Here is a 57,671-nt window from a genome sequence, read left to right on the forward strand (position 1 = left end):
CAGTCTCCTACGTCACAGGTCGGCCCGATTGTCCTCGACCATACGCCACCGCTGCATTTTCACCCTGCTGACCAACAGCCCGAGGAACCCGAAGACCCAGACCACGCCGAGCGCGCACCACGCGACCCGGAAATCGGCCCAGGTGTAGTCGCCTCCGTCAGAGACGGCGTCGAGCACGAAACCGGCCGCCTGCGCTGCGACCATCGCCGCGAGGAAACCTCCCATGTTCGACAGGCCTGTCGCCGTGGCGGTGAAGCGACGGTCGACCTCCTCACGGACGGTGTCGAATCCGTAGTTCGCGGCAGGGGCCAGCGCCGGCACGATGACGTTGATGACCGCCACGGCCGCGAAACTGCGGGGATCCGGCGACATGAAGAACACCACCCAGGATGCCGCGACGATGAGCGTCGCCACCATCACGACGTCGGGACGCCGCCGGCCCGCCCGTGCCGACACAACCCCCATCAGCGGCCCGACGAGAACGCTGACGACCATGTTCACCACTAGGATCGCCGAGGCCTGCGACTCGGTGAGCCCCATTCCCAGGGTCATCAACGGCACACCCCACAACAGCGTGAAGACCACCTGGCTCATCAGCGTGAAGTGGATGAAGAACCCCAGCCAGCAGGCGGGCTGCCGGACGACGAAGGCCAACGTCGCACCGATGCTGCTGCGGGGCTCCGCAGGCGTGCCGGAGGTCGCCGCCGGAGTCGGGTCCGGCGAGTCCGCGACGACGACCCAGGTGAACAGTGCCACCAGGACGCTGCCCGCCCCCAGCGAGATGAATGCCGTCGCCCACCCCTGGGAATGCAGCAGCATCGAGAACGGTACGGCGGACATGAACTGTCCGACGTAGCCCAGTCCCCCGGTCAGCTGAGTGAAGACCGGCGTCTTACGGATCGGTATCCAGGCGGGCAGGATTCGCATGACCGACAGAAACGCCGTCGCGTCTGCCGTCCCGACAATCACCCGGGCCAGGATCGCCACGGGGAATGAGGACGTCATGCCGAGCAGTACCTGACCGATCCCCATCATCAGTGCCCCGACGACGAGCATCCGTCGCGCACCGAACCGGTCGATGAGCATGCCCATCGGTATCTGGGCACAGGCGTACACGCCGACCTGGACGGAGGTGAAGACGGCGAGGCGTGAGGCGTCGATCTGGAAATGGTCCATGGCCTCGACCCCGGCGACTCCCATCGACGTCCGCCCGGTGATCGCCAGGATGTAGGCGATGACACCGGCGAACCACACCATCAACGCGCGGCGGCTGAGGCGGTCAGAAGGAGCAGGTACTTTCGCAGTGGAGTCGGGCACGTATGCCCACCTTAGACCCCGGTATCTCCTGCAGGGCCTCCCGCCCCGATCACACGAGTGACAGAATCCCCCGCACCAGTACCGTCACTCCGCCCAATGACGCCATCGCCACGGCGAGCACCCGTGCCTTCTCCCGTTCAATCCGACGACTGAACACCATTCCCACGGCGATGCCGATGACCATCGCCACCATCGCCGCAGGCAGATACCCCAGGGTTCGCTGGAGATGTCGCCCGCCCCGGTGAGGTACTTGATGGCGAAACTGACCAGGCCGGAGACGATGAACAGCGGTTGCAGCGTCGCAGCGAAGGTCCGCTGGTCCCAGCGCGACGCCTGGGCGTACACCGTGATCACCGGCCCCGCCACACCGGCCAAGGTGTTGCTGAACCCTCCGATCACACCTGACACCGCCGCCGGAAGTTTTCCCGAGACGGCGGGGATGTACCGTCTGCCGAAACTGGTGACTGCGAGGGCGATCAACAACAGTGCCCCGACGACGATCTGCAGCACCGCAGGTGACATCACGTGGATCAGCCAGGTGCCGGGAACCGCCCCCAGCACCATCACGGAGCCGATCAGGGCAAATTTCCCCCAGTCGACGTCCCTGCGCACGGTCATCGTGGACATCGTGGCGTTGATCGCCGCGAGCACGTTGATCACCATGATGCCCTCGACCGGGCCGATGGCGATGCTGAGCACCGGGCCGCCGATCAGCCCGACCCCCATACCGGAGACCCGCTGCATGCAGGACCCGATGAGGATCGTGACGAAGACCAGCAGTATAAGTTCCATTCACAACAACTTATACGCCGCGGACGTGTCACCGGACGGGCGGGGGCGCCCGGGGCAGATGTCGTCTCCGATAGGATTCGAGTCTGTGTCATCCATGAGCTCAGCGGCCGCAGCCCACCCCACGCCCCGGCGGCGGTGGTCATCCCGTCCCGCCGTCGTCGCGGTCGGCTGGCTCATCGCCCACCTGGTCCCCGTGGCATGGGTTCTCTCAGCGGGGACCTCCACCGGCGACATCCGTTACTACTTCAGGGGACTCACCGGCATCGAACCCGGTGCCATGGACGAGTATCCCGAGGTCGGCACCTGGCCGGCACGTCTCGTCGAGCGGGTCTCCACACTCGGTGGACAGCGGGCCGACACCGGCACGGAGGACGCGTTCGTGGTCGGCTTCATCAGCCTGTCTGTGCTGTTCTCCGCTCTCTTCACCTGGTATCTCTGGCGGTCGGGCAAGGGGAAGGACTCCTGGCCCGCCTGGTTCTGGATCCTTTTCGCCGGCCTGTCCGGGCCGATCTTCCTCACCCGCCTGGATATCTTCCCGGGTCTGCTCGTCGCCGGTTTCGCGGCCCTGCTGTTGGCCGGAACCCGCTGGTCACGCCTGGCGACGATACTGCTGGCCGCAGCGACGATGATGAAGCTGTGGCCCGGTGTACTCGGGGCTGCCCTGGTCGGCGGGATCCGCCGGGCGTCGACGTGGGTGCGGGTGTGCTGGTTCTTCGGTTCGCTGGCGGTACTGTGCCTGGTCGTCGTAGTCGTCGGCGGTGTCGACCGTCTCGTCTCTCCACTGACCTACCAGGGGGACCGGGGCCTGCAGGTCGAATCCATCGCCGCGACGCCGTGGATCCTCGCTTCGACGCTGGCAGGCGGCGACGGTGGCACGCCCTGGTCCATCAGCTACGCGGCTTCCAAGAGTTATGAGATCGCCGGGCCCGGCATCGACTTCACCCTCACGGTGATGACCCTCTTGACGGCGGCGACCATCGTCACCGCCGTGGTCTGGGCCGTGGCACGGCTGTGGCGGGACGACTGGACACCGATGCGTGCGGTGTCGTTCAGTGTGGCCCTGATCATGCTGATCATCGTCACCAACAAGGTCTTCTCACCGCAGTACCTGGCGTGGGTGGCACCGGTCGTGGCTGTTGCTCTGCTGACGTCCCGCCGACGTGTCGTCACCGTGATTGCGGTGGAGATCCTGGTCTCGGCGGTGCTGACTACGCTGGTCTACCCCGTCTTCTACGACTGGCTGATCTTCAACCCGCCGTACCTTGTCGCCGCGGTTGCACTGCTGCTGCGCAATGTGGCGGTGGTTGTTCTGGCCGCCACCTGCGTCTGGTGGGCCTTCACTCCGGACGGACGGCGTGAGTCTCCGGTTCAGGGAGACGCCGGGCACGTAGCCGGGTGACGAGGTCGACGGCGTCCGCGGTCGTGAGATCGCGCCCCGCCATCGACACCGGCCCCGGTACGAGGTCGAAGCGCACCCCCGCCAGCCCCAGCATGTTCTGCACCGGCCCCCGCCGGTAGCTGAGTTCCTGGATGTGTGCCGGGGAGATCACCGACACGGCGCGGCGGAACAACCCGTGGTGAGAGACGACCGCCGTCAGCTGGCCGTTACCGCCGGGATCCGACACCAGGGTGGTGCCTTGGCGTGTACGGTCCACCGGAGACACCCAGCGGGCACTCCGTGGGCTCAGGTAAGTGTGTGCGGCCCGGAAGCCGTCGCGGGCGCGTCCCTCCGGATGTGCCACTGCGGCAATGGCCCGGCTGTCCAGCGGTGTGAGTGTCTCGAGCACATGGAGGGCAAGGGCCAGATCACCGACGGGGAGAACGGTGGTCGTCGAGCCGTCCGACTCAGACTCCGCACCGTATCCGGCCACGTCAACCCGGACTTTCCACCAGCCCAGCAGCCGCCAGGCCACGGGCTGCGACACCTCCACCGCATGAACCCGTGCCAGTGGGACGGATTGCCGGCGTCGTTCCGTCAGGCCGAAGGTGATTCCCAGGACGTCCCCGTCCAGCGTGGCGGTGAACCGCCAACTGGTGTTCAGCACTCCCCAGACCCAGGGCACGGCGCCGGCGAGGACCGGCAGGAGGACCGCCAGTCCGGCGGGGGTCGCGAGAGCGACGGCAGCACCCGCCACCACCAGCACGGTGGCACCGGACAGCGCGGCCGCCACAAGGGAGCGGGTGATCGGGATCATGGGGACGACGGCACTGCCGTGGTCCTCCGTCGCATCATCTCCGTGGTCCGTCTGTCCGGGGACGCCGTGGACCAGGGTGAGCAGGTGGGACCGCAGGTCCTCAGCCTCCTGACGTGGAAGGTACTCCACCTCAACCGAGCTCCCGGAACCTCCCGCGGTCTCCACCTTGACCCCCGCCAGGCGGAACAGGCGCGGTGCGAGCGGCTCCACCAGGTCGACGGCCTGGACCCGGTCGAAGCGTGCCGTCCGTAGCTGGCGGGAGACCACTCCCCGTCGGACGGCGATCTCCTCCCCGTCGACCCGGTAACCGGCGGCCCGCCACCACGGCAGTGAGACGACCCAGCCGATGAGGAAGATGACCGGAATCGCCACGAGGACCGCCACGACGACCAGCCCCGTGGGCAGCGGGGAATCCTCCAGCAGGTCGCGCAGCCTCCCGAGGGTCTCCGCCTGCTGGGCGGCGATGACGGCGACGATACCGACGAGGACCGCCCACATGCGCAGCAGTGGGCTCAGCGGGTGGACACGACGCCACCGGCCGTCGGCGATGTCACCGGTCATGTCACCGGTCATGTCACCGGTCACAGCCCGCTCATCCTCTCCCGCGCAGCGACGGCCAGGCGGTCACGCAAGGCGTCGGCATCGGCGGCGGCCAGCCCCACCACCGTCGAGTCACTCGTCGAGGAGGCGGTGTGCAGCTTGACCTGTTTGATCCCGAAGGCCCGTTCCACGGGACCGGACGTGACGTCGACATACTGGATCCTCCCGTAGGGACCACGGTGAAGGTCCACCACAGCCGCCCTTTGGTGATCAGCAGCTCGTCCTCGGTCTCCACCCACCGCTTCCGGGAGGCCTGCGCGGGGATGAGCCAGATCTGCCAGATGAGCAACACCACCAGTACCGCAGCCACGGCCCAGAGAATCGCGGAGGCAAGGCCGGGGACGAACAGTGCGGCAACCACCGCCGCGATCACGGGGACGACCGTCCACGGCAGGTCCGACACGTAGCGGGCCGGCACATACCTCCCGGACACCCGGTGCATCGAATCAAGCAGGGCCAGCGAAGAAACCTCGGGGGTCTGATCGGTCATGGCCCCAGTGTCGCATATCCCTAGAGCGACAGTACGTGCCGGACGGTCGAGGCCGCCTCCGCGACGTATCCCCCACCGAACACGGCCGCGTGGAGGTAGAGCACGTGGAGCCTGTGCAGAGGCAGCAGCTCACGCCATCCGGCGGGCAGCTCGGCGGCCTCCGCGTAGGCGTCGAAGATCCGGTCCCGGTGCGGTGCACCGAACATGCTGAGGAATCCGAGGTCGGTCAGCCCGTGCCCACCGTGGGACGACGGGTCGATGAGGACCGCCCCCTGAGGCGACCACATGAGGTTTCCCGACCACAGGTCACCGTGCAGCCGGGCCGGTGGACGTCCGTCATCGAAGTCACCCGCGGAGAGCCTCTCGAGCAGTGCGCCCGTTCCCCGGATCCCGCCGGGGACACGATGTTCCAGCGGTGCCAGCACCACGTCGGCGTAGTAGGCCCCCCACGTCGGGTGCGGGGCGAGCGGCAGGTCCAGCAGGCTGTCATTCGGCCCCTGGTACCCGGGCCCGCGCCAGCCGGCGGGGCCCGCCCCGAACGATCCTGCCCCGCTCGCATGGGTCACGGCCAGCCGACGTCCGAACTCTTCGGCAGCCGGTGCGTCGGGCGGGACGGAGGTGACCCGTCGTAGCAGGAGATCTCCGTCAGCCGTCCGCGCCCGCACCCCGGCGACAGCTACACCACCGTGTCCGGCGGCGTCCTCGAGCCAGTTCAGGCAGGACTGTTCCCAGTCGCCGGGTCGTCCCGGATTGTGCTTCGTGAATGTCGTCGCCCCGAGCAGACGTGGAAAAGTCGTGAACATCAGCGGCGCCAGTGGATGTGCAGGGTCGCCGGGCGTGTGGTCCGGTGTCCCCACCGGCACCCACCGGGCATCGGCGATTTCCGCGGCGACGACGGGGGTGACCTCGGGGTCGCCGACATGGACGAAGAGGTCGGCCGTGACTTCCCTGCCCTCTTCGTTGGCGGCCGGGGCGGTGAAGGTCCCGATGAATTCAAGAGAGGACGGTGGGACGTCGATCCCGGTTTCCTCACGGACTTCGCGGACCGCCGTGGCACTGGCCCGTTCACCGGGCTCGGGTTTCCCACCGGGGTACTGGTACAGACGGGTGCCGCGTTTCCGGACGGTCAGGACCTCGCACCCACCTGCGGCATCAGGCGCGTCGCGGAGGAATGCGACAGCGCTGACCCGGATCCCGTCGCCTGCCGTCACACTCACCGCAGGGCACGGCGAATCGTCGACACCGTCACAGCGCAGCTGCTGTCCGCATCCCTTTCGTGGTAGGCGCGGCAGACGTCCGCACCGTGCTGCATCAGGAGCAGCAGGGCCACACTGAGTTCCTCGGAGAGGAGCTCGAGGGCTTCTTCGTCACGCACCACGGCAGCGACAGCACTCTGCAACTCCTGCGGCTCACGCCCGGCGACCCCGGGGGCGGGGCAGGCCCTGGAGACAAGCAGCCGCAGGTAGGCGTGAGCGACCAGGCCGATCACGTCCCCGTTGTCCTGCAGCTCGGCGATATGCCGACGGAACTGCAGCATCGACGGCATGGTGACGTGCCGGTCGCGCCACCGCGCGGTCGCGTGTGCACGGTCCAGCGCCCCGGAGAACTGGTCGGTGGCTCCGGAGAGCCCGGAGCACAGCGATGCCAGTGAGACCGCGTCCACCGCCGGCCCCGGGGTGGCCCCGGGGCTCGCCAGTGCCGAACGCAGGATACGGAGCCCCTCCCAGTGCTGTTCAAGGTAGGCGGCCCGCCCGGCGAACGGCAGTGTGCCATCGCCCATACGCCGGAAGACGGTCGACCGGCGTACACAGTTCAGCGCGGAGTCGCCCGCAGCATCCAGGAGGGCACTGACCCGGGCTGCGTCGAGTTGAGGCAGCCCGTCGTGGATGCCGACGTGGGCACTGGAAGTCTGCTGCTGCAAGTCAATCACCGTCCTCGGGTCCCGGGTTGTTCCGCCGTGCTGCCTGACATATATTTCGTGAGCCTACCCTAATGGAGTCCGGTCGGCCAACGGTGCTGCAGTACCCTGCGAAGACCCTCGAAGACCCCGGAGTTGTAGGCGAACGCGGCTCGGGCGGCAGCGAGAAGACGGTGCCGTTCCCCGTCATCGAACTCCATCGCATCCAGGGCACCGCGGTAGGCGTCCCGGTAGCGCTTGGGTTTGTCGATGTGCGGGAAACGGTAGAAGGCCGTGGCCGACTCCTCCACGCCGTAGTGACGTGTCATGAGCCGGCCGATGACCTGGCCGCCCGCCAGGTCACCCAGATACCGGGTGTAGTGGTGGGCGACGAGTGCCGGGACGTCACGTTCCCGGCCGATGCGCTGCAGTTCGGCGACATACGCAGCCGTCTCCGGAAGTGGAGCGGCGCCCACGGTGCCTCCGAGCGCCCGGAGATCCTCCTGCAGAACCGCACGGCGGTCCAGCAGGCGGTCCGCGACCGCGCCCAGGCGGGAGTCACCCGTGCAGGCGTCGACCGCATCCTCCAGAGCCGAGTAGAACAGGTACGCCTGTTCCTGGAACGCGACGAACGCTGAGGCGTCCAGACTTCCGTCCAGCAGACGCTCCATGAACACGGAGTGTTCCGCATTCTCATGGGCCTGCCGGGTCTCCTCCCGGAGCTGCTCGGAAAGCAGGGTGGTCGCTGTCGCCATCGTCGCTTCTGTTCCTGTCCTCGGTTGTTCGCGTTCGATCAACATCGTGTACAGGCCATGCTAACAATGGAGACCCTTACCCGGGATCATCCGAAAGTTGGATCAGCTGTCCGACGGGGTCGGACGGATCCAGAGTTCACCGTGCATCTCATCCACGCTCACCGGCCACTCGTAGACCCGTGACAGCCTCTCCGCGGTGCAGACCTCGGCCGGCGAACCGACCGCCTCGATCCGTCCGTCGCCGAGCAGAGCCAGCCGGTCGCAGTACTGTGCGGCCAGGTTCAGGTCGTGCAGAACCACGATGACACCGACTCCCCCGGCAGCGACCCGTCGCACCGACCGCATGGTGCGTTCCTGGTGCCCGATGTCCATGGCCGCGGTCGGCTCGTCCAGCAACGTACACCGTGCCTGCTGCGCCATCACCCGGGCGAAGGCCACCCGCGCACGTTCACCACCCGACAGCGTGGTCACGTCACGGTCCTGCATCTCCAGCATGCCGACGTCGGCAAGACAGGCGTCGACCACCGCGCGGTCCGCCCCACGGTCGTCACGTTCCGTCGTGCCACGACTCCCCGCCCACGCCGACCGGCCCATCTCCACGACGTCCCGGACAAGGTGTGAGAATGAGACCCGCGGGTCCTGCAGCATCACCGACCGGGTCCTGGCAGCCTCCCGGACCCCGTAGTCCCGGTAGGGCCGTCCCGCCAGGAGGACCTCACCGGACACAGGGGCGGTGTCGCCGGAAAGGGCCCCCAGCAAGGTCGACTTACCGGCACCGTTCGGCCCGATCAGCCCCAGGACCTCCCCTTCATGCAGGTCGAGATCGACACCGTGGAGGATCTCGGTACCGTGCCTCCCGTTCCGCGAGCCACCGACCGTGACGACCACCCGGCGCGCGGAAAGAACCACCCCGTCACTCATCCGACGACACCGCCCTTCTTCAGCATGCGGCGCAGCAGGATGAAGAAGGTGGGCCCGCCGACGAGCGCCGTGAAGATCCCGATCGGCAGATCCGCGAACGCAATCAGCGTGCGCGACGCCAGGTCGGCGAGCAACAGCAGTACCGCGCCGCCCAGGGCCGACAGCGGCACCAGCCAACGGTTCGCCGGTCCGGTGAGTTGCCGCAGAATATGGGGCACAATCAGGCCGACGAAACCGATGATGCCGGCGAAGCTGACGGCCAGTGCGGCCAGCGCCGTCGACAGACCGATGATCGCGACGCGCATCGCCGCGACATTCACGCCGGCATGCCCCGCCGCACGTTCGCCGAGACTGAGGACGTCCAGCCGCCCCGCGATGACCAGCGATCCGAGCAGACACAGGACCACAGGCAGTGCCACGATCGCGACCTGGTTCCACTGGGCACCGTTCAGTGAGCCCATCTGCCAGAAGATCACCTGTTCACGTGACGAGGTCGGGGCCAGGAAGACCAGGAAGGAGATCGCCGCACCGGCCACCGCGTTGACCGCGATGCCGGTGAGTATCAGGGTGAGCACCCTGACCTCCCCGTTGATCGAGGCCAGACGGTACACCGCGACTGTGGTCAGCACGCCGGCGAGGAACGCCAGCACCGGCACAGTCGCCGTACCCAGCACGGTGATGTTCAGGACGATCGCGGCCGCCGCCCCCACACCGGCCCCGGAGGTGACGCCGATGACGCTGGGTTCAGCCAGTGGATTGCCGAACAGCCCCTGCAGGAGCGTTCCGGCAACAGCCAGGGCAGCCCCCACCAGCAGACAGAGCATGATCCGCGGAAGACGGATCTGCCAGAGGACGTTCGCGGCCCTGGCCGCTTCCCCCGCAGCTTCCGCGTCCTCCCGTCCGGGACCGTGTACCAGGGCGGACCAGACCTCTGCCGGGGACAGGGTGAACTGACCGAGGACAAGATTGATGCCGACCGCCGCGACGAGCAGGACCACCAGCACCGCAAGGGTCGCCAGCCGCGTCGTCCGACGCCGCGTGAGGGTGTCTGTCATCCCCTCAGTCCCCGAACTCCGCGTCCGTGACCTCTTCACCCCAGAACACCCGGTCCACCACCCGGCGCGCACGACGGGTTGTTTTCAGGTAGTCGTCGAAGAACCCCTGCGAGTCCTCCGGATCCCAGTTCGCCGCCGCCGCGATGTTGACCAGCTGCGGGCCGGGCCCGGGGAGCTGGTCGCGTCGCTTGGCGTCGGCGAGGATGATCGCGTTGCGGGCACGAGTGGCCACGATCCAGGCGGCCCGGAGCGTGTCGACATCGGCCTCGGACAACAGTCCGGCGATGCGGATCTCCTCGAGGACCTGCAGCGTGGAGGTGTTGTGCAGGTTGGCGATACGGTGGCAGTTCTGCATGGTGAGTAGTTGGACCGTCCACTCGATGTCGGTGAGACCGCCACGCCCGAGTTTGGTGTGGGTGTACCGGTCGGCGCCGCGTGGCAGACGTTCCCCGTCGACGCGCGCCTTCATCCGGCGCACCTGCTGCACGGTCGCCCGGTCGACACCGCCCTCGGGGTACCGGAACTCGTCGATGGTCCGCAGGAAGCGGATGCCGAGGTCCTTGTCGCCGGCGATCCACGTCGCACGCAGCAGTGCCTGGTACTCCCAGGTCTCCCCCCACCGTTCGTAGTAGGCGCGGTAGGACTCCAGGGTCCGTACCGTCGGACCGCTGCGTCCCTCGGGGCGCAGATTCAGGTCGACTTCCAGAGGCGGGTCCTGCGACGGACGCGACAGCCGGGTCCGGAGCCGTTTGGCGATTCCACTGGCCCAGGTCACCGCATCCTGGTCGGTCCCCGCCTCCCCGTCGCCGTCTTCGTCGACGGCGTCGTCGCCCTCCATTTCCTCCGGGACGGGTTCACAGACGAACATCACGTCGGCGTCGGAACCGTAGCTCAGTTCCGCCCCGCCGAGCCTCCCCATACCGATGACACTGATCAGGGCGGGGGCGTTGCGGTGGTTCTCATCCTCCCACGCCCGGATCTCCGCACGCAGTGCCGCCTCGAGAACAGCGTCCCAGATCAACGACAGGGACCGGCACACCTCCGGCGTGTCGATCAGTCCCAGCAGGTCCGCCGAGGCGATCTTCGCGAGTTCGGTCCGACGCAACGAGCGTGCCACGGCGATGGCCGCGTCCGGGTCGCGGTGGCGTCCTGCCGCGGCGACGAGAGAGTGGCTACGGACAGAGGCGTCGTGCTCCAGCAGTTTCGGGCCGTTGGCCCCGTCAGAGAGCATGCGCACCGCCTCCGGCGAAGCGATGAACAGGTTGGCGATGTACGGCGAGGTACCGAGGATCCGCATCAGGCGTTTGCCCACGATGTTCTCGTCGCGCAGCAACCGCAGGAACCACGAACGGTCGAATGCCGCCTCCGACAGTTTCCGGTAGGCCAACAGGCCCGCGTCCGGGTCGACGGTGTCGGACAGCCACTCCATCAACGACGGGAGGATCATCGCCTGGATGCGGTCCTTGCGGGTCGTCCCCGAGGCCAACGCCGAAAGGTGGTCCATGGCGCGGGACGGATGCAGGTACCCCAGTGCGGCGAGCTGCCGCTTCGCGGCCTCCGGAGTAAGTCGGAGCGCATCGACCGGCATGTTGACCACCGACGACAGCAGCGGCCGGTAGAACAACTTGTTGTGCAGCTGCCGGATCTGGTTGCTGACCTTGCGCACCTTGGCCGACAGTGCCGCGTCCGCACCTTCCTGACCTTCTCCCCGTACGCCGGCGGTGCGTGCCAGGCGGAGCCGCCCTGCCTCATCATCCTGTTCAGGAAGGGCATGGGTGCGCCGGAGGTGCTGCAGCTGCAACCGGTGCTCCAGCAGTCGCATGTACTCGTAGCAGGAGATCAGGATCTGTCCGTCCTCACGGCCGACGTATCCGCCGTCGACCAGGGCGGTGAGGGCCTGGACAGTGGAGCGCACCCGCAGCGACTCGTCGACACGTCCGTGCACCATCTGGAGCAGCTGGATGGCGAACTCCACGTCCCGCAGGCCGCCGGGCCCCAGTTTCAGTTCCAGGGGGAGCAGATTGTCCGGGACGTTGTCGATCACCCGACGACGCATCGCCTGCACATCGGGCACGAAGTCCTCCCGCTCGGCGGCACTCCACACCATCGGTGCGAGCTGTTCGACGTAGTCGCGGCCCAGATCCAGGTCGCCGGTCATGGGGCGCGCCTTCAGCAGCGCCTGGAACTCCCAGGTCGACGCCCACCGCCGGTAGTAGGTGAGGTGTGACTCCAGGGTGCGAACGAGGGCACCGTGACGTCCCTCGGGCCGGAGCGCCGCGTCGACCTCGAAGAACACCCGGCATCCGATGTTGATGAATTCACCGGCCAACCGGGTGGTCTGGGCGTCCGCCGGCTCGGCGACGAAGATGACGTCCACGTCCGAGATGTAGTTGAGTTCACGCGCGCCGCACTTACCCATCGCGACCACCGACAGCTTGGCCGGGACGGCGCCGGACGGGTAGACCGTGGCTGTGGCCACCGCCAGCGCTGCGGTGAGGGCGGCGTCGGCGGCGTCGGCGAGTCGCTCGGTGAGAACCTCGAACGGCAGTGGGTCGCCCGTCGGCTCGCTCCCCCCGAACGTGTCGGCCAGGTCGATCGCCGCAATCCGGGCGAGAACGGTGCGATAGGCCGTACGCATCGCCCGGTCTGCGTCCACGCCGGTCACCGTGGCGCGGAAAAGCAGGGAATCATCGTCGTGTCCCTCGACACGTTCCGCCCCCACCGCGGTCGTGAGTGCCTCCATGATCTCGTCCCTGCCGGGCAGTTCGCCGGCGAGTTCCGGCCAGATCCCGGGATTCGCCACCACATGGTCCCCCAGCAGGGTGGAGCCGCCGAACAGCGCGAGCAGTCGCACGCGGAACACCGCGTCCCCGTCGATCTTCTCCAGCAGTGCCGTCGAGGACGTGTCGCTGTCGCCGTCCTCACTGTCGCGGCTGTCCCGTCCGTCGAGCGTCTCGACCAGCCGTACCACCGCATTCAACGCACGGTCGGGGTCACCGGTAGAGGCCAGAACGCTGAGCACCGGGCGGTGCTCCTCATCGTCCCACCCGAGTTTTGCGAGGTCATCGGCCGCGGACGGCCTGGTCAACCCCAGCGACACCGGGGACGGAACTCGACGACGGGTGGTTCGCGGCTGATTCACCGGGGGCTCATCTCCTGGGCTGTGGCATCGTGGTGGCGCACTGGGCTCCGTACCATCGTAGTGGATGCCCGGCCGCCGGTCCTGAAGCCGCCCCAGGTGCTAGAACTCCAGGTTGTGTGCGAGCTCCCACGGCGTGACCTGGGACTGGTAGGACTTCCACTCCTCCCACTTGTTGCGCAGGAAGTACTCGAAGACGTGCTCGCCGAGGGCGTCGGCGACCAGTTCGGACTTCTCCATCTCGCGCAGAGCCAGGTCCAGGTCCGTGGGAAGGTCCTTGTACCCCATCGCCATACGTTCCCGACGAGTCATGCCCGCCACGTCCTCCTCCACCGGAGGGTGCAGTTCATATCCTTCCCGGATGCCCTTCAGACCGGCCGCGATGAGCACGGCGTAGGTGAGGTAGGGGTTGGCTCCGGAGTCCGGGGTCCGGATCTCGACCCGGCGCGACGAAGGCTTGTGCACGGTGTACATCGGCACGCGGATCATCGCAGAACGGTTCGAGGCACCCCACGTGGCCGCGGTGGGGGCCTCGGCTCCACTGGTCAGCCGCTTGTAGGAGTTCACCCACTGGTTCGTCACCGCGGAGATCTCCGGGGCATGTTCCAGGATCCCGGCGATGAAGGACTTCGCCGTCCCTGAGAGGTAGAACTGGTCGTCCGGGTCGTGGAACGCGTTGTTCTCACCCTCGAACAGCGACATGTGGGTGTGCATGGCCGAGCCGGGGTATTCGTGGAACGGTTTCGGCATGAATGTTGCCCGGACGTCGTTACGGGTGGCGACCTGCTTGACCATGTAGCGGAAACTCATCACGTTGTCCGCCATCGACAGGGCGTCGGCGAACCTCAGGTCGATCTCCTGCTGTCCCGGACCTGCCTCGTGGTGCGAGAACTCCACGGAGATGCCCATCGACTCCAGCGCCGAGATCGCGTCCTGACGGAACAGCGGAGCGGCATCGGTGACCGCCTGGTCGAAGTATCCCCCGGTGTCTGCGGGGACAGGACGACCGTCGGGGCCGTTGCCGTTCTTCAACAGGAAGAACTCGATCTCCGGGTGGACATAACAGGAGAAGCCCTCGTCCGCGGCGCTGTTCAGCTGACGCCGCAGGACCTGGCGGGGGTCCGCCCAGCTGGGCTCCCCGTCCGGCATCGCGATGTCGCAGAACATTCGTGCCGTGAGCACCTGGTTGTCGCCACCGGCCGTGTCCAGCGGGAGGATCTGGAACGTCGACGGGTCCGGCTTCGCGATCGTGTCGGATTCGACGACGCGCGAGAAACCCTCGATGGAGGAACCGTCGAATCCGATTCCTTCGGCGAACGCGCCCTCGAGTTCCGCAGGGGCGACGGCGACCGACTTCAGGTATCCCTGGATGTCCGTGAACCACAGACGGACGAAGCGAATGTCCCGTTCCTCGAGCGTGCGGAGGACGTATTCCTGTTGGCGACTCATGGCCACCATGGTAACGCCCGCCCCGGCGGACAGCCCCTTTTTCCGGGCCCGGTGGACGGGTTGTTACACATCGTTAACACCTGCCCGTCTGACGTGGCACAATGTCGTGACATGGCTGACAAGAAAGAGACCACCGGATACCTCGCCCCCACCCGTCAGGTCCGCATCGGCGACCTGCGTAAGCGTAAGGGATCAGGTGACAAATGGGCGATGCTCACCGCCTACGACTACTCCACCGCACGGGCGTTCTCCGACGCCGGCGTCGAGTGCCTCCTGGTGGGTGATTCGGCGGCGAACGTGGTCTTCGGCTACCCCCAGACCCAGCAGATCAGCCTCGACGAGATGATCTACATCGCCGCCGCGGTGGTCCGGGGTGCAGGCAATGCGCTGGTTATCGCCGACCTCCCGTTCGGCACGTACGAAGCGTCCGACGAGCAGGCGGTCCGGTCCGCTGCGGAGATGATGCGACGGTCCGGTGCCGCCATGGTCAAGATCGAAGGCGGGGTGCGCATCGCTCCCCGGATCAGGGCACTGGTTGCCGCGGGCATCCCGGTGTGCGCCCACATCGGTTTCACCCCCCAGTCGGTCAACGCACTCTCCGGGTTCAAGGTGCAGGGCCGCGGGGACGCCGCGGAGCAGCTGCTCGCCGACACCCGCGCCGTCGCCGACGCCGGCGCCGACTTCGTCGTCCTGGAGATGGTCCCGGCAGACGTGGCCGCCCGCGCCAGCGAGTCCGTCGACATCCCCACCGTGGGCATCGGCGCAGGTCCGGACACTGACGCCCAGGTCCTCGTCTGGCACGACATGGCGGCCCTGCCGGCAGACGGGCACCGTCCGAAATTCGCCAAACAGTGGGCGCAGGTCGGGGCGGAGCTCACCGCCGCTGCCGCGTCCTACAAGCGGGAGGTCGCCGAGGGGACCTTCCCGGCCGAGGAACACTGCTTCTAGCCCCGGTTCTAGTCGTCGTCCCACTCGTCGGCGACTTTGGTCCGCTCTCTGGCGATCTGGAGGGCGTGCTCGGCTTCGTCACGGGACGAGTACGGGCCCATGCGGTTGTCCCACCCGGAGGTTTTTCCCTGGGTGACCTCACCGCTGGAGGTGTCGAAGTACCACTGTTGATCGCTCATGCCTCCACAGTGTAACCACGTCGGACGGAGTGCGTGCGACGTGCATGGCGACGGGGGAAAAGGCGCCGAGAGGGCCTGTGAGCCGGATTCTGTGCCGCACCCCGGTGTGCGGGGCACACCGTGCGCGGCGGCGATCATCCATCTGGGTCAGCCGTCACCGACTGCCTCAAGCGGTCTACCTGCCCCTTCACCGGCGAGCAGCGACGGGGCACGGCCACACCGTGAGCCTCCGCGAGGAGGTACGGTCGCGGCCACTTGACCTTGCTCCCGGTGGGGTTTACCAAGCTGCACCGGTTACCCGGCACACTGGTGCGCTCTTACCGCACCGTTTCACCCTTACCCTGGTTACCGGACGGACCGGTCGGCCAGGGCGGTCTGTTTTCTGTGGCACTTGCCCGCGGGTCACCCCGGGTTGCCGTTAACAACCACCGTGCTCTGTGGAGTCCGGACTTTCCTCGACGCCGGGCGGACGCCGCCACGCAGGCAGACGCAGTCCCCGGCACCGCGATCACCCGGCCCTCTCGACGGGTACAACACTAGCACCCGCCGGGGCCTCGACCCTCACCTCAGGTAGTGGGTGTCGTTGACCTCCCGCACCATCGAGTGGCCCGGGTAGAACTCGACGACGGACAACCCCGCCAGGTCCAGGTGCAGGGTCGAGTACATCGTGGAAGGAACCTGCAACGCGTCCCGCAGAATCGCCTTGATCGGCGACACGTGGCTGACCAGCAGGACGGTACCGGCACCATCCAGGCCACCCACCAGGGTGCTGCACCGCTGTTCGACCTGACTCATGCTCTCCCCGCCGAGCGTGGGTACGCAGGTGTCGGCGACCCAGGCAGCGTGTTCCTCGGGCCACCGCCGGTGGACCTCGTCGAAGGTGAGCCCCTCCCACTGTCCGAAGTCAGTTTCGATGAGATTCCCGTCGGTCTCGACGTCCAGCCCCAGCATCTGTGCCGCCGCGTCGGCGGTCTGCCGGGTGCGGGTCAACGGTGAACTGATCACGCGGTCGATCCCCTCTCCCGCGTCCTGGCGCGAGGCCAGGTACGACGCCGCTCGCCGGACCTGCTCCTGCCCCAGGTCCGTGAGCTCAGGGTCGCTGCGACCCGAGAACACCCCTGCCGCGGACATCGCGGTCTGCCCGTGCCGCAGGAGCAGAAGGCGCACCGGCTCTCCCCGGTCACCGATCCACCCCGGCGTCGTCCGACTGGTCACCGCGATCAGCTCGCCGAGTGGGTCTGGTCGGCGAAGTCGGTGTACGACCCCGCGTCCGGCAACAGCATCGTGTCACATTCCGGGCAGGACGCCGGGCTGTCCTCCGGCGCCCGCAGAATCTCCGCCAGCGATGCCCGGTCCAGGCTCATGAAGCAGGCCCGGCAGACCGAACCGGTCAACGTCGCTGCCCCGACGCCGTTCTCCTTCTCACTGCGCTCGTAGCGGCGCAGGAGATCCTGCGGCAGCTCGGCACGTAGCGCCGAGGAATGCTCTTTCAGTGATTCACACTGACCGGAAAGCTCGCGCTCCCGGACGTCCTGACTGCGACGTGCCTCCTCGAGCGCCGCGACGGCGACTTCCAGGGCTCGGGCACGGTCGGCGTCCGTACCGGTGCGGCAGGCCTGCTCCTCGGCGGCGATCGCCTCCTCCACCTCCTGCAGACGCCGCTCCGCCACGGCCAGGTCATGGGTGAGGTCGCGGCGACGTTCACCGTCGACCGCCGCACCCAGGGACTTGATGTCGTCGCGGCGACGGGCACGCAGTTTCGCCGCGTCCTGACGCATCCGCTGCAGCCGCAGCTCATCATCACCGGCCGCCTGGTCTGCGGTGACCTTGGCGCGTCGTTGTTCGGCCACCTCCTGCTCGAGTCGTCGGACGTCGTCGGAGTCGTGCACCTCGGCGAGTTCTCCGCTCAACGCCCGCCACCTGTTGTCGACGTTCATCAGGTCGTTCACCACGATGTGTGCGGCGCGCCTGCGGGAGGCGTGGGGGCCGGTCGGAAAATCAGGCAAGGGGTCAGGCACGGGAATCTCCTCCAGACTGCGGTGACGGTGCGTGGACGGTCCACGGGTCGGTACGCAGGTCGATCACGTCCGCGGACAGCGTGGGTTCCGCCGCGGCGATGATGTCGGCGGCCTGCGAGCACCAGGGGAACTCACTGGCCCAGTGCGCTGTGTCGATGACCGCGCACCCACCGGCACGCAGATGCTCGTCCACCGGGTGGTGCCGCAGGTCAGAGGTCACGAAACAGTCGACATCCAGCTGGGCCACCGTACCCAGGAAACTGTCGCCGGCACCGGAGGCCACCGCTACCCTCCGGATGACGCGGTCGGGGTCGCCGGCGGCGCGGACGCCCCACCGGGTCGCCGGCAGACGGTCGGCGACACGGGCGGTGAACTCACGCAGCGTCATCGGGGTGTCCAGGTCCCCGACCCTCCCGATGCCGAAGGCGACCTCCGGGTCCGGGTCAACACCGACGGTCTCGGTGATGTCGTAGGCGGGTTCCTCGTACGGATGTGCGTTCAAGAGAGCGGACAGCACGGCTGCACGCCTGGACCGTGGTGCCACGAACTCCACCCGCTGCTCCTCCACGCGTTCGAGCCCACCGGGGTGTCCGATGTGCGGTGACGCCACGCCACCGGGCCGGAACTGCCCGGAGACCGGCGACTCGAAACAGCATTCGGTGTAACGGTCACCCGTCGTGCCTCCTCCCGCGGTGAAGATCGCTGACTTCACGGTTTCGGTGTCCGCGACGGGGACGGTGACGCCCCACTTGTCGAGCACCGGTGGGCTGGTTTCCCCGCGCACTGCACGTACTGCCGCGGTCGCCGCCGACGACGACGGACCCAGCGGGGCTCCCGGGGTGACCCCCAGTAGTTCCGCCAGCCGGTCGTTGACTCCGGGGCGTGCGGCGTCGGCACTGGTGTGCGCCGAATACAGTGCGATCCCCGCACGGATCAGCCGATGGACGATCCGCCCCTTCGGGTGGTCGGCGGGCACGCCGGTGACCCCTCGCATCAGGAGAGGGTGGTGCACCAGGAGGAAGTCCGCCCCACGGGCGACCGCCTCCTCCACGACCGCGTCGGTGCAGTCCAGCGCGACCGCCACCCGGCGGACCGGTGCCCCGGGGTCGCCGCAGACCAGCCCGCAGGCGTCCCACGATTCCGCGAGCTGCGGCGGGTAGGCGTCCTCAATGACGGACACGACCCTGGCGACCGTCGTGTCCGCTTCACTTGCCTGTTCACGTGCTCGTTGACTCACACCGACAACGATACGTGCCGGGCCGCCTCTGTCACCTCCCCTGTCCCGTCCGGGACACGATCAACGGTAATCGACCCCGGTCGTAGCCTGCGGCGCGGGATTCTGGCACCCTGGAATCCGTGACGGACGCACATGAGCAAGCAGGTAACGGCAGCAGGACTCTACTTGTCGACGTCGACGGGACCCTCGTCGACTCCTTTCCCGGCATTCGGTCGAGTTTCCTGCGCGCCCTCGAGGACAACGATGTTCCGGCACCCGGGGAGGACCTGCTCCGCCTGATCGCCGGTCCGCCGATGGTCGACACACTGCGCAACCTGGGTCTCGAGGGGGAACAGCTCGAAGCGACCGTGGCCAGCTACCGCAGCCACTACGACGGCGGAGGATGGCTCGAAGCCGCACCCTTCGACGGTGTCGAGGAACTGCTGCGCTCCTGGAGGGACCAGGGCTACACGCTGTCGACGGCCACGTCGAAGTCCCTGAGTTCAGCGACACGGCTGCTCAAGCACTTCGACCTCTACGACTACTTCGACGTCATCGCCACCGCCTCCGACGACGGTGAGCGACGTGCCAAGGACGCCGTCGTCGCCTACGGACTGGAACAGCTCGGTGCCCCCGGTGGCCCGGTGACCCCTGCCGCCGAGGGTGGCCCGTCGCACCGGGACAACCTGCTGATGATCGGCGACCGTATCCACGACGTCGACGGGGCACGGGCCTACGGCATCCGCACCGTCCTCGTGGACTGGGGTTACGGCGTCAGAGACGAGCACAAGAAGGCCGACTACTCCGTCGCCGACGCCGCAGAACTCGGCCGGCTGGTGGAGGAATGGTCGGATGAGCGCCCGCACATCTGCGTGGTGTGCACCGGCAACATCTGCCGGTCCCCGATGGGCGAGATCATGCTGCGACAGGCTCTCAGGGAGGCAGGACTCGCCGAAGACATCCGCCTGAACTCCTGCGGGACCGACGGTTGGCATGTCGGTGAGGCTGCCGACCCGCGTGCGGTGGCACGCCTGCGGCAGGACGGGTTCAACGGTTCCGGGCACCGGGCCGCCCAGTTCGGCCCCGAGCACCGGGACGCCGACCTCTTTCTGGTGATGACCGCCGCCCACCGTAAGGCCCTGATCAAACAGGGGGTCCCGGAGGACCGGATCGCGCTGTTCCGCAGTTTCGGCCCGGCCGGGGAGAAGGAGGTCGAAGACCCGTACTACGGGGGCAGGGACGGTTTCGCCGAAGTCTCGCGCCAGCTCGCCGAAGCGATCCCCGGGGTCGTGGAGTGGGCACGCGACCGGGTCTCCGCCAGAGACTGACCGGAACCCACCGCTCAGCCCGCTCAGCGCAGTTCGAACTCCGTGGAGTCGAGCGTGCCGTGCCGCGAGCACGTCGCCGTCCATCCGTGGGGGGTGACCTGCGCGACGGTCCGTCGTCCGCACACCGCGCAGTACCGGGGTACGTCCAGTCCTGCTTTCTGGGCCGGGGAGTAGTTGATGACCTCCCCGCGACCGATGTCGGCACCCGTGTACGGGTCGAAGGGGCCGGTACCGCGGTCAGACACTGCGGCTCAGGACCTTGATCGGGAGGTTCAGTCGACCGACCATGTCCATGTCCTGCTCGGCCGGGCGTCCGAGCGTGGTCAGGTAGTTGCCCACGATGACACCGTTGATTCCACCGGTGAGTCCCTGCTCCACGCCCAGGTCACCGAGAGTGAGCTCGCGACCTCCGGCGAACCGCAGTGTCGTCCCGGGCATCGCCAGGCGGAACATGCCGACCGCGCGGAGTGCGTCTTTCCCGTCCATGACGGGCATGTCAGAGAAGGGGGTGCCGGGGCGGGGGTCCAGGAAGTTCAGGGGAACTTCGTGTGGGTCGAGTTCAGCCAGCTGGACGGCGAACTCGGCACGCTGCTCCAGGGACTCCCCCATCCCGATGATTCCGCCGCAGCAGACCTCGATCCCCGCCTCCTTGATCAGCAGCATCGTCTCACGCCGCTCCTCCCAGGAGTGGGTCGTGACGACGTTCGGGAAGTAGCTGCGCGCCGTCTCGAGATTGTGGTTGTAGCGGTGCACGCCGACAGCCTTGAGGCGGTCAACCTGGTCCTGGGTGAGGATACCCACGGAGACCGCGACATCGATGCCCTCGACGTTGGCGTAGATCTCCTCGACCGCCTGCTCGAGTTGGTCCATGAGCCTCTCGTCGGGGCCTTTGACGGCGGCGACGATGCAGAACTCCGTGGCGCCGGTCTTCGCCGTCTGGCGCGCCTGCTCAATGAGTTGTGCGATGTCGAGCTTCGTGGAGCGGACCGGGGACTCGAAGAGGCCCGACTGCGAGCAGAAATGGCAGTCCTCCGGACAGCCACCCGTCTTCAGGCTGACGATGCCTTCCATCTCGATCTCCTCCCCGCACCACCGCACACGGACTTCATGTGCCAGTGCCAGCAGGTCCGGGATGCTCTCGTCGGGGAGGTTGAGGATACGGATGAGATCGTCGTAGTCGAGTCCCCGGCCTTCGTCGAGAACCTGGGCGCGTGCAGCAGTGAGGATGTTGTCCATGGACACACCCTAACTTGAACACCGTACAAGTTCCACCGGAAAAGTATATCCGGTAACGAATCGCAGGTAGAGCCGCTCAGAACCGTTCCTCGTCCCGCGCGTTCCTCTTCTCATGGAACCGGGTCCGCGATCCTCCGTAACGCGCCTCAAGTTTGCCGGCACGCGACTGTGCCGGCGGAGCATCGTCGTCCTTCGCCGAGGTGGTCCTCTCAGCATCTGTCCCGACGTCCGTCACCGCGCCTGCGGTCCCGGGGCCTGCGGCCGCCACCTCATCCCGCCGACGTCGACGTTCACGCACCTCCGCCCACACGAAGTACACCAGACCCAGGGGAACCATCACCCCGAAAGCGATCCACTGGAGCCCGTAGGACAGGTACGGTCCCGAGTCGAGGTTCGGCAGATCCAGTGCCGACAACTCGCCGCTGGGGTCCGCCACCGGCACCGACGCCTCGTCGAGCTGGACGTAATCCGCCGCGAGGTCGAGCCCCACCGCATCCCCCACCATGGACGTGTTCATGCTGTAGACCTGCAGCCGATCATCGGAGGTCATCGGTGGGTTGGCAGGCGGAGCCTCGGACATTCTCACGAAACCGGTGACTGTCACCGGTGTCGACACCGCCTGCGGGACGTTCGGGGCAGCGGTGCCCTCAACCGGACGCGCCCACCCGCGGTTGACGAGGACCGTCGGCCCACCATCCAGCCGGAACGGTGTCAGCGCGTGGTAGGCCGGTCGTCCGTCGACGGGACGGTTCCGCAACAGCACCTCGTCATCGACGAGGAACCGCCCCTGCATCTCGACGCTGGTCCATTCCTTCTCCACGCCGGCGCTGGAACCGTCTCCCGGCAGAACGTCCGAGGCGGGAACCGGGTCCGCCTCCAGCCCGGCGCGGAGCCGGTCATTGAATTCATTGGTGTCATGGTTCTTACCCAGCTGCCACGGCGCGAGCACCGTGAAAGCCACATAGGCGAACGCCACCACCACGACTGCAGTGATCACCCACCCCGGGGTCAGGAACGACCGCCATCCGGTCCGCCGTCGCTGTGCTGCCCCGGCAGACGGAGAACGACCGGACGGGGAGGCAGACTCACGCTCAGGAACTGGCTCAGACACCTTTCCGAGTCTAGTACCGTAGGCATCCCCCGGGACAGTCGACAGAATCTCCTGCCGGCCCCTACCGTCAGTCGCGCCCTCCGGACCCCCGACGCCGAATGCCGAACCAGGCCCCGAGCACCACCACGAGTGCCACCACCGCCGTCGGTATCGCCGTGGACGGGGTCGTCAGGAAGGCGACGACGGGATTCTCATCGTCCTGCCCTCCGTCCTGCCCTCCGTCGGAATCTCGGTTGCCATCGCGGATGGTGACCTCACCGTCGGCCTCATCATCGTCCGACGTCCCGTCGCCTTCGTCCTCCGGCATTGCCCCGAGATCGGGTCCGCCGCCCTCACACCCGTCGGCGAGCGCCGCCCGGAACGTCAACGGATCCATTTCCGCACCTGCCTCGTAGAACTCCCCCATCGCCTCCGACCCCGCCGGTGTCAACGTCGCGGAGGCACCACCGTCGACTATGCCGTCAGTGACGCTGTTCCGGGAGTTGTCTCCTGAGAATGACAGGGCCGCGACATCGATACGCCCGTAGCTGTGGGGAGCGCCGTCGGTGTCATTCGACGTGACGTCGGCGACGAGGGTCCCCTCGTCGCCGGAGACACGGACCTCCGGATTCGCGACGGTCATGTCGAGAACGCCGTCATGACCGGTGAAGTTCACCGAACCGGCGAACGACAGTGCCGCATCGGCTACTTCCCCGTCCACCACAGAGACGACGCCGTCCTTCCCGTCGAAGACAAACTCGCCGTCGCTGAACACCGCGCCATTATCCGAGGTCCAACCACCGTTGGCGATGCTCGAGGTGATGTAGCTCCTGAATGATTCGCGCACACCCCACCCCATCCGGGCGTCGACGACCTTGTTCGCGGTAGGATCCTGCGGGTCACAGGATGTGTCAGTCTCGGTCGCGGGGGACGGCTGCGCAGCAACGGTTGCCGGAGCCAGAACCGCCGCGGCACCGGCGAGGGACACCAGGGTGGCTGCCACACCGGCGGAGAAACCCCTCGCGACCTGACTGTTCGGGGAACGGAGACCGGAACGGGGCGAGACGGGATTCACTGGTGACACATTCCTCGGCATGTCGGAGATCATCTACATTCAGTTAGGCAAGGCTACATCGCGGTGCCTGGAGCGGCCAACCGGGGAATCCCCAGCCGGCAGCAACCGGGGTTGCCTCGCCGGAGCAGTCTCTAGCGTTCAGACCGCCGTCAGGATCTCCCCACCGCCAGGACGGATGACCACCGTGTGCTCGGAGTGTGCGGCACGTGACCCGTCTACGGTGACAACGGTCCACCCGTCGTCCCCGACATCCACCCGGCTCGTGCCGGCGAACCACGGTTCGATGGCGAACGTCATACCCTCCTGCAGCTTCAAGCCGCGGTGCGCCTTACCCACGTTCGGGATAACCAGGTCACCGTGCATATGCCGTCCGATATCATGGCCGCCGTACTCAGCGTTCGGCCGGATGCCGTAGTCCTTCGCGACCGCGCCGATGGCGTGGGAGATGTCACCGAGCCGGTTTCCGACCTTCGCAGCGGCGATACCGGCGTCCAAGGCAACCCGGGTCGCCTCAATCAGCCGTTCATCCTCCTCACGGGGCGTGCCGGCAATGACAGAGACAGCACTGTCGCCACACCAACCATCGAGACTGAGCGCAAGGTCGATGCTCAACAGGTCACCGTCGGTCAGCACAGTAGGGTGTGGGAGTCCGTGGAGGGCGCCGTCATTGAGCGACAGGCAGACGGTGTTGCGGAACGGACCGTCACCGAAGTCGGGGTCGTAGTCCCAGTAACAGGACTCCGCACCGGCATCGCTGATCAGCTCGCGGCAACGGTACTCCAGGTCCATGAGGTTGACGCCAGGCGCCACCATGCCGCTGAGGTCACTGAGAATCGTGGCGACCAAGCGCCCGGCTTCACGCATTTTCGCGATCTCTGTCGCAGTCTTGATTTCCACCATGAACGGTACAATAATACCGGTAGACGAAAAGGAGCAACTGTGGTCAGAAATCCACTCACAGAGTCAGAGATCGAAGCAGGACGGCGCATCGGCCAGATCCTGCGGGACGCCCGGAACCATGCCGACCGGACGCTCACTGCGGTCGCAGAGGAAGCTGGCATCTCTGCTGAGACGCTTCGCAAGATCGAGACCGGGAGACTGCCCTCCCCCGCTTTCGGTACCGTGGTGCGTCTCTGTAGAGCTCTTGAACTGGACATCCGCTCCATGGCTGACGTCTGGGAGCACTGCACGGCAGGCGTTGTGCCGGTGGCGTAATCCGCCGCTCGCAGGGATCAGATCGGCCCAGCGCGTAGTCAAAATGTAGTCACGGAGGCCGTTTCCGGCGGGGACCAGGTGCCCGACGTCATCTCCGTTGCCTGGTCAGTAGTGGTGCGCACTGACGGGTTCGAACCGCCGACCTGCTGGGTGTAAACCAGCTGCTCTTCCAGCTGAGCTAAATGCGCGTCATCCCCACACGGTCGGAACACGACCGCTCAACGGGAACCTCTAGAACTCTAGCGCTTTGTGCCGCCGGGTACCAGACAGGCCCCCTGCCAGCTGCCGAGCCGCGTCGATGTCGTCTGGACCAGACCCGCGACCTGAGCGGATTCGGCGATCTCACCGGGCTCCACCGTCCCAGCGGTGCCCGCTGCCGGGGTCAGCAACCAGATCCGACCGGATTCCCCGAGATTCCTCGTCGCATCGACGAGCCCGTCGACGAGGTCACCGTCGTCGTGGCGCCACCACAGCAGGACAACGTCGACCATCTCGTCGGTCTCTTCGTCCAGAAGAGCTTCGCCGATGACCTCCTCGAGGCCTTCACTGATCGAGCTGTCAGCATCTTCGTCCCAACCGAGCTCCTGCACGATCTGGCCGTTGGTCACATCCAACATCTCTGCCCAGTCCTGTCCTTCGTGCACTGCTGCGCCGGAGGCGTCTCCCACTTGCGGTTCCCTGACCTTTCGTCTGATATTTCTGGTGCCATTACTTGTTGCACCCTCTGTGAGGGTACTTCGCGTAGATCTTCCGAGTGGCATATTTCACCATTCGCACGGAGCCCCTATGCTGCACGAGCCGCGTTGAACGCGACACCCCGCAGTTCAAGGCACCGATCTCCCCTGCATAGTAGGGGAAGTATCTGGTCATGGCTAGACGACGAGCCAACTTCGCCGCCCTCGCGCTGGAATTACCCGCCAGGGTCTTCCGTAGTATCGGACAGTGACAGACCGTCGACAGGCGCCGCAGTCGTAATCCTGAACTGCGGGGCACGTCCTTTCCCGTACCCAGGAGGAGCGTCATGACAACTGCATCCAGCAGGTCACCCAAGTCCGACTCGTCGGACAGCAATTTCAGCAGTATCCGCGACGGCGTCGCGTCATATCTCCGGGATTCCGACCCCGAGGAAACCAGGGAGTGGATGGACTCGCTCGACGGCCTCCTCGGGGACGCCGGCCCCGAACGCGCCAGGTACCTGATGCTGCGCCTGCTGGAACGCGCCTCCGCCAAACGCGTCCCGATGCCGCCGTTGCTCTCGACGGACTACGTGAACACCATCCCCACGACGATGGAACCGGAGTTCCCCGGCGACGAGGACATGGAGAAGCGCTACCGTCGCTGGATCCGCTGGAACGCCGCGGTAATGGTCCACCGCGCCCAGCGCCCCGGAATCGGCGTCGGCGGCCACATCTCGTCCTACGCCTCCGCCGCCGCGCTCTACGAAGTCGGTTTCAACCACTTCTTCCGCGGTAAGGACCACCCCGGTGGCGGCGACCACGTCTACTTCCAGGGGCACGCCTCCCCGGGTGTGTACGCCCGCGCCTTCCTCGAGGGACGCCTGTCCGAGGAAGAGATGGACGCCTTCCGCCAGGAGAAGAGCAAGCCCGGAAAGGGAATGCCCAGCTACCCGCACCCGCACGGCATGCCTGAATTCTGGGAGTTCCCCACGGTCTCCATGGGTCTCGGCCCCATGAACGCGATCTACCAGGCACGGTTCGACCGCTACCTGCACGACCGCGGCATCAAGGACACCTCCGACCAGCACACCTGGGCCTTCCTCGGTGACGGTGAGATGGATGAGCCGGAGTCCCGCGGACTCATCCAGCAGGCTGCTCTGTACAACCTGGACAACCTGACCTTCGTGGTCAACTGCAACCTCCAGCGTCTCGACGGCCCTGTCCGCGGCAACACCAAGATCATCCAGGAACTCGAGAGTTTCTTCCGGGGTGCCGGCTGGAACGTCATCAAGGTCGTCTGGGCGCGTGAGTGGGACGACCTTCTCGCCAAGGACAAGGACGGCGACCTCGTCAACGTCATGAACACCACGCCGGACGGCGACTACCAGACCTTCAAGGCCAAGGACGGCGCCTACGTCCGCAAGTACTTCTTCGAGAAGAACCCGGAGACGGCGAAGCTTGTCGAGGACATGACCGACGAGGAGATCTTCGCTCTCCGCCGCGGCGGGCACGACTACCGCAAGATCTACGCCGCCTACCAGCGCGCCCTGGAGACCAAGGATCAGCCGACGGTGATCCTCGCCCACACCATCAAGGGGTACGGGCTCGGCCACAACTTCGAGGGCCGTAACGCCACCCACCAGATGAAGAAGCTGGCGCTGGAGGACCTCAAGCAGTTCCGCACCAAGCAGGAGATCCCGATCTCCGACGAGGAACTCGAAAAGGACCCCTACCTGCCCCCGTACTTCAACCCGGGTCCCGACTCACCCGAGGTGCGCTACATGCTCGAACGCCGCAAGGAGCTCGGTGGCGCCGTCCCGGAGCGCCGGAACTCCTACACGCCGCTGCAGGTTCCGGAGGTCAAGGACGTCGCCAAGAGCGTGCTGAAGGGGTCCGGCAACCAGGAGGTCGCCACGACCATGGCGCTGGTGCGCGCACTCAAGGACCTGATGCGCGACCCGGAGATCAAGAAGCGTCTCGTCCCGATCATTCCCGACGAGGCCCGTACGTTCGGTATGGACGCCTGGTTCCCGACGCTCAAGATCTACAACAACCACGGCCAGAACTACACGCCGGTGGACGCCGACCTCATGCTCTCGTACAAGGAGGCCACCACCGGCCAGATCCTGCACGAGGGCATCAACGAGGCAGGCTCCGTCGCGTCCTTCACCGCCGCGGCGACGCCTACGCGACCCACGGCGAGCCGATGATCCCGCTGTACATCTTCTACGCGATGTTCGGTTTCCAGCGCACCGGCGACGGCATCTGGGCCGCCGCAGACCAGATGGCCCGCGGTTTCCTCATCGGTGCCACCGCCGGACGTACCACGCTGACCGGTGAGGGCCTCCAGCACATGGACGGTCACTCGCTGCTGCTCGCGGCCACGAACCCGGCCGTCGTCGCATGGGATCCGGCCTTCGGCTACGAGATCGCCTACATCCTTCGGGACGGTATCCAGCGCATGTACGGTGACGGTTCCGGTGAGGACAACCAGGGCGAGAACGTCATCTACTACCTCACCGCCTACAATGAGCCGGTCCATCAGCCGGCCGCACCGGACGACCTGGACGTCGAGGGTCTGCTCAAGGGCATCTACCTCTACTCCCCCGCCGACCGGCTGATCGGCACCGGGGCGAACTCCGCCGGCGACGCCGGTGCTGCCCCGGAGACCGACCTGCAGGCCAATATCCTGGCGTCCGGCGTCGGAGTCACCGAGGCCATCCGCGCCAAGGAGATGCTGCGTGAGAATTACGACGTCAACGTCTCCCTGTACTCGGTCACGTCCTGGACCGAACTCGCCCGCGAAGGCGCCGCGCTGTCCCGGGACGCCCTGCGCCACCCGAGCGCCGAGACCCGGACCCCGTATGTCACCGAGGTGCTGAACAAGGCCTCGGGCCCGTTCGTCGGTGTGTCGGACTTCGCCACGGACCTGCCCGAGCAGATCCGCGCCTACGTCCCCGGTGACTACTCGACACTGGGCTGCGACGGCTTCGGCTTCGCCGACACCCGTGCCGCGGCACGTCGGTTCTTCAACTCCGACGCCGAGTCGATCGTCGTGGCTGTGCTCTCCGCCCTCGCGCGCGAAGGCAAGGTCAGCTGGGACGATGTCAACGACGCCGCCGACGAGCTGAACCTGACGGACCCGACGAAGGCGTAGCACCGGCTCCCGGACCGTCTGTTGGTAATGTGGTGCCCGACAGGTACGGGACCACAGAACCCAGAAAGGTCGATGTCCGTGGAGATCTCATCGGATGCCCGAGACAAGCTCGCCGAGAAACTCGGCGGTGACCCCGCCGTGGCAGAGGGCGGGGCAGCCAAGGGGACGCGTCCGTCCCGCAACGCCCGCAGCACCTCCGTCGACCCGGTGACACGGATCTCGATGATCATCGAGGACGCCACCGGCGTCGACGTCGAAGAGATCAGCGCCGACAGCGACCTGACCGACGACCTCCACATCGACTCGGTCTCGCGCATCGACATCGCCATCCGCATCGAAGATGCTTTCGGCGTACGGGTCGAGGAAGAGGACCTGGACGCGGCACGTACCGTCCGGGACATCGTGCGGTTCGTCGAATCCCGTACCCCCGGTACCACGCAGACGGAAAACTCCTAGCTGCATGTCCGTGCAGGGGGCGCTCAGTGACGTCGGTACCTGGCCGGTGGACACGGTGGCCGCGGGGGTCCTCAGCGGCGCGGGGACATCAGTGTACGGGGACACCGGAAGACTGTTCCCCCTGGCCAGCGTCAGCAAGCTGATCACGGCCTACAGCGTCCTCATCGCCGTCGAGGAAGGCGCATTCGACCTCGACGACACCGTCGCCGACATCGGTTCGGAGTACGACTCCTCCGTCGAGGGGCCTGCGGACGCCACGGTGCGTGAGCTGCTCAGTCACGCCTCCGGTGTCGGTATGCAGTCACGGCAGCGGGAGAAGCCCGCCCGGTCTCGTCGCATCTACTCCTCCGCCGGGTACGAGATTCTCGCCGATCTCGTGTCTGCGACCGGTATCCCGTTCACCGAGTACACGCGTGCGGCCGTATGCGAACCGCTGGGAATATCTGCGGACGCGGTGGATCTCTCGGGTTCGGCCGGGCATGGTTTCAGCTCCTCCGTCGACACCCTTCTTGTCCTCGCCACGGAGTTCCTCTCCCCCACGCTGGTCTCCACACAGACGTGGGACGATGCACTGTCCGTCCAGTACAGGGACCTCGACGGCATCGTCCCGGGCTACGGACGCCAGGTCCCCTGCCCCTGGGGGCTGGGTGCCGAGGCTCACGGCACCAAGTCTCCCCACTGGATGGGGCGGACGATGCCGCAGGACGTCACCGGCCACTTCGGTCAGTCGGGGACGTTCCTGTGGTTCCACCGCCCCACCGGCCGGGCAGCCGTCGTCCTGACTGACCGTGATTTCGGCCCGTGGGCGAAAGACCGCTGGGACGGGTTCAACGACCGACTCTGGGCTGAGCTTCAGCCGAGCAGCTGATCCAGCCTCGCGTAGCTCATCTCCATCCCGTCCACCATGCCGGTTCCGAGAATCATGTCTCGGGCGGCCACCCCCGGATACGTGACGACCAACGTCAACAACGTTCCGTCCGCCACCGGGGAGAATGTCAGATCGTTGCGAGTCTCCGGTCCGTCCGCCACCGGTGTGCCCTCACCGTCGGTCATCATCTCCGTGGTGACGATGCGGTAGGGTTCCTCGGACTCCAGAACTGTACCGGTGAAGCCGAACGCTTCAGCGTCCCGGCCCTCCGCGGCCACATCCTGGGCCCAACCGAACCGGTAATTCTCCCCGACCGTGGTGGTCACGTCGCACACCGGCATCGACCAGCCGTCCGGGCCGAGCTGCCAGCGCCGGAGCACATCAGCATCATGGTGTGCCCTCCATGCCCCCTCGACCTCCCCGGGAAGCACACGGTTGATCCTGACAAGCGTGTCCCCGAGGATCGTCAGCCGCGTCTTCGCACCGGGAGCGGCTGTGTCAGGGTCCGCCAGCACGGCGTCGAGTTGGCTCAGAGCCGCCTCCATCCCCTCTGCCATGCCCATCTCGAGCATGTCCTGCATCTCCGAGTCACTGGCAAAGGATGTCAGCATGGTCATTGTCGACCCTTGGTCGGTGTCATCGAACCGGAATGACATTGTCACCTCCGGGGTCTGCGGATTCGGTGTGCCGGACTCGTCGGCGAACCCGTCCCGCACCGTGAACGAGTGCGGCGCGTTGACCTCGGTGAAGGTCCAGTAGCCTGCGGACCTGTCACCCTCTGGGCCTGTCATGAAATAGTGGGAACGGCCGCCGACGGCGACATCATGACGGGGGAAGGTTGCCGGATAGGTCGGTGGTCCCCAGAAACGTTCGAGCTGATTCGGGTCGGCGTAGGCGTTCCAGAGCCTCCTGGCGGAGACGGGATAGTCGGCGATGATCTCGATGGTCGAGTCACCGGTGTTCTTGTTGACAGTACGCACGGGCATGGCGGGCGCTCCTTCAGCGGGAGATCCAGTATATGCACAGCGCACAGGATCCGGGTAGGGCTTACCGGGTGTGCGGTGCAATGCGGCGTGTGGGCGGTGAGTATGGGCGATGCGTGTGGGCGTACCCGAATCACGGTTTCGCTGCCACGGTTCAGCGGATTTCGGTACGCTTCCACTGCCATTGACCCGATCGTGAAACCGTCGCTGCACGGCTCCCCCTACTCAGGTCCAGAAGTCGAGCTCGCCGAGATTGAGGTGCTCGACGACTGACATCGTTCAGCGACTGGCCGCGTATCCCGCTCACTCGGATGGCCGGAGCATCATGGGGAACTGCAACTGAAGCACCGGCACTTGGAAGCGATCCGAGTCGCGGAGGATCCACCGAGATTTCTTGGGCACTTCTTGGTCACCTGCCGTGTTATCCAGGTCGTGCGGGGGTGGGACACGCGAAAACCCCCGACCATTAGATCTGGTCAGGGGTTGTTATGCTCCTCCAGCTGGACTCGAACCAGCAACCCTTCGATTAACAGTCGAATGCTCTGCCATTGAGCTATGGAGGAATACTGCAACCGGGAGATGCTCTCCCCGGCAACGGAATGGAACTTTACAGAGCGCGGCGCACAGGATCAAATCATGGCCTTTACCTGCACTGACGGCGACAGTCAGCGAGCATCGGAAGTTGCGGACACAGGACCCCGCTGAAACGTTTGCAGAGCAAGGGGTACCCGACGGGAGCACTACCAGCCGTGTGCTTAAATGTCCTCACGGGGCTATAGCTCAGTTGGTTAGAGCCGCGGACTCATAATCCGCTGGTCGCGGGTTCAAGCCCCGCTGGCCCCACAAGATACCCCCGGTTTCCACCCACGGGACCGGGGGTTTTCTCGTATCTAACTGCAATAACGCTCTAGGGGTACAGTGGACACAAAGGGACGGCAAGGCCCATATCCCCCCACCCATTTCCCACGTATCTCCCACGGAGGCTGACATGCCGAGGAAGAAGGCGCGCACCCGCCGGTCATTCGGACAGCTCGACCGGCTCCCCTCCGGACGGTGGCGCGCCCGCTACACCGCCCCCACACAGGAGCGCGCTAGAGCACCCCACACGTTCGCCGAGAAGATCGACGCCGAAGGCTGGCTTGCCGAGGAACGTCGCCTCATAGACCTGGGCACATGGACGCCACCGAAAGAACGGGAGAAGAAGAGGGCAGCGGACACCCTGACCGTCCGTGAACTGTGTGATCGGTGGTTGTCCTCCGGATACCTCAAAGAATCCACCGTCGCATCACACAAGTCGAAGTTGAACCACCGCGTCCTGTGCACCGCGCTGGCAGACGAACCTGTGGTCGGGGTGGACCGCGCCCGCGTCGCCCTGTGGTGGGCCGAGGTGCAAGAAAAGTGGCCCGACACCGGGAACACCAACGCTGCAGCCTACAAGCGACTGCACACCGCGTTTCAGTTCGCGATGGACACCCTCGACATCATCCCCGCGAACCCCGTGCAGGTTAAAGGGGCGGGGAAGGCACCTCGTCCGAAGACGAGAGACCGGCCCCTGATCACCCTCGCCGAAGCCGGGGCACTGACAGACGGGATGCCTGACCGTCTCCGCGCCCCGATGATGCTGCTGCTGTGGGCCGGACTCCGACTAGGGGAACTACTGGAACTCCGACGTAAAGACCTCCGGGGTCTAACCGGGAGTGAATCAGTCACCCTGCAGGTACGGCGTACCGCTCAACGCATGGAAGACCCCGACTCTCACCGACAGGTCATGGTGCCGTTCGACACCCCGAAGACGGACGCCGGGAACCGGGACATCGTGCTCCCGAAGACCGTCTCGACGGCACTAGGCGCTCACTGCCGGGACAACGTCGCCGACGACGCCGAGGCATTGATCGTGACGACGCGGACCGGGGAACAGATGCTCGACACGACGTTCCGTAACCGACTGGCACCGGTGAAGAAGGCGGCTGGCAGGCCCGACATCACCCCGCACGACTGCAGGCGGTTCTACGGCACGCAACTCGTCACCGAAGGGCGCGTGTCCCTCGAAGAAGCCCGTCGACTCATGGGGCATGAGACGGTGGAACAACTGCTCGACTACCAACGTGCCGCTGCAGGGTACGAGAAGCGGGCGGCGGCGGCATTGGACCCCCTCGTCCCGCCGATGAAGAAGGCCGAGAAGAAAACAGTATCGAAGAAGGCGACGGAGGGCGCGGCATGACCGGCGACAATGAGCACCGAACCTACACCGATGCCGAGATGACCGAGATAGCGGCGGACCTTGTGAGGAAAGGTATGTACTCATGGTCCGGGCCGTCCTACAACCCGTTCACGCAAGAGCGACCGAGGCTGTCAGCGCTGCCCTTGTTCGTGCGCGTCACCGACCATGACAAGGTTCGGGCATTATTCCGTCTCGTCCCGGTCTACGACGACACCGAGGGTGTCCTCGTGGACGGGGAAAAAGGTCTCCGGGTACGCCTCGACCAGATCGAACCGGGCAACGATGCAGGGGCAGGTGACCGTGAAGCCCGGCGCGACCGGCCCACCGTAGCCACATACGATGCCGAGGAACGTGCCGCCCGGCACCTACCGCTGCTGCGGGTGGGGTACGACGATGCCCGGGGCATCTATCGGTTCGACATGCGGCCCCTCAACGAGAAGGGGCACCGCACCCGCTCCGGGCACCTGTTCGATGTCCAGGCTGACCGCCTCGCTCGGGTGCTGTGGATGCTCAACGAGAACACTGTGACCGTGGAGCTTCTGCGCGCCGCGCTGGCCCGTCTCTCCGACTGAGGGTAGACAAATAGCCCCACAGTGGGCCATACTGTGCATGCGGACGTTGGTCCGTGGGACACAAGAAATGCTCTCGATTGATTCGCCACCCTGGATAGGAATGTGGCGGTCGACCCAATGCGCCTAAGGCGCAGTGAGAGCAGAACTATGTCAACGACAATCGAACGACTGTCCCTGAAAGAGGCGGCTGACCGGGTGGGGGTCAGTGTGAAGACACTTCGCCGACGCATTGCGTCCGGAGACCTCCCCGCCTACCGCTCCGGCCGAATCATCCGCGTCAACGCCGAAGACCTCGATGCGATGATGCAGCCGGTAAACCCGTGGGCGGCGGTGAAGTAACCGTGACCACCACAGAGAAGACCCCGCCGCTGGGAATCGACGGGGCCGAAGTCTTGGAAAGCAACCACCCCCACAGTACCAACCCGCGGCCCACCGTCCGGTACGCGGAACTGAGCCTCATCCGCGCCCTGCTCAACTCGCGATGCGGTGATGCTGTCGCCCTGTGCGCCGGGCAGGACATCCGCGCCCTGCACTCCGACGACCGCCGTCTCGTCCTCCGCGAACTGCTGGCCTACGGCGCCGAACAGGCCCTCGCAGGTCACCCAGACCAGCCCGTGGCCCCCGCTGCCGTCATGGCCCGCGTACAGGCTGCCGGTGGCACCACTGCCGCAATGCAGGAACTCACCGACGCCCTCACCGGACCTATCGACGGAATGCAGGCGGGCACCGTAGACATCTTCGCTATCCCGGACCTATGGCAGGCCGTGAACATCGAACGGCTATGGCGCGCGATGGACTCACACGCCTACGCCCTCCGTGAGGCTGCCGCCCGGCGCGATGCTGTCGCCGTCCCACGGCTGCTGAACTCACACGCGCCCATGCTCCTTAACCTCGCCGAGGTCGCCGGACTCATCCCGAACACTTCCGACGCTGAAGGGAGTGAAGACCGATGACCGAGATACAGACCACGGGCAGCCACCTGCTCGACACCGTCACCGAATGGTTGGGAACCTACATCCGGACCGCGAACACCGGCGACCTCCACACCCTTACCCTATGGGCGGTACACACCCACCTCGTCACGGAGACCTACACAACCCCGCGCCTACTGCTGGACTCCCCCGCTCCCGGCGCGGGCAAGACGACGACGCTCGATCACCTGCAACGACTCTGCCACCACCCGGTACAGGCGGCATCCCTGTCGTCACCGTCGCTGCTGGCCCGACTGCTGCAGCACGGACCGAGGACCATCCTGGTAGACGAGGCTGACCGCACCCTCAACCCGAAGAACGAGGGGGTGGGTGAACTGCTCGCCGTGCTGAACTCCGGGTACCGCCGTGGCGCGTCCCGGCCCGTCCTCGTCCCGGGTAAGGACGAAGGATGGAAGGAACGGGAGATGTCCACCTTCGGGCCGGTGGCAATGGCGGGGAACTCCCCGGACCTGCCGGACGACACCCGAAGCCGCTGCATCCGCGTCCTGCTGCTCCCTGACTACGAGGCACCGTCGCCGATAGTGATTGGCAGTACATCGAAGACGACGCCGCTCTACTCCGGGAGCAGATCGAAGCGTGGGCCAATGAAGTCCGGGACGCGGTGCGGGACAACCGCCCGACATACCCGGAAGGACTCACCGGAAGGAATCGGGAACGATGGGCACCGCTGTACAAGGTCGCACTTGCCGCCGGTGGAGCATGGCCCGACTACTGCCGAGACCTCATTGACGCCGACCTCGCCGACATGCAGGCCGACCATGAAGATGGACTCACCCGGATACCGAGGCATGTACAACTACTCCGAGACATCGCGGCGGTCTGGCCCGACGGTGAGACGTTCTTCCCCACCGGGGAACTGCTCGACGCTGTGCAGCGACGACAGCCCGGCATGTGGGGTGCCGTCTCTCCTTACGGTGCCCTTACCCCGCAAGGGATGGGTCGGATGCTCGTTAAGAACTTCGGTATCCGGTCGGAACGACTGACCGGTATCCGGTCACGGGGAGGAAGGGGTTACTACCTGCATGTTTTCTTCCCCTCGATGTCGTCGTTCGGCATTCCCGTGCACGATAGGAAGGGGGGTGTAGGGGAACCGGTCAATGCGGTACAGCCGGTCGAACCGGTCGGGAATCTGACCGGTCTGACCGCCTCAACCGGTCTGACCGGTTCACCTAGACCCCCTACCGAACCGGACGAAGAACCGGACGACCGGACCACTGCCGCTGTCCTCGCCGCACTCTCCCACACCTTCGGGCAGACCATCGGGAAGATCATGCGAACCGTCAAAGATAAGACCGGCGATGCCGCAACCGCCGTCCCCGACATCCTCGACCGACTCACCACCGACGGCAGAGTCACCGAAGAGGATGGACGCTACACCCTCCGGGAGGACCTGTGACGAATGCGAAACCTGACCCCGCCCGGAACTCCCCAGCACGCATCGAAGCGCGGGAGAAAGCCACACAGGCCGTCTCCCTTCGCACCCACGGGCTATCGTGGGCGGAGGTTGCCGTCCGCGCCGGGTACCCGTCACCGGATGCCGCCCGCGTCGCTGTGGCCCGCACCCTCGACAGAGTGGAAGCAGGCAACGTAGCTGACCTGCGTGCCGAGGAGGACGCGCACCTGATGCTCATTCGCAAGGCGGCCCTCCCTGCAGCGTTGGAAGGTAATCCTCAATCACTGGCCGTACTGCTACGCACCTCCGAGTCGCGGCGCCGATTGTTCGGGGCCGACGGGCCAGAGGCGCAGGCCGCCACCAGTGACGAGCTCGAACAGCTGGCTCAGGAAGCCACTGACGCGTTCAATGAGATGTTCGATCGGGTGCGGAAGGAAGCCCGGCAGGAAGGGTTACGCCAGGCACACGAAGAACTCTCACAGGAACAGATAGCCCAAGGCCTGTAGCTGAGGCCATCGAGCGAGAACAAGACGGGGAAGGTGCAGCCGACCCATGGGTGTCATGGTCACCGCATGGCCGTGTCATGGGATACTTTTCTACCTGTGACTGCTTCCTTCACCACTCAGCTCGACCGTGGCTCTATTAGACGCAAGCTCGACAGCTTCGCCACCGACTGGCGCGCCATCATCAACGACTGGCGTGTCACCGGGGCCAAGCACACCGAGAAGTCCCACGCGCAACAGTTCTGGTCGGATCTGCTGCGCTGCTTCGGGGTGATCCCCGAGCGCATCAGACTGTTCGAGCGTGATGCCACCCGCGCCTCAACCGGCAACACCGGCTACATCGACCTGTTCTGGTCCGGTGTGGTCATCGGTGAGGCTAAGTCCCTTGGCAAGGATCTCGATGCTGCCGAACACCAGGCGATCGACTACCTCGCCGGAGGCTCGATCGGTCAGCACGAGTGGCCCCGCTACGCCATCGTCGCCGACTTCGAGAACCTCCGGGTCACCAAACTCGGCGACGACGGCTGGACCGTCGCCTTCACCATCGACGAGATCACCGACCACGTCGACCAACTGATCTTCCTCGCCGGCCAGGAGACCGTCACCAAGGCCGAGGAAGAGGAAGCCTCGATCCACGCCTCGAAGCTAATGGCGAACCTCTACACCGCCATGCTCGGCGACACCGACGAGGCTGTCGGTGACGACGCCCCCACCGACCCCGAGGAAGAGGACTGGCAGGTACAGAAGACCTCCGTGTTCCTCACCCGCGTGCTGTTCTTGCTCTACGGCGACGACGCCGGACTGTGGGAGGAAGACCTGTTCTACCGCTTCATCCTCTACGACACCACAGGCGAAACCCTCGGCTCACGGCTCAACGCCCTGTTCCAGGTCCTCAACACCCCCGAGAGCCGACGGCGGCGGGTACCCGAGGAGATGGCGAAGTTCCCCTACGTCAATGGCTCGTTGTTCGCCGACCAGTGGCCGCAAGACTTCTTCGACGACGAGATGCGCGAAGCCCTGTTGGACGCCTGCCGGTTCCACTGGACCAGAATCTCTCCGGCCGTGTTCGGCTCCATGTTCCAGCTGGTCAAATCAAAGGAAGCCCGTAGGGCTGACGGTGAGCACTACACCACCGAGACCAACATCCTGAAGGTCATCGAACCGCTGTTCCTCGACGAAGTGCGCGACAAGGCCAACCGGTTGGTCCACAACAAGTCCACCACTGTCAAAGCCCTGCGGGAGTTTAGGGACTCGTTGGCGGAGATGGTGTTCCTCGACCCGGCGTGCGGCTGCGGCAACTTCCTCGTCGTCGCCTACCGGGAGCTCCGGTCGATCGAGACCGACATCATCGTCGCGCTGCGCGCCAAGGAAGGACAGCAGACCGCGTCGCTGGACGTATCCCTGGACCAGCGTCTGTCCATCGGCCAGTTCCACGGCTTCGAGATCAACTGGTGGCCGGCGAAGATCGCCGAGACCGCGATGTTCCTCGTCGACCACCAGGCCAACCGCGCCCTCGCGGCCGCTGTTGGTGACGCCCCAGACCGCCTGCCGATCACGATCACAGCCCATATCCGCCACGGCAACGCCTTGCAGCTCGGGTGGGAGTACGAGATCCCCCGCACCAGCGGGGCGACCTATGTCTTCGGCAACCCGCCGTTTCTGGGACACATCTCGCGCTCAAAGGAACAGGTCGCCGAGATGCATGAGATCTGGGGAACCAAAGACATCTCCCGGCTGGACTATGTCACCTGCTGGCACGCCAAGACCATGCAGCTGTTGGAGCGCCGCCGCGGTGCATTCGCGTTCGTGACCACCAACTCCATCACCCAGGGCGACCAGGTCCCCCGCCTGTTCGGACCGATCTTTGACGCTGGTTGGCGTATCCGCTTCGCCCACCGCACCTTCGCCTGGAACTCTGACGCGCCGGGCAAGGCAGCGGTGCACTGCATCATTGTCGGCTTCGATCGGGATACCGTACCGCGACCGCGACTGTGGGATTACCCCAATGTGAAAGGTACGCCCATCTCCGTCGATGTTCATGCCGCGGTCAACGCCTATCTCGTTGATGGGCCGAATGTTCTCGTCGACAAATCTTCGAGCCCTCTGTCTCCGGAGCTCGCTCCGGCGTATTTCGGCAACATGGCCAGGGATGGAGGGAATCTCATCGTCGATCCGGGCCAGTACAACGAGGTCATGGCCGATCCAATCGCAGCCAAGTACGTTCGCCCGTTCCGGGGCAGCCGCGAACTGATGCACAACAAGGATCGCTGGTGCCTCTGGTTGGTCGGTCTCAACCCAGCGGACATCAGCCGTAGCACGATCCTCAAGAAGAGACTCGATGCTGTCGCATCGTTCCGCCGGGACAGCAAGGCCGCCAGCACCCGGAAGATGGCGGAGACCCCGCACTTGTTCGGCCAGCGATCACAGCCGGACACGGACTACCTCTGCCTGCCGAAGGTCGTCAGCGAGACCCGCCGTTACTTCACGGTGCAGCGTTACTCGGCTGAGGTCATTGCTTCCGACCTCGTATTCCACGCCCAAGACCCCGATGGACTCCAGTTCGCGTTGGCATCGTCCTCGATGTTCATCACCTGGCAGAAGACAATCGGGGGTCGCCTGAAATCCGATCTCCGCTTCGCCTCGACGCTGACCTGGAACACATTCCCTGTCTCCGAGCTCGACGACAAGATTCGTGCAGCGATCATCGCAGCCGGACAGGGCATCCTCGAAGCCCGTTCCCTTCACCCTGAGCGCAGTCTCGCCGACGCCTACAACCCTCTGGCCATGGACGCAGCTCTGGTGAAAGCCCACGACAAGCTGGACCGTGTGGTCGACAAGGCCTTCGGTGCCGAGCGGAAGCTCACCACCGAACGCCAACGCCTGGAGATCCTCTTCGCTCGTTACGCGGAGTTGAAGTCAGCCGGCTAGTACAACGATTCCCCCATGCCCGGCGCGCCGGGGCCTGTTCGTCATGGGGGTGTTCGGCGGGCCGTAGAATGGCGGAGAAAGGGGCGAAACCGGCGGGGGTAGCACAGCCCGTTTCCCACGTATCTCCCACGGAGGCACTTACTCCACGGAGGTCACCCACTTCTACCTGTATAAATGACGTAACGGGTTAGCCCCCCGCTGGCCCCACAGAAAACGGCAGTGCCCCACGAACTAACGTGGGGCACTGCCGTTGGCCCACGGGAGCCGCCAGCGCAGGACGCGCCTTCGCTCCGCCCTACTTCAGCAACCGGCCGACCGCGGCCGAGACCTCATCGAGCTTCTCCATGGCCTCGTCCTCCCCCTGCTGCGCCGCGTGCAACACACAGTGCTGCATGTGGTCGTCCAGGAGCGCGAGTGCGACACCCTTGAGCGCGGACTGAACCGCGGACACCTGGGTGAGCACGTCGATACAGTAGGTGTCCTCGTCAACCATGCGGTGCAGACCGCGGACCTGCCCCTCAATGCGCTTCAGGCGGGCGAGGTAGCGCTTCTTGTCCGCACTGTAGCCGTGGGTCGCATCGCCGTCACCGGACGTCCCCGCATGCGCGTCGCAGCCGCAACCAGTTGCGTCCGTCGACACGTCCTCGGCGAGTAGATTCTCGGGCACGTTCTCTCCTTCGTTCAGCCCCACTCAGTGGAGCACACTGTACCCCTCCAGGGTATGGCGATCAATAGCCTCGGGCGATCCACTCCTCCAAATGAGGAGCCTCATCACCAATCAACGTCGCATCACCATGACCCGTATACACCTCCGTCTCCCCCGGCAACACCAACACCTTCGACCGCAACGACTCAATAATCGTATCGAAATCACTGAACGACCGACCCGTCGCACCCGGACCACCGGCAAACATCGTGTCCCCACTAAGCAACACCTTCGCCTCCGGCAGATACAGACAACACGACCCCGGCGAATGCCCCGGCGTATTGATCACCCGCACCCTAGTCCCGGCAACATCAAACACCTGCCCATCCGCCAGATCCTCATGCCCCACACCAGGATGGGTCTGATTCCACAACATCTGATCACCCGGATGCACATGAATCTGCGTGTCCAACCGCTCCGCCAACTCCGGGGCCACAGTGATGTGATCATTATGCGCGTGCGTACAGATCACACCGCGCACCGACCTGTCCCCCACCGCCGACACGATCGCATCGGCGTCATGCGCGGCGTCGACGACAACCACCTCGTCATCATCACCGATCACCCAGATATTGTTGTCGACCTCCCACTGACCACCATCCAAGGCAAACACCCCGTGGGTCACCACCCGGTCGATACGCAGACCACTGGCCGCAGCCCCTGCCGTCATCTCCGACCCACTCACAGCTCCACCACCGACCGCAGCACCGACCCCTGCTTCATCTTCGCAAACGCCGACTCCACCGCATCAATACCGACCCGCTCATCAACAAACTCACCCAACGGGAACCTACCCTGTAGATACAACTCGGTGTACATCGGGAAATCCCGCTCCGGCAGACAGTCGCCGTACCACGACGACTTCACCGCACCACCACGGGAGAAGACGTCCACAAACGGCAACTGAACGGTCATCTCCGGGTCGCACCCCCACCAACACCACCCGCCCGGCCAGATCACGCATGTAGAACGCCTGAGTGAACGTCGCCGGCAACCCGACGGCATCCACGACGACATCAGCACCGACACCACCGAGGATCTCGTGGACAGCCTGCACCACCGGCTGATCCTCACCAGTGGCAGCCGCATCCCCGCCGAGTGACCCCGGGTTCACCGTGTGCGTCGCACCGAAGTCACGTGCCCGCTCAAGCTTGGCATCCGACAGGTCCACCGCGATGACCGTGGTCGCCCCCGCCAACTTCGCCCCAGCGATCGCCGCCATACCAACCCCACCACAGCCGATCACCGCCACAGTCTCACCACGGGCAACCTCACCGGTGTTCACCGCAGCACCCAGACCAGCCATCACCCCACACCCCAACAACCCCACCGCCGAAGGATCAGCATCCGGATTCACCTTCGTGCACTGACCCTCATGCACCAACGTCTTCTCCACAAACGCGCCGATACCCAACGCAGCCTCCAACTCCGTACCATCGGCCAGGGTCATCTTCTGCGAGGCATTAAACGTGTCGAAGCAGTACTTCGGCTCACCCTTCTTACACGCCCGGCACTGCCCACACACCGCACGCCAGTTCAACACCACGAAGTCACCCACAGCAACATGGGTGACCCGCTCACCGACCGACTCCACCACCCCAGCAGCCTCATGGCCCAGCAGAAACGGGTAATCATCACTGATACCACCATCACGGTAGGCCAGATCAGTGTGGCACACCCCGCACGACTGGATCTTCACCACCACATCATTGGCCCCCGGATCCGGCACCACGATATCGGTCAACTCGACCTCGGCACCTCTACCCCGGGCGATAACACCCTTCACCGTCGTACTCATGTGTTGAATCTTCCTCTCCTCGTGCAGACCTTCACTCTTTCCGTACAGGATACGGATGATTTCCGTCGAGCGCGGTCGACTGTCAAGGTAGGCTGGTGCCCAGAGCGAACCCCAGAGTGAGCCAGGCCGACACTCATCTCGTTGAATTCCAGGAGCGTATTTTTCATGATCCAGCTGGTCATCGGAGCTGCCGCCGGTTACGTTTTCGGCACCAAGGCCGGACGACGCCGGTACGAGCAGATCCGGCGCGGTTACGAGGCTGCGGTCAACTCCCCTGCCACCCGGCGCGCTGTACAGGCCGGACGTAAGGCCCTGGCTGACCGCCTCGACCCCGACCCACGCATGCGGGAACTCCGCGATCTCCGTGGTGCAGAGGACCTTCACGGTGACGCCGTCCTGGAGAATGACGCCGTCGACCACGAAGAGGACATCTACATCGAGGGTGAGCAGGCGCGCATGCGTGACAGCAAGGGCCGCCGCGTCAGCGACCAGGACGGCGCAGGGGGACCCGTCCAGAAGCGGTTCGACCGGTTTACCCGGCGTCGTCCCTGACCCAGGGGCCAGTCAGCCGCGCAGATCGCCGTAGTTCTGCGCCTGTTCCTGCAGGGTGCGACGGTACTTCTCCAGCGCCATGAGGTCAGCGAAAGTGTTGTTGTACTCCTGTTTCTTACTTCCCCCCTGGTCGGGACGCATACGCTGCATCCGTGACTTCAACTCGGCGATCTCCATCCCGACCCACCGTTCCTCCATCCGGGCGACCACCGCACCGGCGTAGAACTCCAGTCGGTCTCGCTGACACCGCGGCTCCTCCACCGCCAACTCACTGATCACCGCGCGACACATCACGTCGTCCGTGGCCGAACTGACGGCGTCCAGCCATGCTGCCCCGGCGGCGTGCCCACCCTCGGAACCGACCGAACCGACGCCGCCCGCTGCCGCGATAGCCGTCGCCACCGCGACGTAGGTCGGATGTTCGAAGGAGTCAGGCAGAAGACCGTCCGCGTCCGCCCCGACCATCTCCGGCTCCTGCAGCATCAGCTTGAGCACCTCGCGCGCCGGCTCCAGGTGGACGTCAGCAGGATCAGGACGACTGAGCATCGAGGTGACATTCGACCCCGTGGCGGCACCTGCCTTCTCCGCCTCCGCGGAACGCCGCGCCAGCCGTGCCACCCCCTCCTTGAGCTCCGGCCCCTGGCTGCCCCGCCGACCCTTCGCTGCCTCGGCGCGGACCTGACTGACCACCTCGGTGGGGTCAGGCCAGCTCAACCACCCGGCAGCCTGGCGTGCGTACTCGTCACGCAGGGCGTCGTCCCTGATGCCGGCAAGCACCGGGACGATCCGGCGCATCGCCTCCACCCGTCCGTCGATGTGGTGGGTGTCGTAACCGCGGAGGACGGTCCGGATCACGAACTCGAACATCGGGATACGGTCGGCCACGATCTCCCGTACCGCGGCGTCACCCTTTTCCATCCGCACGTCACAGGGGTCCATTCCGTCGGGGGCGACGGAGACGTAACTGCGGCCGGTGAACTTCTGGTCCCCCTCGAAGGCACGCAGCGCGGCTTTCTGCCCGGCTTCGTCACCGTCGAAGGTGTAGATGATCTCGCCGCGGAAGAACTGGTCGTCCACCATGAACCGGCGCAGCATCTGCAGGTGGTCCTCGCCGAAGGCGGTCCCGCAGGCCGCCACAGCGGTCGGCACCCCCGCCGCATGCATCGCCATGACGTCCGTGTAGCCCTCGACCACGACCGCCTGGTGGTCCGATGCGATGGACTTCTTGGCCAGATCGATCCCGAACAGCACCTTCGACTTCTTGTAGAGCAGTGTCTCGGGGGTGTTCATGTACTTGCCGAGGTTGTCGTCCTCGAAGAGTTTGCGCGCACCGAACCCGATGACGTCGCCCGCCACGGAACGGATCGGCCACAGGAGACGACGGTGGAACCGGTCGATCGGCCCCCGGTTGCCCATCCTGCTCAGGCCGGCGTCCTCGAGCTCCTTGAACTCGAAACCACGACGCAGGAGGTGCTTGGTCAGGGTGTCCCACCCGGCGGGGGCATAACCGCACCCGAACGTGTCGACGATCTCGCCTTCGAACCCCCGGTCACGGAGAAAGGCCCTCGCCGTCTCTGCACCGGCGTCCTCCGGGTCGCGTAGTCGCTCCATGTAGAACTCGTGTGCTGCCCGGTTCGCCGCCACAAGCCGCTGTCGCGTCCCCGGCTCGACCCGGTTGACTGGTCCGCCGCCCTCGTAGTTGATACGGAATCCGATACGCTCGGCGCACTGCTCCACCGCCTCCGGGAAACTGACGTGTTCCATCTTCATCAGGAAGCTGAAGACGTCCCCTCCCTCGCCGGTGGCGAAACAGTGGAAGTAGCCCTTGTTCGGCCGTACGTGGAAGGACGGGGTCTTCTCGTCCTTGAACGGGCTGAGACCTTTCATCGAGTCCACTCCACCCGGCGTGAGCTGGACATACTCACCGACCACCTCCTCGATCGGGGTCTGCTCCCTGATCGCGGCGATGTCGGTGTCCGGAATCCGCCCTCGTGCCATGTCGACCATGATAGCCACCGTCCCGACGAAGTCCCCGATTCGGCTGAACTCGCCGTCACCGCATCCTAGGATGTCTCCTATCTGTTGCAAAACAGTATCGACGACTACCGCACGCCGTTCCGGAGTGACTACCGGGCCGCGGCGTGGAGAGAAGAGCAGTGCACCATGAGTAACACCCACTATGACGTTCTGATCGTCGGGTCCGGGTTCGGCGGATCCGTGACCGCCCTGCGTCTGACCGAGAAGGGCTACAAGGTCGGCATCATCGAGGCTGGACGCCGTTTCGCCGACCATGAATTCGCCAGGAACAGCTGGCATCTCAAGGAGTTCCTCTGGGCACCGAAGCTCGGCCTCTACGGGATCCAGCGGGTCCACCTGCTGAAGGACGCGATGATCCTCGCGGGTGCCGGTGTCGGCGGCGGTTCACTGAACTACGCCAACACCCTCTACAAGCCTGGTGAAGACTACTTCCACAGCTCTGCCTGGGACCACATCACCGACTGGGAGGACGAGCTCTCCCCCTACTACGACCAGGCCCGGCGGATGCTCGGCGTGGTGACGAATCCGACGGTCACCCCGGCCGACCGCCTGTCGAAGAAGGTCGCCGACGAGATGGGGGTCGGTGACACATTCCGGATGACCCCGGTCGGGGTCTTCTTCGGCAAGAAGGTCGGCCTGGAGGGCGAGGAAGGTGAAACTGTCGCAGACCCCTACTTCGGCGGAGTCGGGCCGGACCGTACCGCGTGCACGGAGTGCGGTGAGTGCATGACCGGTTGCCGGCACGGCGCAAAGAACACCCTGTTGAAGAACTACCTCTATCTCGCTGAACAGGCGGGAGCGACGGTCCACGACAGGTCCACCGTCACCGGCATCACCAAGGTCGGCGCGGACGAGGACACCGGTTGGACGGTCACCACCGAAACCACCGCACCGTTCTTCGGCAGGAAGAAGCGCCGGACATTCACCAGTGACTACGTGGTCATGGCGGCTGGTACCTGGGGCACCCAGAACCTGCTGCACCGTGGGAAGGAGGACGGCACCCTGCCCCGGATCTCCGATCATCTCGGACAACTCACCCGGACCAACTCGGAGGCCCTCCTCGGCGTCGGTTTGGACAAGCCCGACCCCGACCACGACTTCTCCCGTGGTGTGGCGATCACCTCGAGTTACTGGCCTGCCCCGGACACCCACATCGAGCCGGTACGGTACGGCAAGGGATCCAATGCGATGGGCCTGCTCCAGACACTGGTGACCGACGGCGACACGACGTGGCCACGGTGGGTCGAGTTCCTCCGCCAGCTGGCGAAGAACCCGTCGGCGGTCAAACTGGTCCTGGACCTGCGAGGTTGGTCGGAGCGGACGATGATCAACCTGGTGATGCAGGCGCGGGACAACTCCCTGACGACGAGTCTGAAATCCTTCGGGCCCCTCCGGTTCCTCACCAGCAGGCAGGGGGAGGGAGATCCGAACCCGACCTGGATCCCCGAAGGCAACGACGCCACCCGCCGTGGCGCGGCGCACTTCCCCAAGGCAGTCGCCGGTGGCGTGTGGTCAGAGGTCTTCAATATCCCCCTGACCGCGCACTTCCTCGGCGGATGCACCATCGCCGACTCACCTGAGCGCGGTGTCGTCGACCCCTACCACCGGGTGTGGGGGTACCCGTCCATGTTCGTCACCGACGGGGCGTCGATCACGGCGAACCCGGGGGTCAACCCGTCACTGTCGATCTCGGCGAACGCGGAACGGGCAGCGGCGCTCTGGCCCAACAAGGGCGACAGTGATCCCCGCCCGGCACAGCAGGAGTCGGTGAAGTCCTACCAGCGGGTCGCACCGGTCCGCCCCGACCACCCTGTCGTCCCGGACAGCGCCCCCGCCGCACTGCGGCTGCCCATCACCCCGGTGTCCTCCAGCCGGTCGAACGCGGTGCCGAAGATCGAGCCGGAGGCCACTTCCGCGGTGACGCCGGACGTGAACATCTAGGCGGCGTGTGATGTACTGACGTGCTGTGAGCACTCGGAACAACAGACTGGCCGGTGGAGTCGCCGGCGCGGCGATCGTCCTCGTCGCAGGGTACTTCGGGCTCGATGCCGTCACCGGCGACGACGAGCCCGGCGCCACCGGAGACACCTGCACCGTCGCGTCGCTCCCGGGGCAGGCGGACGACGTCATCGACTCCATTCTCGGCGACGGTGACTTCGAGCATCCTGACCATGACGGTAAACACTTCGGCAACTACGAAGGACGGCTTCCCGAAGAGCCCGGCAGCTACTACCGGGAATACACCGTCTCGACACCGGGGCTGGACCACCGTGGAGCACGCCGGATCGTCGTCGGCGGCGGAACCGACACCGATCCGGATGTCTGGTACTACACCGCGGACCACTACGAGTCCTTCTGCTCCATCCCCGACGCCGAGGACTGAGGAGTCAGCACAGTCAACCCCAGGCCGCGCTGATGGCCGAGGCTGAACGGTCCAGTCGTTCGAGACGTGCCTCGGTCAGCGACGCCACCTGGTCAATGACCACCCGCATCTTCCCGGCATCGGTCGTGGCAGCCTCCCACCACGGTCGGAACAGCAGGTCGAGGCTGCCCGGTGCGCCCTGGGCGAGATAATTCGTGACGCGGAAGATCCGGTCCCGCTGCCGTTCCTGGTCCGCGAGGTGACGGTGCTCATCCATCACGTAGAGCACGGCCAGTGACTTCAGCAGCACCACCTCTGCCTTCACCTCTGCGGGAATCACCAGGTCAGCAGCATACCGCCCCAAGGGGACCCGCTGGTCCCCCTCACTGGACGGGTTGAGATGCGATTCGCGGGTGGCGGTGACTGACGCGGTGACGAACCGACTGACCAGTTCGCTGGTCAGCCCCTTCAACGCGGCAAGGTCCTGGAGAGTGCCGTGGAAGTCTGCTGCGCGGGCGACCGGGGGCATCCGCCGGAGCCGGTCCGCGGCGTCGAGCAGTTCCTCCGGGTCGCCGCCGAAGGCGCGGGCGCCCTTCTCCGCCAGTGTCGCGAGCTCCACGAGGTCCCACAGGACGTTCATGCTGATCCGCCCGGAGACGATGCCGTCCTCGACATCGTGCACCGAATAGGCGACGTCGTCCGACCAGTCCATGATCTGCGCCTCGAGGCATTTGCGCCCGTCCGGTGCACCGTCCCGTATCCACGACAGGATGTCCAGGTCGTCGGCGTAACAGGAGTACTTCGCACGGGCCGTGCCGTCGGGCGCCGTCGGCCCCCACGGGTACTTGCAGGCCGCGTCGAAGGATGCCCGGGTCAGGTTCAGTCCGTAGCTCTGACCGTCCGGGCCGACAGTCTTCGGTTCGAGCCGCACCAGGATCCGAAGCGTCTGCGCATTCCCTTCGAATCCCCCGCACGACGCTGCTGCTTCGTCCAGGGCGCGCTCGCCGTTGTGCCCGTACGGCGGGTGCCCGATGTCGTGGGTCAGACCGGCGAGATCGGCGAGGTCGGGGTCCACACCGAGGGTCTTGCCGATGCCTCGGGAAATCTGTCCGACCTCGAGGGAGTGGGTCAGTCGGGTACGTGGGGTGTCGCCCGAACCAGGTCCGACGACCTGGGTCTTGTCGGCGAGACGGCGCAGTGCCGCACTGTGGAGCACCCGGGCGCGGTCCCGGTCGAAGTCGTCGCGGGCGTCGGGCACCGCACCGTCGACGCCGAGTGATTTCCCGGGCACGCCGATGATGCGCTCCAGGTCGTGGGCGGTGTAGCCGTACCGTTGCACCGTGATCTGTCTCCTCTAGCTCTCGTCGACGGTGTAGTCACCGCCGCCTTCCTCGGTCGCACGGTAGTACAGCAGGCCGCCGGTCTCATGGATGATGGCGTCCAGTTGTTCCTTCCGACTCGACACCGCCGGCCCCTGCCTCGTCGGCGAAGCGTGGGCATCCACGCCCTGGTCGCCGACCATGTTCGTCGCACGTAGAGAATGGTTGGGATCCGTGACGACGAGAACCCGGTCCCAACCGTTGTCTTCAGCCACCGGTGCAAACGCCTCCGCCGAGCCGAGCGTGTCCATCCCCTCGTTGACCTCCGTGATCGCCTCGTCAGGAACCCCCTTGTCCCGAAGGTATGTCGCACCTGCCTCGGCCTCCGTGTAAGCGTCTCCCTCGAGCTTTCCACCGATGGTGGTGATGTGTGAGGACACCCCCTCTTCGTAGAGCTCCACGGCATGGTCGAGTCGGGCTGCGAACCACTGTGACGGCGTGCCGTTGTACTGGGCAGCGCCCAGCACCAGGATGGTGTCTGCGCCGGCGCGGTCGTCCTGGCGGGCGTAGGCCCAGACGTGCGCCGCAGTGGCGAGGGTGATCACCAGACCGATGACGACGGTGCCGATGATCATGTAGATCAGTCCACGAATACCCGCACCGACCGTACGACCCGCGGTGCTACCGATGGTTCTGCCGTTCATGCGACTAAGACTACGCACCCCAGTTCGTGGATTTCGTTATTGTGGGGTGCATGTATGCTGCGAATCACCCCAGGCCCGCCTCCCGTATCCGACTCCGACGGTTCGCCGCCTCCGTCGCCGTCGCCGGGGTGGCTGGTCTCGGCGTCGGGGCCGGCGCCGCTCTGGGGTTCGGGACGGCGGCCGCAGAGCCCTCACCCGCTGACGCCACCGTCCTCGCCCAGGGGACGGCGACAGACACCGGTTCCGCCACCGACATCACCCTGGACTCGCAGGTTGTCGACCAGGCAGGCGTGCTGTCGGACTCCGAGCGCAGCTCCATCGAGGAGACACTGGCCAAGGGCCCGTCGGAGACAGGGGTGAAGGCGTACCTGGTGTACGTGGACAACTACGGAGGGGACGAGAATGCGTTGGCTACAGAACTGTTGTCACAGGACGGCGGAGACAATGTCCTCGTAGGGGTGATCAATGTCCTCTCCGAGACTGACGGGAGGATCGGAACCGCACCCGGCCCCGCCGTTCCCGACTCCATGACCGAAGATGTCCGCTCGGCCGCTCGGGAAAACCTCGGAGGCGGAAATTGGGCTGGGGGCGGTCAGGCGATCGCCGATGTCGTAGCCGACGTCACCCCGGCTTCCACATATGCCTGGGGTGGTGCCGCGGCAATCGTCGTCGTCGGCGGCGCAGGTGGCGCGATCTGGTACACGCGGAAGAAGAAGCGCGAGAACGAGGCCGAGCAGCTCGAGTCCGCCCGCACGATCACTCCGGAAAACACCGACGACCTCTCGCAGCAACCCACCCACGTGCTGCGCACCCTGGCCAGCGAGGAGCTCCACAGCACCGACGAGTCGATCCGCAAGGGCCACCAGGAGCTGGACACCGCCGAAGCAGAATTCGGCGAGGAACGCACGCGGGACCTCCGCAAGGCCCTTGATGTGTCAAAGAAGGCACTGGCAAAGGCCTACGACACTCACCAGCGGCTCCAGAATGGTCTGGTCAGCGGTGAGCACGAGGAACGCGCACAGCTGATCGACATGATCTCCTCTTGCGGAACAGCGGAACAGAATCTGCGGGATCAGGCCGAACGGTTCGCCACTCTGCGCGAGAAGTTGATCGACGCGCCTGAGATCGTAGACAAATTCTTCCAGCAGACGGTCGAGCTTCGCTCCCGTATCCCCCGGTCCCGCGAGATCCTGGAGAACCTGGCCAGCAAGGTGGAACCTGAGCTCCTGGAATCCGTCTCCGACAACCCGGACATTGCTGAAGCCGAAATCACTGAAGCAGAGCAGGCTATCTCCCGCGCCCGTGAACTGCTGAACCTGCCTGCCGGCCAGCAAGGTGAACTCATTGACGCCGCCAGTGCCGCGCATCTGGCCATCAGTCAGGCCGACAGCCAGCTGTCAGCCGTCGAGCATGCTGAAACCCAGCTCCAGGAGGCACAGAAGAACCTCGACTCGCTGATCCAGGAGGTCGCCGAGGAGATCACGGAGTCCACCCATCTCGCCGCGAGCAATGCTGACATCGACCGTGACGAACTCGGTAAAGCCGTCGAACGGGCTAGGAAAGCACTCGACGCAGCCAGGGAGAATGGTGACCGGGACCCGCTGGGAACCTACTCGGAGCTCCTTGACGCCGACGGTGAGCTCGACATCCAACTGGATGAAGCCCGCGGCGTCGAGAACAACTACCAACGTACGTTGGGAATGGTGGACCGCACCATTGCAGAAGCGACGAACCACCTGCGGGCGGTCGAGGACACGATCCACACCCGCGGCCGCATGATCGGAGTCGAAGCCAGGTCCTCCGCCCAGTCCGCGGCTCAGGCTCTCGACGCTGCACACAAGCAACGGGACTCTCAACCGCGTGCGGCATTCACGGCCGCACAACAGGCGAATGCTCTGGCGCGCCAGGCATCGCAGATGGCTCGTCGAGATATCGACGACTACAACCGGAGCAACAACTACTACGGCGGAGGCGGAGGCGGTGGAAATCTCGTCGCCGGTATGCTCCTCGGTTCGCTTCTCAGCGGGAACGGCGGATTCGGTGGAGGAGGTTTCGGTGGAGGCTTCGGCGGTGGGGCGGCGGAGGAGGATTCGGCGGGGGCGGCGGAATCGACAGCTTCTAGGCTCCCGATTCCTGTCACGGATTACGCCGGCCGCCTCCGACGACCCGGGGCTATTCTGGACCGCCACCGCACTCGGGCGTAATCGGTGCCAAGAGGTGATGCAGTAGCAGTCTGGCTAGCACCCCGTCGGGGCCAAAGCAACTAGCCTAGGCCACATGACAACCCACTACTTCACCGCGTCCAGTCTCGACGGATTCATCGCCACGACCGACCACTCACTCGGCTGGTTGACCTCCCAGGACTTCGACTGGGACGGGCCGATGTCCCCTACCAGCTTCGTCGAGGGTGTCGGCGCCATAGCGATGGGCGCGACCACCTATGAATGGATTCTGGCGAATGATGACGGGTGGAGCTACAACGTTCCCGCCTGGGTATTCACTCACCGTGACCTTCCCACCGTCGACGGCGCAGACGTCCGCTTCACATCGGCATCCGTCACCGAGGTACACGCACAGATGACGGAAGCCGCCGGTGAGAAGGACTTCTGGATCGTCGGCGGAGGGGACCTGGCGGGTCAGTTCGCCGACGCCGGACTCCTCGACGAGGTGTGGATCCAGTACGCACCTGTCACCCTCGGAGACGGCGCACCGCTACTCCCCCGCCCCCTCAGCATGGAGCTCCTGGAGACAGTGAGAAACCGGGCGCTGGTGTGCACCCGGTTTGCGGTCCTCAGGTGAACGGATCACGTACTCCCCGCCGGGAAACTTCTCTCAGAGGAAACCGAGGAAGTACAGAACCAGGAACGGCACCAGGATGATCAGGAAGATCGACAGGCGCCAGGTGGCGGACAGTACCCGTGTCTCCATGGCGTGACGGGCCACCCATGACAGGAACACCTGGACATCCAACGGCAGTTTCTCACCCGCCCCCTCGAAGGAGACGTGGACGTTCTTGAGACCACCGTTCTCTGAACTGAACTGACCGATCTTCTCCGCTTTCCTGAGATCCAACGGCTCATCCTGCTCGGAAGGAGCCTTGAAGAGGACAAAATCCTTCTTGCTCTCCGCGTGGATCAGGACACGGTGCCGGTCGGCGGTGCAGCTGACGTTCTTGGAGGCGCCGAACGTCTTCGCATCTCCGACGGCGGTGAACACCTGTGACCCGGTGGCTTCACCGGTGGTCGCCGTCATGGCCGGACCTTTGTCTGCGTCAAGCTTCCAGGTGTCTCCGCCGAAACGGATCGTGGCGACGTCCCGTTCCACGGAGTACTCCCCCACCCTGTCCATGTCGCTGGGAAGGCCTGCGTAGATCGGGAAGGTGTGCCCGTCGGAGGGGACGGTCCAACGGATGTCAGGGTTCGGCATGTCTCAGTTCCGTTCCGGCTAGCAGCCTGCGAGCCGCTCGGCCAGGTAGCCCTGCAACTTATCCAGGCTGACCCGCTCCTGGGACATGGTGTCGCGCTCGCGCACGGTCACCGCATTGTCCTCGAGGGTGTCGAAGTCGACGGTGACGCAGAACGGCGTACCGATCTCGTCCTGACGGCGGTACCGGCGTCCGATGGCACCGGACACGTCGTAGTCGACGTTCCAGAGGCCGCGGAGCTCCTCTGCCACCTTCTCCGCCGTGGGGGTGAGAGTCTCCTTCTTCGACAGGGGCAGGACGGCGACCTTCACCGGTGCGAGACGGCGGTCCAGGCGCAGGACGGTGCGCTTGTCGACGCCGCCCTTGGTGTTCGGTGCCTCGTCTTCGAAGTAGGCGTCAACCAGGAAGGCCATCATGGCACGGCCGAGACCGGCGGCCGGCTCGATGCAGTACGGGATCCACCGCTCGCCGGTCTCCTGGTCGAAGAAGCTGAGATCTTCGCCGGAGTGCTCGGCGTGGGTCTTCAGGTCGTAGTCCGTGCGGTTGGCGACGCCCTCGAGTTCACCCCACTTCGAACCGGCGAAGTTGAAGGCGTACTCCACGTCCACGGTGCGCTTGGAGTAGTGGGAGAGCTTCTCCTGCGGGTGCTCGTACAACCGCAGGTTCTCCGGGTCGATACCGAGGTTGACGTACCAGTTGAACCGGTCGTCGATCCACCTCTGGTGCCATTCCTCGTCCTCGCCCGGCTTGACGAAGAACTCCATCTCCATCTGCTCGAACTCCCGGGTGCGGAAGATGAAGTTACCCGGGGTGATCTCGTTGCGGAAGGACTTTCCCGTGTTGGCGATACCGAAGGGCGGCTTCTGACGGGCAGAGCCCATCACGTTCTTGAAGTTGATGAAGATGCCCTGCGCGGTCTCCGGACGCAGGTAGTGCAGGCCCTCCTTGTCGTCGACAGGGCCGAGGTAGGTCTTCAGGAGACCGGAGAACTCACGCGGCTCGGTCCACTTTCCTGGTTGGCCGGTGACCGGGTCATTGATGTCGGCGAGACCGTTCGGCGCCTCGTGACCGTGCTTCTCCTCGTAAGCCTCCAGAAGGTGGTCCGCGCGGTACCGCTTGTGGGTGTACAGCGACTCCACCAGCGGGTCACTGAACACCTCGACGTGCCCCGAGGCCTCCCAGACCTGCGTCGGCTGGATGATCGAGGTGTCCACGCCCACGACGTCCTTGCGGGAGGTCACCATGTGACGCCACCACTGGCGCTTGATGTTCTCCTTGAGCTCGACGCCCAACGGACCGTAGTCCCAGGCGGAGCGCGTACCGCCGTAAATCTCACCCGCAGGGAACACCAGTCCCCTGCGCTTGCAGAGGTTGACGACGGTCTCGATGTTACTTGCGGCCATGGGCTCGGGGCACTCCTCGTTGACGGTGGGGTTGACGGTCGTTCAGACAATCACGCCCATGATACCGGGACGGCCACCGCGAGGCACCCCCGGGTCACGCACTCCGACCCGACCTTCCTGAGGGCATTAAAAAGGACCCGCGAAAGGGGGGGTTATCGCGGGTCCCGGCCACGCTGTCCTCCGAAGAGGATGGGGCCTTGTTCCCCGTTTGATGGGATGGACTTAGGGGGGGACAAGCCATCCCTGGGGAACTGGCACTAATTTACGGCGGCTCCGCCACCCCTGTCAAGTCCACCGATCCTACCTCGAATAAGCCACTCTCACCTGCGCATTCCGAGGCATGGGACGGGCTCCGGACAACACTTCCCCGACGGGTCCCGGAATGCCGTTCCGTTCCCTCCGTCCGCGTGAACGGTTAGGGTGGAGGGCACGATGAACACTCCCCGGATCGGACAGCGAAACACCCGCCAACGCGCGGCGGTGGTCGACACGCTCGAAGGGATGACCACCTTCGCCAGCGCGCAGGACATCCACGCCACCCTCAGCGAGCGCGGCCACAAGGTCGGCCTGACGACGGTGTACCGCACGCTCCAACAGCTGAACACCCAGGGGATGATCGACACTCTGCAGGACGACAGCGGCGAGATGCTCTACAGGAGCTGCAGCTCCGTGCACCACCACCATCATCTCGTGTGCACGTCATGCAGAAAAGCGGTGGAGATCGACGGCGGTCCGGTGGAACGGTGGGCCACGGATGTCGCCCGTCAGCACGGCTTCGTGATGACCGGCCACACCGCCGACGTCTTCGGACTCTGCGCCGACTGTGCCCGCACGCAACGCCGGAACTGAGCAGGGACTGCCGCTCCCCCAGCTCCTACGCCGCGGCGACGTCGAACAGGCTTCCCAAAGCGAATGTCACGGCTGCCGCGCCGAATCCGATGGCCAGCTGTCGCAAGGCACGCTTCCAGGACGACATCCCGGACAGTAGTCCCACCATGGCACCGGTGACGAGAAGAACCACTCCCACCAGTACACAGGACAGGACGATCGCAGGCAGACCCACCAGCCCGAGGATCAACGGGATCACCGGTACAAGCGCGCCGACACCGAAGCACAGGAAGCTCGAGACGGCTGCGGACATGCCGGACCCACCGTTTTCAGTGGCCTCGACGCCCTCCTCGGCAAGCTCAGCTATCTCGTCCTCTGCGCCGGAGTCCAGCCCACCGGCGAACTCAGGATCAGCGTCCGGCCCGTCGGTGGCGTCCTTGATCTCCTTGAGCCGGGACAACTCGGCGAACACGCGCCGCGCCTTCCGTCCGGCAGCCTCCGGGTCCATTCCACGCGCCCGGTAGACCAGCTCCAGTTCATTGCGGTCCACGTCCAGCTTCGGCACCGCCGTGCTGGCATTCGGGTCAGGGGTCGACGCTTCCAGCAGCTCCTTCTGGCTCGTCACCGACACATATTCACCGGCGGCCATCGACAGGGCACCCGACAACAGGCCGGCGATACCCGCCGTCAGCATCGTCGCCTGCCCGGCGCCGGCACCGTACATCCCCAACAGGAGCGCCAGGTTCGACACCAGTCCGTCGTTGGCGCCGAAGATCGCGGCGCGGAAATCCCCCGACATCTTCGCTCTGCCCCGTGCTGCCAGCCCCCGGACGACCTCGGCGTGGATCGCCTCATCCGCCGCCATCTGTTCGGTGGCGTCCTTGTCTGACAGGTAGTGGTTGCGCGACTCCGCGGACTGGAGCAGTGCCAGGACGAACACCGACCCGAATCTACGTGCCATCCAGGCCATCAGCCTGGTGTTCAGCCCAGCTTTCCGGGGCAGTCCGACGTCGTCTCCCAGACGGGCCCGCCAGTACTCCTCGTGGCGGGACTCTGCCTCGGCGATGCCCAGCAGGATCTCGCGTTCCTCACCGGTCCGTTTCCGGGCGAGCTCCCGGTACACTGTCCCCTCCGCCCGTTCGTCGGCCAGGTAGCGTCGCCACCGGTTGAGTTGTCGGCGGGTCGGTTCGTCGTTCATTTCACACCGCCGAACCGCCGGTCCCGTTTCGCGTACTCCAACACCGCTTCCCGCAGATGCTCCGGGGTGAAATCAGGGAACAGGACGTCCTGGTACACCATCTCGGCGTACACCGACTGCCACGGCAGGAAGTTCGACGTCCGCTGCTCGCCGGACGGGCGCAGGAACAGGTCCACGTCGGGCATACCGGGATCGTTCATGAAGGCCGAGACCGTCTTCTCGGTGATCTCACGGGGCTTCAACCTCCCTGCGGCGACCTCCGCGGCGATCGCCCGCGTGGCGTCCGTGATCTCCGCCCGCCCGCCGTAGTTCACGCACATGACCAGGGTCATCCTGGTGTTGTCGCGGGTCTGGTCCTCGGCCTTCGTCAGTTCCGAGATCACCGACCGCCACAGCCGCGGGCGTCGCCCCGCCCAGATGACCCGTACACCTTTCGCATCGAGTTCGTCGCGTCGCCGACGCAGCACGTCGCGGTTGAACCCCATGAGGAAGCGCACCTCCTCGGCGCTCCTGCGCCAGTTCTCCGTGGAGAAGGCGTACGCGGAGAGGTAGTCGACCCCGAGTTCCAGGCATTCGTCGATGATGTCCATCAGGACGCCTTCGCCGCGCTTGTGCCCCTCTGTGCGGGGAAGGCCCCGGTCCTGCGCCCAACGGCCGTTGCCGTCCATCACGATCGCGACGTGACGGGGAATGAACTCGGCGGGGATCTCGGGTCTACTCACGCCCAATATTGTGCCAGACGGCGGGTCACAGAGAAGAGAATGCCCGACACGGGGATTCCGTCTGGTTCTTCACATGGGCGAGGAGAAGCTCGTGGGCGATGCTCAGTATGCGGGCGCCGTCCGCCTCGTCGGCGACGGCGTCTACCGCGGCAAGGTCGCCCGGCCGGCCCCGGGACAGCAGCCAGAGGACCCGGACGGACTGTGCCGGCGGGGTAAACGCCCCCGGCGGGCGACAGGACGTACACACCGCGCCGCCGGCCAACGGGTGGAAGGCGGAGTGCGGGCCCGCCCGTCCGCACTGCGCGCAGTCCACCAGACTGGGGGCCCAGCCTGCCATTCCCAGGGACTGCAGGACGAACCGGTCCGCCTGGGTGCGAGGGGGGAGTTCGGTGCCCGGGGTGCCCGCGTCCCGCCATGCCAGCGCTGCCAGCGCCTGGTCAAGCCCGTCGAAAATGTGTCCCGCGTCCTCCCCTGACCCTTGGACGGTGAGTTCGGCGATCTCCAGCATCGCCACGCCGGCGTAGTACCGGTCGACGTCGGTACTGATCTGGGGTGCGAATGTATGGACCGTGACGGCGTCGGTGACGTTGGCCAGGCCGCCGTCCGGCTTCGACCGGTTCCGCCCCGGGTAGATCTGGACATTCACGCGGCAGAAGCGGTCGAGCCGGGCGCCAAAGCGCGACTTGGACCGGCGGATCCCCTTCGCGACGGCGCGAACCAGTCCGTGCTCCCGAGTCAGCAGCACGACGATGAGGTCGGCTTCACCGAGTTTGTGGGTGCGGACGACAAAAGCCTCGTCCCGGTACTGGGGACGAGAGCTCCTGGACATGGTGACCAGTGTACGACCGGAGGCCGCGCACTGGTCGGGCGAGGTGTCAGTACCTTCCGGGCTGGCCACCCTGGCGCTCCAGCAGTCGCTGGTCGATCGACTGTGCGGACTGTGCGATACGGAT

The 57,671-nt window shown here is 65.7% G+C and carries 49 protein-coding genes, 3 tRNA genes, 1 other RNA gene and 5 pseudogenes (1 of these 58 only partly in view); 21 read left to right on the forward strand and 37 right to left on the reverse strand.

Annotated elements, in window-relative coordinates; translation table 11 throughout:
* Positions 1–12: 12 nt before the first annotated feature.
* A complete protein-coding gene (locus tag BJF89_RS13510; protein WP_075815618.1) occupies positions 13–1,317 on the reverse strand; it encodes a nitrate/nitrite transporter in 1,305 nt (434 codons plus the stop codon).
* A 49-nt stretch (positions 1,318–1,366) separates the two neighbouring features.
* A pseudogene (locus BJF89_RS13515) lies at positions 1,367–2,109 on the reverse strand (sulfite exporter TauE/SafE family protein).
* Between the two features lie 94 nt (positions 2,110–2,203).
* Here BJF89_RS13515 and BJF89_RS13520 point away from each other — a divergent pair.
* A complete protein-coding gene (locus BJF89_RS13520; RefSeq protein WP_075815708.1) occupies positions 2,204–3,508 on the forward strand; it encodes a glycosyltransferase 87 family protein in 1,305 nt (434 codons plus the stop codon).
* On the opposite strand, the gene BJF89_RS13525 is transcribed toward BJF89_RS13520, so the two are convergent.
* From BJF89_RS13525 to BJF89_RS13570, 9 genes and pseudogenes are all read right to left on the reverse strand, one after another.
* Entirely contained in the window at positions 3,447–4,889 is a 1,443-nt protein-coding gene (locus tag BJF89_RS13525; protein ID WP_255372656.1) for a PH domain-containing protein, read from the reverse strand. The two genes, BJF89_RS13520 and BJF89_RS13525, sit on opposite strands and share 62 nt — an antisense overlap.
* Positions 4,886–5,346 (reverse strand): annotated as a pseudogene (locus tag BJF89_RS13530) (PH domain-containing protein). The gene BJF89_RS13525 and the pseudogene BJF89_RS13530 overlap by 4 nt, the downstream one beginning before the upstream one ends.
* Before the next feature lie 68 nt (positions 5,347–5,414).
* The gene (locus tag BJF89_RS13535) at positions 5,415–6,605 is read right to left on the reverse strand and encodes a fructosamine kinase family protein (protein WP_139312061.1); all 1,191 of its coding nucleotides are present in this window, start codon (positions 6,603–6,605) and stop codon (positions 5,415–5,417) included.
* A gap of 2 nt (positions 6,606–6,607) precedes the next feature.
* On the reverse strand, positions 6,608–7,315 hold the full coding sequence (locus tag BJF89_RS13545; RefSeq protein WP_255372657.1) for a hypothetical protein: 708 nt from the start codon (positions 7,313–7,315) through the stop codon (positions 6,608–6,610).
* Positions 7,316–7,383: 68 nt separating this feature from the next.
* Positions 7,384–8,046: a heme oxygenase (biliverdin-producing) gene (locus tag BJF89_RS13550; RefSeq protein ID WP_075815619.1), complete on the reverse strand. Its 663-nt coding sequence runs from the start codon at positions 8,044–8,046 to the stop codon at positions 7,384–7,386.
* Between the two features lie 102 nt (positions 8,047–8,148).
* A complete protein-coding gene (locus BJF89_RS13555; RefSeq protein ID WP_083650813.1) occupies positions 8,149–8,967 on the reverse strand; it encodes a heme ABC transporter ATP-binding protein in 819 nt (272 codons plus the stop codon).
* On the reverse strand, positions 8,964–10,022 hold the full coding sequence (locus tag BJF89_RS13560) for an iron ABC transporter permease (RefSeq protein WP_075815620.1): 1,059 nt from the start codon (positions 10,020–10,022) through the stop codon (positions 8,964–8,966). Before BJF89_RS13560 ends, BJF89_RS13555 begins: the two co-directional genes overlap by 4 nt.
* A gap of 4 nt (positions 10,023–10,026) precedes the next feature.
* Positions 10,027–13,164 carry a bifunctional [glutamine synthetase] adenylyltransferase/[glutamine synthetase]-adenylyl-L-tyrosine phosphorylase gene (locus BJF89_RS13565; RefSeq protein ID WP_075815621.1) on the reverse strand — a complete coding sequence of 1,046 codons (3,138 nt, stop codon included), beginning with the start codon at positions 13,162–13,164 and terminating at the stop codon, positions 10,027–10,029.
* Positions 13,165–13,263: 99 nt separating this feature from the next.
* On the reverse strand, positions 13,264–14,610 hold the full coding sequence (locus BJF89_RS13570; RefSeq protein WP_075815713.1) for a glutamine synthetase family protein: 1,347 nt from the start codon (positions 14,608–14,610) through the stop codon (positions 13,264–13,266).
* A 111-nt stretch (positions 14,611–14,721) separates the two neighbouring features.
* On the opposite strand from BJF89_RS13570, the gene panB reads away from it, so the two are divergent.
* Complete coding sequence (gene panB, locus BJF89_RS13575) at positions 14,722–15,558, forward strand: 3-methyl-2-oxobutanoate hydroxymethyltransferase (RefSeq protein WP_075815622.1); 837 nt, start codon at positions 14,722–14,724, stop codon at positions 15,556–15,558.
* Between the two features lie 8 nt (positions 15,559–15,566).
* On the opposite strand, the gene BJF89_RS18675 is transcribed toward panB, so the two are convergent.
* From BJF89_RS18675 to BJF89_RS13595, 5 genes are all read right to left on the reverse strand, one after another.
* Positions 15,567–15,737, reverse strand: coding sequence for an SPOR domain-containing protein (locus BJF89_RS18675; protein WP_139312062.1), 171 nt, complete (start codon positions 15,735–15,737; stop codon positions 15,567–15,569).
* Positions 15,738–15,799: 62 nt separating this feature from the next.
* Positions 15,800–16,261, reverse strand: an RNA gene (rnpB, locus tag BJF89_RS13580) — RNase P RNA component class A.
* A 37-nt stretch (positions 16,262–16,298) separates the two neighbouring features.
* On the reverse strand, positions 16,299–16,904 hold the full coding sequence (locus tag BJF89_RS13585; protein WP_255372658.1) for a histidine phosphatase family protein: 606 nt from the start codon (positions 16,902–16,904) through the stop codon (positions 16,299–16,301).
* A 53-nt stretch (positions 16,905–16,957) separates the two neighbouring features.
* Positions 16,958–17,755, reverse strand: coding sequence for a zinc ribbon domain-containing protein (locus BJF89_RS18680; protein ID WP_075815624.1), 798 nt, complete (start codon positions 17,753–17,755; stop codon positions 16,958–16,960).
* On the reverse strand, positions 17,748–18,992 hold the full coding sequence (locus BJF89_RS13595; protein ID WP_075815625.1) for a Nif3-like dinuclear metal center hexameric protein: 1,245 nt from the start codon (positions 18,990–18,992) through the stop codon (positions 17,748–17,750). The genes BJF89_RS18680 and BJF89_RS13595 overlap by 8 nt, the downstream gene beginning before the upstream one ends.
* Positions 18,993–19,111: 119 nt before the next feature.
* Here BJF89_RS13595 and BJF89_RS13600 point away from each other — a divergent pair, with 119 nt between their 5' ends.
* Entirely contained in the window at positions 19,112–20,299 is a 1,188-nt protein-coding gene (locus BJF89_RS13600) for an HAD hydrolase-like protein (protein WP_139312064.1), read from the forward strand.
* Between the two features lie 23 nt (positions 20,300–20,322).
* Here the strand turns inward: BJF89_RS13600 and BJF89_RS13605 are convergent, their stop codons facing one another.
* The 5 genes from BJF89_RS13605 to map form a co-directional block, all read right to left on the reverse strand.
* Positions 20,323–20,544, reverse strand: coding sequence for a hypothetical protein (locus BJF89_RS13605; protein ID WP_075815627.1), 222 nt, complete (start codon positions 20,542–20,544; stop codon positions 20,323–20,325).
* On the reverse strand, positions 20,537–21,535 hold the full coding sequence (gene bioB / locus BJF89_RS13610) for a biotin synthase BioB (protein ID WP_075815628.1): 999 nt from the start codon (positions 21,533–21,535) through the stop codon (positions 20,537–20,539). Before bioB ends, BJF89_RS13605 begins: the two co-directional genes overlap by 8 nt.
* Positions 21,536–21,611: 76 nt before the next feature.
* Entirely contained in the window at positions 21,612–22,646 is a 1,035-nt protein-coding gene (locus BJF89_RS13615; RefSeq protein WP_083650818.1) for an SURF1 family protein, read from the reverse strand.
* Positions 22,647–22,713: 67 nt separating this feature from the next.
* Positions 22,714–23,700: an HtaA domain-containing protein gene (locus BJF89_RS13620; RefSeq protein ID WP_158026071.1), complete on the reverse strand. Its 987-nt coding sequence runs from the start codon at positions 23,698–23,700 to the stop codon at positions 22,714–22,716.
* 138 nt (positions 23,701–23,838) lie between these two features.
* Positions 23,839–24,600, reverse strand: a complete 762-nt coding sequence (map, locus tag BJF89_RS13625) for a type I methionyl aminopeptidase (RefSeq protein ID WP_075815630.1) — start codon at positions 24,598–24,600, stop codon at positions 23,839–23,841.
* 39 nt (positions 24,601–24,639) lie between these two features.
* On the opposite strand from map, the gene BJF89_RS13630 reads away from it, so the two are divergent.
* On the forward strand, positions 24,640–24,915 hold the full coding sequence (locus tag BJF89_RS13630) for a RodZ family helix-turn-helix domain-containing protein (RefSeq protein ID WP_075815631.1): 276 nt from the start codon (positions 24,640–24,642) through the stop codon (positions 24,913–24,915).
* A 112-nt stretch (positions 24,916–25,027) separates the two neighbouring features.
* On the opposite strand, the gene BJF89_RS13635 is transcribed toward BJF89_RS13630, so the two are convergent.
* Positions 25,028–25,103: transfer RNA gene (locus BJF89_RS13635), tRNA-Val, on the reverse strand.
* A gap of 51 nt (positions 25,104–25,154) precedes the next feature.
* Positions 25,155–25,583, reverse strand: a complete 429-nt coding sequence (locus BJF89_RS13640; RefSeq protein ID WP_075815632.1) for a DUF3052 domain-containing protein — start codon at positions 25,581–25,583, stop codon at positions 25,155–25,157.
* Positions 25,584–25,936: 353 nt separating this feature from the next.
* Between BJF89_RS13640 and aceE the strand changes: the two are divergent.
* The 3 genes and pseudogenes from aceE (at position 25,937) to BJF89_RS13655 (ending at position 30,073) form a co-directional block, all read left to right on the forward strand.
* Positions 25,937–28,749 (forward strand): annotated as a pseudogene (gene aceE, locus BJF89_RS13645) (pyruvate dehydrogenase (acetyl-transferring), homodimeric type).
* Positions 28,750–28,827: 78 nt separating this feature from the next.
* Positions 28,828–29,205 (forward strand): acyl carrier protein, encoded by a 378-nt coding sequence (locus tag BJF89_RS13650; protein WP_158026072.1) that lies wholly within the window; start codon positions 28,828–28,830, stop codon positions 29,203–29,205.
* 4 nt (positions 29,206–29,209) lie between these two features.
* A complete protein-coding gene (locus BJF89_RS13655) occupies positions 29,210–30,073 on the forward strand; it encodes a serine hydrolase (RefSeq protein WP_075815634.1) in 864 nt (287 codons plus the stop codon).
* Here the strand turns inward: BJF89_RS13655 and BJF89_RS13660 are convergent.
* On the reverse strand, positions 30,058–31,059 hold the full coding sequence (locus BJF89_RS13660; RefSeq protein ID WP_075815635.1) for an SRPBCC family protein: 1,002 nt from the start codon (positions 31,057–31,059) through the stop codon (positions 30,058–30,060). The two genes, BJF89_RS13655 and BJF89_RS13660, sit on opposite strands and share 16 nt — an antisense overlap.
* Positions 31,060–31,547: 488 nt before the next feature.
* A tRNA-Asn gene (locus BJF89_RS13665) sits at positions 31,548–31,619 on the reverse strand.
* A 206-nt stretch (positions 31,620–31,825) separates the two neighbouring features.
* On the opposite strand from BJF89_RS13665, the gene BJF89_RS13670 reads away from it, so the two are divergent.
* From BJF89_RS13670 to BJF89_RS13705, 8 genes are all read left to right on the forward strand, one after another.
* A tRNA-Ile gene (locus BJF89_RS13670) sits at positions 31,826–31,899 on the forward strand.
* Positions 31,900–32,044: 145 nt separating this feature from the next.
* Positions 32,045–33,277: a tyrosine recombinase XerC gene (gene xerC, locus BJF89_RS13675; protein WP_075815636.1), complete on the forward strand. Its 1,233-nt coding sequence runs from the start codon at positions 32,045–32,047 to the stop codon at positions 33,275–33,277.
* On the forward strand, positions 33,274–33,849 hold the full coding sequence (locus BJF89_RS13680) for a hypothetical protein (protein ID WP_075815637.1): 576 nt from the start codon (positions 33,274–33,276) through the stop codon (positions 33,847–33,849). Before xerC ends, BJF89_RS13680 begins: the two co-directional genes overlap by 4 nt.
* Before the next feature lie 147 nt (positions 33,850–33,996).
* Positions 33,997–34,188, forward strand: a complete 192-nt coding sequence (locus BJF89_RS13685) for a helix-turn-helix domain-containing protein (RefSeq protein WP_083650822.1) — start codon at positions 33,997–33,999, stop codon at positions 34,186–34,188.
* 2 nt (positions 34,189–34,190) lie between these two features.
* Positions 34,191–34,802 carry a hypothetical protein gene (locus BJF89_RS13690; protein ID WP_075815639.1) on the forward strand — a complete coding sequence of 204 codons (612 nt, stop codon included), beginning with the start codon at positions 34,191–34,193 and terminating at the stop codon, positions 34,800–34,802.
* Positions 34,803–35,409: 607 nt separating this feature from the next.
* Complete coding sequence (locus tag BJF89_RS13695) at positions 35,410–36,237, forward strand: DUF3631 domain-containing protein (RefSeq protein WP_255372667.1); 828 nt, start codon at positions 35,410–35,412, stop codon at positions 36,235–36,237.
* Positions 36,234–36,740: a hypothetical protein gene (locus BJF89_RS13700; RefSeq protein ID WP_075815641.1), complete on the forward strand. Its 507-nt coding sequence runs from the start codon at positions 36,234–36,236 to the stop codon at positions 36,738–36,740. The genes BJF89_RS13695 and BJF89_RS13700 overlap by 4 nt, the downstream gene beginning before the upstream one ends.
* 96 nt (positions 36,741–36,836) lie before the next feature.
* A complete protein-coding gene (locus BJF89_RS13705; protein WP_369803730.1) occupies positions 36,837–39,665 on the forward strand; it encodes a DNA methyltransferase in 2,829 nt (942 codons plus the stop codon).
* A 295-nt stretch (positions 39,666–39,960) separates the two neighbouring features.
* Here BJF89_RS13705 and BJF89_RS19710 read toward each other — a convergent pair whose 3' ends face one another.
* From BJF89_RS19710 to BJF89_RS13720, 3 genes and pseudogenes are all read right to left on the reverse strand, one after another.
* The gene (locus BJF89_RS19710) at positions 39,961–40,332 is read right to left on the reverse strand and encodes a metal-sensitive transcriptional regulator (RefSeq protein ID WP_083650843.1); all 372 of its coding nucleotides are present in this window, start codon (positions 40,330–40,332) and stop codon (positions 39,961–39,963) included.
* Positions 40,333–40,393: 61 nt separating this feature from the next.
* Entirely contained in the window at positions 40,394–41,041 is a 648-nt protein-coding gene (locus BJF89_RS13715; RefSeq protein ID WP_075815716.1) for an MBL fold metallo-hydrolase, read from the reverse strand.
* A gap of 11 nt (positions 41,042–41,052) precedes the next feature.
* Positions 41,053–42,169 (reverse strand): annotated as a pseudogene (locus BJF89_RS13720) (S-(hydroxymethyl)mycothiol dehydrogenase).
* Positions 42,170–42,334: 165 nt separating this feature from the next.
* Between BJF89_RS13720 and BJF89_RS19715 the strand changes: the two are divergent.
* Positions 42,335–42,577: pseudogene (locus BJF89_RS19715) on the forward strand (hypothetical protein); the annotation flags it as partial.
* A gap of 156 nt (positions 42,578–42,733) precedes the next feature.
* On the opposite strand, the gene dnaG reads toward BJF89_RS19715, so the two are convergent.
* Positions 42,734–44,719: a DNA primase gene (dnaG, locus tag BJF89_RS13730; RefSeq protein ID WP_187344714.1), complete on the reverse strand. Its 1,986-nt coding sequence runs from the start codon at positions 44,717–44,719 to the stop codon at positions 42,734–42,736.
* 165 nt (positions 44,720–44,884) lie between these two features.
* On the opposite strand from dnaG, the gene BJF89_RS13735 reads away from it, so the two are divergent.
* A complete protein-coding gene (locus tag BJF89_RS13735; RefSeq protein WP_075815645.1) occupies positions 44,885–46,699 on the forward strand; it encodes an FAD-dependent oxidoreductase in 1,815 nt (604 codons plus the stop codon).
* Between the two features lie 25 nt (positions 46,700–46,724).
* A complete protein-coding gene (locus tag BJF89_RS13740; RefSeq protein WP_075815646.1) occupies positions 46,725–47,141 on the forward strand; it encodes a ribonuclease domain-containing protein in 417 nt (138 codons plus the stop codon).
* Positions 47,142–47,154: 13 nt separating this feature from the next.
* Here BJF89_RS13740 and BJF89_RS13745 read toward each other — a convergent pair whose 3' ends face one another.
* Positions 47,155–48,459, reverse strand: coding sequence for a deoxyguanosinetriphosphate triphosphohydrolase (locus BJF89_RS13745; RefSeq protein WP_075815647.1), 1,305 nt, complete (start codon positions 48,457–48,459; stop codon positions 47,155–47,157).
* A 15-nt stretch (positions 48,460–48,474) separates the two neighbouring features.
* Complete coding sequence (locus tag BJF89_RS13750) at positions 48,475–49,143, reverse strand: YdcF family protein (RefSeq protein ID WP_075815648.1); 669 nt, start codon at positions 49,141–49,143, stop codon at positions 48,475–48,477.
* A gap of 50 nt (positions 49,144–49,193) precedes the next feature.
* Between BJF89_RS13750 and BJF89_RS13755 the strand changes: the two genes are divergently transcribed.
* On the forward strand, positions 49,194–51,347 hold the full coding sequence (locus tag BJF89_RS13755; RefSeq protein WP_255372659.1) for a TPM domain-containing protein: 2,154 nt from the start codon (positions 49,194–49,196) through the stop codon (positions 51,345–51,347).
* 73 nt (positions 51,348–51,420) lie between these two features.
* Positions 51,421–51,942 carry a dihydrofolate reductase family protein gene (locus BJF89_RS13760; RefSeq protein WP_075815649.1) on the forward strand — a complete coding sequence of 174 codons (522 nt, stop codon included), beginning with the start codon at positions 51,421–51,423 and terminating at the stop codon, positions 51,940–51,942.
* Positions 51,943–51,975: 33 nt separating this feature from the next.
* Here the strand turns inward: BJF89_RS13760 and BJF89_RS13765 are convergent, their stop codons facing one another.
* Both BJF89_RS13765 and BJF89_RS13770 read right to left on the reverse strand, forming a co-directional pair.
* Positions 51,976–52,569 (reverse strand): hypothetical protein, encoded by a 594-nt coding sequence (locus BJF89_RS13765; RefSeq protein WP_075815650.1) that lies wholly within the window; start codon positions 52,567–52,569, stop codon positions 51,976–51,978.
* 18 nt (positions 52,570–52,587) lie between these two features.
* Complete coding sequence (locus tag BJF89_RS13770) at positions 52,588–53,970, reverse strand: glycine--tRNA ligase (protein ID WP_075815651.1); 1,383 nt, start codon at positions 53,968–53,970, stop codon at positions 52,588–52,590.
* A gap of 432 nt (positions 53,971–54,402) precedes the next feature.
* Between BJF89_RS13770 and BJF89_RS13775 the strand changes: the two genes are divergently transcribed.
* Entirely contained in the window at positions 54,403–54,819 is a 417-nt protein-coding gene (locus tag BJF89_RS13775; protein WP_075815652.1) for a Fur family transcriptional regulator, read from the forward strand.
* A gap of 25 nt (positions 54,820–54,844) precedes the next feature.
* Here the strand turns inward: BJF89_RS13775 and BJF89_RS13780 are convergent, their stop codons facing one another.
* The 4 genes from BJF89_RS13780 to BJF89_RS13795 form a co-directional block, all read right to left on the reverse strand.
* Positions 54,845–55,996: a VIT1/CCC1 family protein gene (locus BJF89_RS13780; RefSeq protein WP_075815653.1), complete on the reverse strand. Its 1,152-nt coding sequence runs from the start codon at positions 55,994–55,996 to the stop codon at positions 54,845–54,847.
* Positions 55,993–56,664: an isoprenyl transferase gene (locus BJF89_RS13785; protein WP_255372669.1), complete on the reverse strand. Its 672-nt coding sequence runs from the start codon at positions 56,662–56,664 to the stop codon at positions 55,993–55,995. Before BJF89_RS13785 ends, BJF89_RS13780 begins: the two co-directional genes overlap by 4 nt.
* A gap of 79 nt (positions 56,665–56,743) precedes the next feature.
* Positions 56,744–57,547 (reverse strand): DNA repair protein RecO, encoded by an 804-nt coding sequence (recO, locus tag BJF89_RS13790; protein WP_075815717.1) that lies wholly within the window; start codon positions 57,545–57,547, stop codon positions 56,744–56,746.
* 46 nt (positions 57,548–57,593) lie between these two features.
* Positions 57,594–57,671, reverse strand: the end of a protein-coding gene (locus BJF89_RS13795; protein WP_075815655.1) for a DUF4282 domain-containing protein. Its footprint extends 456 nt past the window's final position; 78 of the gene's 534 nt are visible here — the last part of the coding sequence; its start codon lies off the right edge, out of view; the stop codon is at positions 57,594–57,596.

Source organism: Corynebacterium sp. CNJ-954 (genome assembly GCF_001942345.1).
Lineage (GTDB): Bacteria > Actinomycetota > Actinomycetes > Mycobacteriales > Mycobacteriaceae > Corynebacterium.

Excerpts from the sequence above, each read along its gene's own strand:
- BJF89_RS13520 (WP_075815708.1), top strand. The coding sequence starts at position 2,204 with ATGAGCTCAGCGGCCGCAGCCCACCCCACGCCCCGGCGGCGGTGGTCA.
- BJF89_RS13550 (WP_075815619.1), bottom strand. The coding sequence starts at position 8,046 with ATGGCGACAGCGACCACCCTGCTTTCCGAGCAGCTCCGGGAGGAGACC.
- BJF89_RS13555 (WP_083650813.1), bottom strand. The coding sequence starts at position 8,967 with ATGAGTGACGGGGTGGTTCTTTCCGCGCGCCGGGTGGTCGTCACGGTC.
- BJF89_RS13560 (WP_075815620.1), bottom strand. The coding sequence starts at position 10,022 with ATGACAGACACCCTCACGCGGCGTCGGACGACGCGGCTGGCGACCCTT.
- BJF89_RS13570 (WP_075815713.1), bottom strand. The coding sequence starts at position 14,610 with ATGAGTCGCCAACAGGAATACGTCCTCCGCACGCTCGAGGAACGGGAC.
- panB (WP_075815622.1), top strand. The coding sequence starts at position 14,722 with ATGGCTGACAAGAAAGAGACCACCGGATACCTCGCCCCCACCCGTCAG.
- BJF89_RS18675 (WP_139312062.1), bottom strand. The coding sequence starts at position 15,737 with ATGAGCGATCAACAGTGGTACTTCGACACCTCCAGCGGTGAGGTCACC.
- bioB (WP_075815628.1), bottom strand. The coding sequence starts at position 21,535 with ATGGACAACATCCTCACTGCTGCACGCGCCCAGGTTCTCGACGAAGGC.
- map (WP_075815630.1), bottom strand. The coding sequence starts at position 24,600 with ATGGTGGAAATCAAGACTGCGACAGAGATCGCGAAAATGCGTGAAGCC.
- BJF89_RS13655 (WP_075815634.1), top strand. The coding sequence starts at position 29,210 with ATGTCCGTGCAGGGGGCGCTCAGTGACGTCGGTACCTGGCCGGTGGAC.
- BJF89_RS13660 (WP_075815635.1), bottom strand. The coding sequence starts at position 31,059 with ATGCCCGTGCGTACTGTCAACAAGAACACCGGTGACTCGACCATCGAG.
- xerC (WP_075815636.1), top strand. The coding sequence starts at position 32,045 with ATGCCGAGGAAGAAGGCGCGCACCCGCCGGTCATTCGGACAGCTCGAC.
- BJF89_RS13680 (WP_075815637.1), top strand. The coding sequence starts at position 33,274 with ATGACCGGCGACAATGAGCACCGAACCTACACCGATGCCGAGATGACC.
- BJF89_RS13685 (WP_083650822.1), top strand. The coding sequence starts at position 33,997 with ATGTCAACGACAATCGAACGACTGTCCCTGAAAGAGGCGGCTGACCGG.
- BJF89_RS13715 (WP_075815716.1), bottom strand. The coding sequence starts at position 41,041 with ATGACGGCAGGGGCTGCGGCCAGTGGTCTGCGTATCGACCGGGTGGTG.
- dnaG (WP_187344714.1), bottom strand. The coding sequence starts at position 44,719 with ATGGCACGAGGGCGGATTCCGGACACCGACATCGCCGCGATCAGGGAG.
- BJF89_RS13735 (WP_075815645.1), top strand. The coding sequence starts at position 44,885 with ATGAGTAACACCCACTATGACGTTCTGATCGTCGGGTCCGGGTTCGGC.
- BJF89_RS13750 (WP_075815648.1), bottom strand. The coding sequence starts at position 49,143 with ATGAACGGCAGAACCATCGGTAGCACCGCGGGTCGTACGGTCGGTGCG.
- BJF89_RS13755 (WP_255372659.1), top strand. The coding sequence starts at position 49,194 with ATGTATGCTGCGAATCACCCCAGGCCCGCCTCCCGTATCCGACTCCGA.
- BJF89_RS13760 (WP_075815649.1), top strand. The coding sequence starts at position 51,421 with ATGACAACCCACTACTTCACCGCGTCCAGTCTCGACGGATTCATCGCC.
- BJF89_RS13765 (WP_075815650.1), bottom strand. The coding sequence starts at position 52,569 with ATGCCGAACCCTGACATCCGTTGGACCGTCCCCTCCGACGGGCACACC.
- BJF89_RS13770 (WP_075815651.1), bottom strand. The coding sequence starts at position 53,970 with ATGGCCGCAAGTAACATCGAGACCGTCGTCAACCTCTGCAAGCGCAGG.
- BJF89_RS13775 (WP_075815652.1), top strand. The coding sequence starts at position 54,403 with ATGAACACTCCCCGGATCGGACAGCGAAACACCCGCCAACGCGCGGCG.
- BJF89_RS13780 (WP_075815653.1), bottom strand. The coding sequence starts at position 55,996 with ATGAACGACGAACCGACCCGCCGACAACTCAACCGGTGGCGACGCTAC.
- BJF89_RS13785 (WP_255372669.1), bottom strand. The coding sequence starts at position 56,664 with ATGGACGGCAACGGCCGTTGGGCGCAGGACCGGGGCCTTCCCCGCACA.
- recO (WP_075815717.1), bottom strand. The coding sequence starts at position 57,547 with ATGTCCAGGAGCTCTCGTCCCCAGTACCGGGACGAGGCTTTTGTCGTC.